Raw genomic sequence first — 57,671 nt, 5'->3', positions numbered from 1 at the left:
CTTTCTTCGATAGCTGGAGATCGGGGCCATTGCCTTGAAATACAAAAAACTCCCGCCCCAAATAAGATATTTGGGACGAGAGTTTGGTTTATACTCCCGCGGTACCACCCACATTAGTGTACGCGCACTCAGCTTCATTCAACCATAACGCGGCAAACGGCAGATCCTACTCCATTCAGATCTGCGACTCAACAGGCGAGTTCATGAGGTCTTCCGATTGACTTTCACCAGCCGTCAACTCTCTGCTCCGGGACTCATCATTACTACTCCTGATCAACGTCTCATATAGTACTATCATATATATGGTCTATTTTAGTCAATTGTATACCTTCACGCAAGCCCTTTTTATTCTGCCGGTCCAAATGACGAGAAAAGCGGCGTTCACCCGGTGTGCCAGGTGAACGCCGCTTTCAACCTTCTATTGGACGGTGTAGCCCCCATCGAGTACGACCGATTGACCGGTCACGCCCTTTGCCGCGTCACTGCAGAGGAATAGCGTGTAATCCGCAATTTCCTTCACATCGAGAAGCCGCTTCTGAGGAACAAGGGGATAGATCACTTCTTCCACGACCTTATCGAGCTCCACTCCCCTTGTGGATGCAAGGTCTGCGAGCTGATTCCGGACGAGGGGGGTATCGACATACCCCGGGCATACGGAGTTGACCGTGATCCCCTGATCTGCCGTTTCAAGTGCAGCAACCTTCGTCAAACCGATGACGCCGTGCTTCGCCGAATTATACGCAGCCTTACCGGAAAAGCCGATGAGGCCATTGATGGAGGCCATATTGATGATCCGCCCCCACTGCTGATGCCTCATATGGGGCAATACCGCCTTGATGGCCATGAAGGGTGCGGTAAGCATCACTTTGATGAGCAGCTCAAACTTTTCGGTCGGGAATTCCTCGATATGGGCAACATGCTGGAGCCCTGCATTATTGATCAGTACATCGACCCGGCCGTATGCCTCCACCGTACTGTCTACTGCTCCGCGGATATCCTCTTCGGACGTCACGTCGCATTTGATGCCTTTAGCCTCGAAGCCCTCTTTCCTGAGGGAGCTTGCAGCTTCTTCCACTTTCTTTTCATCAAGATCGGTCAGGACGACCTTCGCTCCCTTGACCGCGAACTCCCTGCCGATCTCATACCCGATTCCTTGTGCAGCTCCTGTGATGAATACGACTTTATTTTCTACCATGATGAAACTCCTTTCTTAGATACCGAAACCTAGAGAGAATAAAACGATGGCGATGATGACGCCAATGAGCGGAACGATGACCGTCAATGCTCCTACGGCCCCATAAGCGGCCTCATGGGTCTCATTACAGATGGAGCGGATGGTCGTGACGACATATCCATTGTGGGGGAGAGAATCCAATGCCCCTGATGATATCGATACGACCCTGTGCAGTGCTTCCGGATTCACGCCCATATCCATGTAGTGAGGCGCGAGCAGCGGCAATGCGATCGCCTGACCGCCCGAGGATGATCCGGTCATACCCGCAATGACGCTGACGGCGATGGCTCCCCCGATCAACGGAGATCCCGGAATGCTCGTCATGGCCGTAACAGCTGTTTCAAATGCAGGGACCGCTTTGGCGACCCCGCCGAAACCTACGACGGCAGCCGTGTTCCCGATCGCGATCAGTGCACCGACGGTTCCTTCGGATACCGCACCCCAGAAGCCTTTGAAGTACTTCCTGTTCAGAAGATACGTTGTGATGACCCCACCAAGAAGGGCAATGATGAGCGCCGATTGCTTCAGCGAATCATGGAAGGCAAAGGATAGTCCAAGTACGACGAGGAGCGGGATCAGACCCATGATCGGATTCGGCAGTGGTCGACCTTCATCAATGATCGGATCTTCTTTTCTTGCTTCAAAACGCTCTCCTTTGGCCAGTGCTTTCTTGATCATGCGTTTCAACCACCAGTAGCCGAATGTGGCCATGAAGACCGCGACGATGATACTGACTTCCCATCCGGCATAAGGAGTTGTTCCAAGATATTCAATCGGAATCCAGTTCTGTATTTCCGGTGATCCGGCAGACGTCATCGTGAAGGTGACAGACCCGAGGGCCAGGGCAGCCGGGATGAAGCGCCTTGGAAGATCTGCCTGTTTGAACAGACTGAGGGCCATAGGATAGACAGAGAAAGCGACGACGAACAGGCTGACTCCGCCATACGTCAAGATCGCACAGGATGCCACGACGGCAAGCACTGCATACTTCATCCCCATCTTATCAACGACAAAGCGGGATACGCTATCGGCCGCCCCGCTGTCTTCCATTACCTTACCGAATACCGATCCGAGGAGGAACATGAGATACCAAGCAGCTACGAATCCAGTGAATCCACCCATATAATTTGTAACAAGATCGGCTTCTCCTTCCGCAGCAAGCTGCGGGAAAAGAGGCATTCCGCTCAATACAGCCACAAACAAGGCGGCCACTGGACCGACAACCAGGATATTCATGCCTTTCATCGTTAAATAGATTAATAGTAAGAGTCCTCCAATAAGGCCGATCATACTTAACATTGTTACTCCCCCTTTGTATTTGTAATCGTTTACATATTTTCGCACCCATAAAACGGGTTTTGTTCCCCATTCACATAATGTACTCGCAAGGAACGTGCCAAGTTTTTTATTATTCGGAAAGTTAGTGTGAATTTCTTGGCTGTACGGCGTTTCCCTTCCCTTTCTTGTCACGTTTCAGACCCATTTTTGGAAAAAAACTAAAAATATGGATTCACCTCATCTCCCCGTCGTACCCTATTAACCTGAAAAATCCGTCCGGAATTCCGGACAGATTCTTCCCCATGCTTTTTTCGCACACACAAACCTACCACTTTCATCCTATTTCCGGATTTCCGGACACATGTCCGATATTCCGGAAATCCTTTTCATTGAATCTGATATTTGTTCAATTTTTCGTACAGGCTCGATTTTCCTACCCCCAGTACCTGTGCCGCTTTCCGTTTGTCGGGATAGGTCCGGATCGTTTCTTCCAATATGGCTCGTTCCGTTTCTTCCATCATTTCTTTCAATGACTTCGACCCTGTTTTATATAAATTCCCCACCTTTAAATATGAGGGGAGTGCGTTGATTTTGATCTTGGTCCCGGACGTCAGATACGTAGCGGCGTGAATCACATTTTCCAGCTCCCTCAAGTTCCCCGGCCAGCTGTGTGATGTGAAGATCTCAAGCACATCATCTGTAAATCCGCTGATTCGTTTCCCTGAGGATTTGGTCGATTTCTCCAAGAAGAAGGAGGCAAGCCTTGAAAGATCTCCCTTCCTTTCCCTGAGGGATGGAAGTTGAAAAGGGATGACATTGATCCTGTAATACAAGTCGCTGCGGAAACGCTTTTCTTCCATCAGCGTTTCAAGCGGCCGGTTCGTGGCGGCGATGATCCGGACGTCCACTTGCTGGATCTTTGTCGAACCGACCGCCTCCACCTCCCCTTCCTGAAGGGCCCTGAGTAACTTCGCCTGCATATTCAAAGGCATATCGCCGATTTCATCGAGGAAGAGCGTCCCTTTGTGTGCAAGCTGGAACTTCCCCTTCTTGCCCCCTTTTTTTGCTCCTGTGAATGCCCCTTCTTCATATCCGAACAGCTCCGATTCCAGGAGATGCTCAGGTATGGCCGCGCAGTTGACCTTGATGAATGGCTGCGAGCTCCGTTCACTCAGCTGATGGATACTGTGGGCAAAAAGCTCTTTCCCCGTTCCGCTCTCCCCCCTGATCAAAATGGAAATATCACTCGGGGCGATCATTTGGACCTTTTCTTTCAATTCGAGCATCACTTCGGAATCACCGATGATATCGTTCAGGTTATAACGCACCCCGCTGTTGATATCCTGGATATAGCTCTGGATCTTTGACATCATGTTCTTCACATGGGAACTCATCTGCATCCATTCACTCGTATCCCGGAAGATGACCGAGCCGAAAGCCCCGATCACCTGACCGTCCACCACGATGGGGATCCGGTTGGCAATCATGTAGTTCCCCCGGATATATTGAAGGTCGGCCACCTCTTCTTTGCCGCTGGCCGCTACGATATGCATGCGTGTGTTTTCAATGATTTCCGTGACATGACTGCCGACTGCCTTTTCCCTTTCCACCTCGAGGAATTGGCAGTAGCTGTCGTTCATATAGATGATCGTCCCCCCCTCATCCACGACGACAAGCCATTCAAACGCGTTCTCCAGAATAATCTCGATCATCTCAACCGATACAGACTTCAGTAACGAACTCATTGACCCTTCCCCCAAACCCGAAATTTTCAGATAACTATATCCTAGCATACCATTTACAGACTCAAGGGAAAATAATCCTCACCACTTTTTGGAAAACGGTTTAAAGGCTTGATACGGAGGGAATCTCCTTAACAACGAATGGAGGAATGAAGGATGGAAATCGCCGAACTAAAGATTTTGTATTTTGAGGATGATGGAATCATCCCCAATAACCCGAATCTTCCGGTGTTATTATACAGAGATGCCCTTTCCGGAGAAACGGACAGCCCCGAAATGGTGTTCGAACGGAATGGTTGGTTCAACAGCTGGAGGAACGGAATATTTGATTACCACCATTTCCACAGTAATACCCATGAAGTGCTGGGGGTCATCGACGGGGAAGCCGAGGTCCTGGTCGGGGGCGAGTTCGGGGAAACAGTCCGCTTCCGAAAGGGTGATGTCCTTATCCTGCCTGCCGGTACCGGACACAAGCGGATCTCGGCGAGTGATGATTTCAAGGTTGCCGGTGCCTATCCCGATGGAAGGGACTACAATACAAAGGAAGGAAGGGCTGATGACAGGACGAGCTCGCGATTGGACATCATTTCGGTCCCCCTTCCATCCCGTGATCCCGTGTTCGGGGATTCCGGCCCGCTGATCCGTCACTGGAGAATCCCAAACAATCGGACCTAAGGTGGTTGCCTTTTTTCAGCGACCATGTTATTCTTATATAGCGATGAGCTGAATTGTGTAAGTCGGTAATCGCGTCCTTGTGACAACAGACGATGTGGCGTCTGGATTATCCGCCTCAATTTTTTTGCAAGTGGGCTTCCGTAGGATACGGGAGCCCTTTTAATTTGAAAACGAAAAAACAGAAAGCGTACGATGCATGCATCGTACGCTTTTTTTAATGGACTGAAATGGTTACCGGTTCTTTTTTCTTCAATGGACGATCATACATGCTGGATATGACCATGGCAGCGATATAAAAAGCAATCAAGACGACAAAGAGGATCTGCATACTGAACATATCGACCATCAATCCGCCGATAAGGGGACCGATCATGCGGCCTCCCGTCGCCGTGCTGTTGACGATGCCCTGATAGAATCCCTCCCGCCCTTTGGGCGCAAGGGAATTGGCAATGGTCGGAACTGCCGGCCAGATGAGCATCTCCCCGACGGTCAGGATGATCATGGCCGCCACAAACCACATGAATTGATCAGCAAATGCCGCAACGGCGAAAGAAAGCATGAAGATGACCGTCCCGATCATGATCTGGATTTTCAAATTATGCTCGAACCGTTTGATGGCTTTGGACAGCAGGGGTTGAGCAAGGACGATCAACGCCCCGTTGATTGTCCACAGGAAGCTGTACTGCTTAAGGGAAATGTTGATTTCCTGGGTATAGCTTGCGATTGTGGACTGCCACTGTACATATCCGACCCAGCATAGGAGGTATGCCCCGCAAATAAGCAGCAATGCCGTCAGCTTCGAACGGTCGCGTATCGGCCTTGATTCCTGAATGACAGATGTATGTCCCGCGACTTGGGCGGAGATTTTCTTGTAGCCGAACAGGGCGATCAGGAAGAATACGATGTACATCACGAAATTCGCCAGGAAGATATAATTGAATGAAAACGATGCAACAAGGCCACCGAGTGACGCCCCGACGGCGACCCCGATGTTCTGGGCCACGTAGACGGCATTGAACGCCTTCCTTCCCCCTGCCGGCCACACAGACCCTGCCATGGCGTACATGGATGGGAATACGATCCCCGATCCGAAGCCTACGATGGTCAGGAACACGACATAATGTGGCCATCCGTGCCAGAGGTTCATTCCACCAAGTGCTGTAAGAGTGATGAGAATGCCTAAAAGGATGGACCTGTACCCGCCCAATTTATCAAAAAGAAACCCTCCGATCAGATTCCCGGCAACGCTTGCCCCTGCGTTGAGCATGAGGACGATGCCGGCCATGGATAATGTCTTTCCAAGGTGATCATGAAGGTAAATGGTATTCAAAGGCCATAGGAAGGAAGAACCGGTAACGTTCACCATCATTCCGATGATGAGGAGCCATAAAGATCTTGGCATTTTTCCTCTTCCTTTCTAACACATATTTCAATTCCCTAGAGGATTTTACTCCTTTTCGATGAAAGGGGCAAGAACTATTTACCGGTTTCAAACCAGTTATGTAATGCTGCTTCGATGCGGTGATTCAAGCACTTGAACAAAAAATGCCAGCCCTGTAATCCAGGGCTGGCAGAAGGTGCTATTTATTATTATGATGGTCGCTCCGGACGGGTTGACTCCTGTGCTCATTCCGCTTTTTCACGGCTTCAACAGGATTGTACTCTTTACCGAACTCTGTATCGATCGGTTTGTTCCGTCCACTCTGCTCCGGGTTGTTTTGGTCGGATCGTTTCTTCAATGAAGGGTCCCCCCTACCGTAGAAGGATCATGCTCAAGGAGGATCATTTCATTCTGAAGATGCTGCACCTGAAGCCGCATCCTGTGAAGCTGTTCACGCTGCTGTGCATTGGCGCTTTGAGACAGCTGTGCGAGGTCATTGACCGATTCCTCGATTTTCTGCATGGCTTGCGTATACTCACTGTCTCCGTAATGTTCCTGTCCGAGTCCGGCCTGATACTGCTTTTGACCTTCACGGATGGCGTCTTCACACTTCTGGATACACTCGTCGATCGATTGCCTCGTTGCCATCTGAACATCCCCCTGCCTATTTAGTGCTTTCGGGAAGTACTTCCCATCCCTTAGTGTGAGCCTGCTCACCTATTTCAAAAGTGGTAAACTTCGCCTTTTCAGTCCCCGAGGATTCAATCTCCCCTTCTTTCATGTTAAAATCTCTATGATGAACCACCGAAAATGACGAATCAGGAGGTGTTTGCCATCGAGACAAACCCATTTCCATATGCAGCCGATCAAAAACGCTACCATACCTGGAATTATCATCTGCGCGGACACTTCGGCCATAAAGTGTTCAAAGTAGCACTGGATGGAGGATTCGACTGTCCGAACCGTGACGGCACGGCCGCATTTGGTGGATGCACCTTTTGCAGCGCGGCAGGGTCGGGTGACTTTGCAGGCAACAGGGCCGAATCGTTGGAAAAACAATTCCATGATATCAAGGATAAAATGCACAAAAAGTGGAAGGATGGCAAATACCTTGCCTATTTCCAAGCCTTCACCAATACCCACGCCCCCGTTGAGGTACTACGGGAACGCTATGAATCCGTGTTGAAGCAGGACGGTGTCATCGGCCTGTCCATCGCTACACGGCCAGACTGCCTCCCCGATGACGTAGTGGAGTATCTGGCTGAATTGAACGAAAGGACGTATCTATGGGTGGAGCTCGGGCTTCAGACGGTCCACGAAAAGACGGCAGGTCTGATCAACCGCGCCCATGATTATGAATGCTATAAAGAAGGTGTCAGGAAGTTAAGGAAGCATGGGATCCGGGTATGCTCCCATATTATCAACGGCCTTCCCCTTGAAACCGACGATATGATGCTGGAGACCGCAGCCGAGGTGGCGAAACTCGATGTACAGGGGATCAAAATCCATCTTCTGCATCTTCTGAAAGGCACACCTATGGTGAAACAATACGAAAAGGGGCTCCTTGAGTTCCTCGATTTTGATCGATACATACAATTGGTTTGTGATCAGCTCGAGATCATCCCTCCCGAAATGGTGGTGCACAGGATCACCGGAGACGGTCCCATCGATCTCATGGTAGGCCCGATGTGGAGCGTGAATAAATGGAGCGTGCTGAACGCCATCGATGATGAAATGAAGCGCCGCGAAAGCTGGCAGGGAAAATATTATAAAGTGGATGTGACAACATGAAATTAGACAGAATTCTACCGTTTGCAAGGCAGCTGCTCGAGCGTGCCGTGAGCCCCGGGGATGTCGTGATCGATGCCACCCTTGGAAATGGTCACGATACGCTGTTCCTCGCAAGGCTTGTAGGCGACAACGGCAGGGTCTACGGCTTTGACATTCAGGAAGAAGCCATCGAGAATACGAAAGAGCAGCTTGATACGCACGAATTGGCCCAGCGGGTCACCCTGTTCCATCAGGGGCATGAGACCGTGATGAATGTCATTCCTCCCGTCCATCACGGGAAAGTGACAGGTGCCATCTTCAATCTTGGTTACCTTCCCGGAGGGGATAAGGAAATCGTGACGCGTCCGAAAACAACGATCCTCGCGCTCAATCAGATCCTTGAAATGATGGCACCGGAAGGCATCCTTGTCCTTGTGATCTACCACGGGCACCCGGAAGGCGCGGTGGAGAGGGATTATATCCTGCGCTATGTGGAGAAGCTCGACCAGAATTATGTCCACGTCCTGCGCTATCAGTTCATGAATCAGCTCAACCATCCGCCATTCATCGTGGCCCTGGAAAAAAGATAAGCAAAAAGGGACGGCCAGCGGCCGTCCCTTTTTGTTATGCGTCCATCAGTGCATTGGCAATCAATTCAAATGATTTCAGCTTATCGTTGAAATCATACGTGATGCTCACGAGCATGACTTCGTCTGTTTGATACTGCTCGCTCAGGGCGAGGATTTTATTCTTCACGGTTTCGGGGCTTCCGACCACCATCCGCTTCCGATTCTCCTTGATCCGGAGAAGTTCGAACGGGCTGTAGTGGTACTGAGCCGCTTTCTCGGGACTCGGAGTTCCGTTCGAGCGCATCCCCTGTTCGATCATGAGGATAGAAAGATCGATGCTCGAGGCGACCCTTTCAGCCTCTTCGTCCGTTTCGGCACAGATCGCAAAGACAGCGACAATGTTCTTCGGCTGATCAAGATAAGGGCTTGGCACGAAGTTATTGCGGTAAGCTGCGGTGTATTGCGGACCGCCCTCGCCATTGATGAACTGGGCGAAGGTGTACGGAAGTCCTTTTTGAGCAGCCAGCATGGCGCTTGATGGACTGGATCCGAGTAGCCACACTTCAGGCATCGTGGCGATTTGCGGAGCAGCCGTGAGTCCCTGGTAAGGGTGGGAAGCCGGCAGGGAGTCCGTCAAATATCCGAGGAGGTCGTCGATTTGCTCAGGGTAGCGGTCGACGTCCCTTGGTTTCCCGTCATGCAGGGCCATCGTTGCCATAGGCATGCCGCCTGGAGCCCTTCCAAGACCGAGATCGATGCGTTCAGGATTCAGCCCCTCGAGCAACCGGAAATTTTCAGCCACTTTGTATGAGCTGTAGTGGGGAAGCATCACTCCGCCTGAGCCTATTTTGATCCTCTCTGTATTCTGTGCAAGATGGGCGATCAATACTTCCGGTGAAGAACCGGCGAGGCTGGTGGAATCATGGTGTTCAGAAACCCAGAAACGCTCATAGCCCAATCGATCGGCATGCTGTGCGAGTTTTACTGTATTTTGAAGAGCCTCTTGGGGGCTCATTCCTTCTGCGATCGGTGATTGATCGAGAATGCTTAATTTAATGGCCAATACTTACATCTCCTTTGTGTGATGTGAGTATTATTATCAATTCCATGATGAAAAATGTCCACTAACATGCTTAAAGGGTGACCGCCGGTCGGCGGTCACCCTTTAAGATTAATGTTTTGATACTTCGATGCGTCCTACAGACTTGTCTTTACTTTGACCCGTCACTTTGACTTTCAGGCCATATTCAGGAACATTCCGTCCCGCATCCGGCATCCTTGTATTCGAGTAATCTTTCCTGTCATAGAACTCAGGATTTTTCTTCGTATCCTTATCGGTAAGCGTCAACCCGAGAAGGTCGCGGTAATCGATGAACATCTTTTTCGCGTTATCCATGCTGAATGCAGCATCGTGGATCTGATAGCGGGTGGAAGCAACGGAACCATCACTCCATCTAATCGGTATTTGATCCGCATCGACCACTCCAAGATATCCATCACCAGGATGGATGCCAGTCCAGTTGTCATCGTACGATTCATCTGCATACCAGATTACAAGGCCCGGATCATATGACATGAGGCTGTCCCCACGCTTGATATGAGCCAGTCCCTTATCGACTCCCTGATGGTTTCTCCACTCAAGAAGGTAGTAATGTTCTGATTTTTTGACTCCCGTATCCTTCGCAAATCCTTCAAGCTTCACTTTCGCTGTACCCTCAGCATCATCGAAGAATACTTGTTTCCCATCTGCCGTCACCTTGATATCGTCTACATACAGACCAGGGTATACGGCTGCTACATCCGTCCAGTAGTTGATCTTCACTTTTACGTTTTTCCCTTTGTACGCACTCAGGTCAAACTTGGCATCGATCCAGCCGTCGGATTTCCCGGTGATCCCGTTACCAGGGTTTTGGCTATTCGGGTCTGCATCCGTTGTGATATTACCCGGGATGGTTGTCCATTGTTTCCCGTCCTCGCTTACTTGAACGGATCCATAATCCCAATCCTGCTCGATATCATACCAAGCTTTGAAGGAGAATTCTGCACTGGATGCGGATGACAGATTCACATCGACGACTGCGGAATTATCAAGATCATTTCCACTGCCGCTGAAGTAACTGTACTTTCCGCTGAACGGTTTGTTGACTGGTGTTTCTTTATCCGGCAGCGTGATCTTCAGCGCATCTGCATTCGTGCCTTTTGTATTGGCCTGATCGAGGTAGAATTCCGTTCCCTTTTTCTTCAGGTCATCAAGACTCACTTCATCATACTTCAACCAGTTGCCGCCATGGGCAGCCTGAAGGAATTCCTTGGACCATGCACTGAATCCGGTCGGCTCTGTGCCAGGGATCTTCCCTGCCCAGCTTCCGCTTGCCATGATGGACCAGTAGGCAACGGCCTCGCCTTCACCCGAATACTGGGTATCATATTCATCCGGAAGGCCGAGGTCATGTCCGTACTCATGGGCGAACACCCCTGCCGCTCCGTCTGCCGGCTGGATCGTGTAGTCATATGCAGCCATCTTTCCATCCCAGTAAGGGACGTCTGTTTCCGTTCCTTCAATCGGGAAGATATCTCCCAAGTTCCACCTGTGGGACCAGATGGCGTCTTCACCGAGACTTCCACCGCCTGCTTCTTCACCGACAGCTGAATGAACAACCATCAGATGATCGACCAGACCATCCGGCTCTCTTGTGTTTCCATCGCCATCCAGGTCATAACGGTCTTCCTGATCATATTGAGACAAATCAACATCCGGATCAGCCGCCGCAGCTTCTAGTGCTTCCTTGACGAGTTCCCTCGGCCTTGCGTCACTGCCATTCGCTCCGTTGCCGCCGTAGTAGGCAGCCGGATGCTTCGCCATATACCATTTGGTGACTTCTCCATCAACCGTATAGGCACCGTTCGTCTGTTGTTCGTAGAATTGCTTCATGGAGACCAGCTTCTCCCCATTGGGACCTTTGTATCCTCTATTACCGAATACCATGTCTTCATAGTGCTTTTGCACATAATCGTCATAGTACATGTCGGTTTCATCTTCCTGGATCGAGTTGTGAGGAAAATCAGGGAATTCCATCAGGACGACAAGGACCTTGTCCTCCCTGACATCCCCGTCATAGTATTCTTCCTTTACAGGGTCCAGGTTACGATGTTTCTTTTTCGAATTCTTCCCTTTTTCCTTCTTTTTGTTCTGGGTTATCTTCTTCTCGAGCTTCTCCTTCTCTTCCTTCAGCTCTCCATCATCTTCAAGCTCCTTCAAGCCGTCAGACTTTTCCTTCAGGAACTTCTGCACTCCTTTTTCAGCTTCAGCAGCTGATGCATTCTTAGAGATATCCCCTTTTTCCTTGAGCATCTCGATCAATCTCTCTTCATTGGCGATGGCAAGGTCAAACGGTCCTTCCCCGTGATTATGTACCTTCTTCTGTACAGGGTCCTTCAGGACGTTCACCGGAGTGGCGTCATGGGCGGACGCAGGGACGGCAAATAAACCGGCACTGAGCGCTGCGGCCATGGCGACAGACATGATTTTTCTAGACTTCACTTTCCATTCCCCCTAAAGTTTCTAGTAAATACTTTCTCTACCAAATATACTCCTATATTCTGAAAAGTAAATATTTTCAGAATCAAAACAGTTCTATCGTCCCGGTATAACCTGTCTTACCTGAAACCATCGAACCTGTTCGTTACCATTTTTTTCATGAAAACAAAAAGAAAACCTCGAGCGATGTCGAGGTTTTGGGATTCAAGATGTTTTTTTCCTACTTCTCCATTTCCGATACATTTTACCGTTGAAATAGAAGAATTTCGTGATCCATCCTGATTCATTGATGAATTCTTTCGAAAAGTGATGAACATCCCGCTGCTTCCTGGCTTTATCATCCGACAAATAAACGCCGATCAGCCCTTTGTTGATCAATCGGTGGAAATGGGCGTGTGGGAGTCCTTCCGTATGCTCATCCGCTTTGCGGAGGAAATGCAGGAGCCGTTCCTTCATGTGCTCTTCATCTTCATAATAGAAGCAGAAGTTGAGGTCCCCCCCTTCCCTGTCTTCTTCCTGATCGATGAAATAATCGAGGAGGATATGTAGTCCCTGTATATACGGGAAATAGCCGCTCTTGATTTTATCTGTATAGGACGGGTGGAAATCAGCACGGTTCGCATACGAGACGAGGCAGAAGATCCCGAGGGTCGATCCGGAGCAAGCAGAGAATTCATACCAGTCCATATCGGGAAGGTTCTCCCTGTGGGACTCGAACCACCCCTGCAGCCGTTCAACGCGCTCTTCCTGTTTCACATGCTTATGTATCTGCAGATCGCAATAGTAGTCACAAAGCTGCGCGAGCTCTTCCTTGATCGCATCATAGTTCTGGAGATCCTTGAGGACGCCCTGGCACGTCCTTACCAGCGCTTCTAAGTATCCGCCGTCATCCTGATCTTCCCTGAGGGCGTAATAGTTCACGGGTTCGGCATCGACATCGAGGGAATCCTTCATGGACTGGTGAAGGAGTGCAAAATCATCCGGATCAAGGGATACGCTCCGGTCACACAGATTGTCGAGATAATCGCTGATCGTTTGATAGGCCACGATGAAACGGATCGTTTCTACTTTCTTATCGAGGGAAAGGAGGGACATGATCCCTCCGCCTTCACAGTGAAACGTCTTATGTTCGATGCTTGAGAGGGCCTGTCGCCTCAATTCTTCATTCGGAATCGCTTCCGCCCGCTTTTTCCACTGATCAAGCTCGTGATGAACGTGTGGAAAGACATTTCGATATACTTTTGTCATTAATGAAAATGGATCGCTTGGTATAGACACGCTTATCACCTCTTCCTTACTTCATTACACAATATAACCCAGCGTTTTCAGCCGGCTTTCAATGAAAGACTTGGAGTACTCGAAAATTTCCTCCCTCTCCGGCTCATTGTAAAGTTCATGATAACATTTTGACCATTCTTTATAATGCATTTCGGACAAGGAAAGTTCTGTAAACCATTTTTTCACAGCCCGTTTATCTACGATTTGATCATCCCCCGCCTGCATGACGAGCAATGGATAGTCAGGCATCTTATCCAGCTCCTGGTGAGCATGCTTCATCGCATTGATCAATTCCCGATACCACCGGACAGAGACTTTCGTGATATAGAGGGAATCGTTGCTGTCGATCTCACGGACTTCAGCGTTCCTGGTCGCCATATTGATGGATAATCCCGATGGGAATTTAACCGATGGGGCGACTTTATTCAGACCATAGGAAAGCAGGTCCACCGACTTGTTCGGATAATTCATCAATCCGAGGCAGGGCGAGGAGAGAATGACCCCTGCAAGATTCACGTGGGATTCCTGGAGCAGACGTACCGTGACGAGCCCTCCCATGCTGTGACCGATCACAAATACAGGGAGCTCGAACTGATAGGCTGCCTGGATCCAATCTTTCACTTCGATGAGGTACTCTTCGAATGATTCAATATGGCCCCTCATGCTCCGGGAGGTCATCCCCTGGCCGGGCAGGTCGCCCATGACGACATGATACCCTGCCGAGCGCCACATTTCAATGAGCCAACCATAACGGCCGTGATGCTCCATTGCTCCGTGAACGATTACGATGACTGCCTTCGCTTCTTGATCCGTTTCCCATTTCCACATGGCGAATCCTCCTTTAAATATGGTAATTCCGAAAAATTCTGCTACCATTTATTATAGTAAATATTTCTGAAAGGGGTTAGTATAAAGTGCTCTATCCATATTATAATAATAAACCGATCATTGCAGAGTCCGCATATATTGCAGATTATGTGACAATCTCCGGGGATGTCGAGATCGGGGAAGAGTCGAGCGTCTGGTTCAATTCCGTCATACGGGGGGATGTCGCCCCGACCAAGATCGGGAGAAAGGTCAATATCCAGGACAACTCCGTGCTTCACCAAAGTCCGGACAATCCCCTGATCATCGAGGATGAGGTCACCGTAGGTCACTCGGTCATCCTGCACAGCTGCAAAATCCGAAAAAAGGCGTTGATCGGAATGGGCTCGATCATCCTGGATAATGCCGAGATCGGTGAAGGCGCCTTCATCGGTGCCGGGAGCCTGGTCCCTCAGGGGAAGGTCATCCCTCCCCACACCCTCGCATTCGGCAGACCCGCAAAGGTTGTCAGGGAGCTGAATGAGGACGATATCATCGACATGGAGCGGATCTCAAGGGAGTATGCGGAAAAAGCACAACATTATAAAGCCTCCAAGCCCCTCTAGTCACTTATACTTGGGATACCCCAACTTGATGGAGATTACTCGGATTGTTTGTAAAGGCCCGGAATAACCAAAGAAGTTGGGACAACACTAAAAAGATACCAGACACGATCCGTAAAGGTTCTTTATCCCGCTCATGATTTCCGTGCAAGACGTCGCTTTCCAAGGGTAGCCCAGGAGCCTCCTCGGGGCATGGATCTCTCAAAAGCTACTCTTCCCGCAGGAGTCTTCGTCTTCGTCTGCCACTCCATTCAACCGTTGGAGACAATGAAATCGTAATGGTCATGAAACAAATAAAAAACCCGAACTGCTTTGCCTTATCGCAGTTCGGGTTTTACTATGACTAAAACACGTTTGTTCCAGCCTCTTTTTGTTTATAGGGGTGATCAAGCAAGCGCTTCTGCTTTAAGAGCGTCTGCCTTATCTGTACGCTCCCAAGGAAGATCAAGGTCATTACGTCCGAAATGACCGTAAGCAGCCGTCTGTTTGTAGATCGGGCGGCGAAGGTCAAGCATCTTGATGATGCCTGCCGGGCGAAGGTCGAAGTTATTGCGGACAACGTCCACCAATACATCTTCGGATACTTGTCCGGTTCCGAATGTGTCGACAGAGATCGATACCGGCTGTGCAACACCGATGGCGTATGCAAGCTGAACTTCACACTTCTCGGCAAGTCCTGCAGCCACGATGTTCTTCGCAACATAACGTGCAGCATAGGCAGCAGAGCGGTCAACCTTGGTAGCATCCTTACCTGAGAATGCACCACCACCGTGACGCGCGTACCCACCATACGTATCAACGATGATCTTACGGCCTGTCAGACCGGCATCTCCTTGTGGTCCACCGATAACGAAGCGACCAGTCGGGTTGATGAAGTATTTTGTGTTTTCGTCGATCAATTCTTTCGGAACGACTGGATCGATCACATATTCCTTCAGGTTACGCTGGATTTGCTCAAGCGTCACTTCAGGATGATGCTGAGTAGAGATGACAATCGTGTCGATGCGGACAGGCTTGTCGTTCTCATCGTATTCAACCGTCACTTGCGTTTTTCCATCCGGACGAAGGTAAGGAAGGATTTCTTCTTTACGCACTTCAGTCAGGCGACGGGAGATTTTATGAGAAAGGGAGATCGGAAGAGGCATAAGCTCCTTCGTTTCATTGCAGGCGAATCCGAACATGAGACCTTGGTCACCGGCACCGATGGCGTCGATCTCTTCTTCGCTCATTTGTCCTTCACGGGCTTCAAGGGCCTGATCCACCCCTTGGGCGATATCGGCCGATTGCTCATCGATTGATGTAAGGACGGCACATGTTTCAGCATCGAAACCGTATTTTGCACGCGTATATCCGATTTCACGGATGGTTTCGCGGACGATTTTCGGGATATCGACATACGTGTTGGTTGTGATTTCACCGGCAACAAGAACGAGACCAGTAGTAACGGATGTTTCACAAGCTACACGCGCATTGGGATCATTCGTAAGAATAGCATCAAGAATTGAATCAGAGATTTGGTCACAAATTTTATCTGGATGTCCTTCCGTTACGGACTCAGATGTAAACAGACGACGTTTAGTTGACATCAAGGTTCCTCCTTAAACACATTTGCCGGTGGCTTCCGGCGAATTTAGCGAAGCAGATACGGTACTCATTTCCCTAAGTAGTATGAAGTAAACACGGCGGCCCCGCTGCCGGGATCGGACCCGGGGATTGCCATGTAGCAGGTCAAATAAAAAACCCTCCCTCTGGAAAGCATGCAGAGGAAAGGGTTGAACTTTTAGCCGCGCCTTTTCTCTCTTATCGTTCAAGGTTTGCACCTTGCCTCAGTTTAGCACCTTCGCTTTTGGGAAAATCGTTCCATTTTCCTTCATCTCATAGCAGGTTGCTGGGTTTCATAGGGTCTGCTCCCTCCACCAGCTCAGGATAAGAGTATCCGTTCAAGGTACAATAATACCGGTTCAACGGCGGGGTGTCAACACTTTCCCCCCTGCTAGGTTTAACCATCCCTTCTCTCCTCCCATTGAGACATCACAATCACTCACAGCGTTAACACCAAGCCGATATTCTGCATATAAATGGGATTATACGAGCATCCAATCATGAATTGATCATTATTTTTCAGAAAAATAATGATATAGTATAGACTAATATTTCTAATGTGTTATACTAATCATCGAGAAGCAAACTTACTTAAAATTCACATAAAGGAAGGGTTCGAATGAATACTGTGAGCAAATCAAATGAGTTGACGCAATTACTGAATGGCGAAAACATACACCATCAATTATCCGTCCCGCAGCTGGTGGAAAAGATCCTTCAGCGAAATGAAGGGATCCTGACTTCCTCCGGTGCCGTCAGGGCCAAAACCGGAAAATATACCGGACGCTCACCTCAGGATAAATTCATTGTGGAAGAAGCTTCCTCCAAAGATAAAATCGAGTGGGGCAATGTCAATCAACCGATCTCGGAAGAATCCTTCGACCGGTTATATGGAAAGGTCCTTGATTACCTCCAACAAAAAGAAGAGCTGTTCGTGTTCAACGGGTATGCGGGGGCCGACCGCAAGCACCGCCTCCCGATCCAGGTGATCAATGAGCTCGCATGGCATAATCTATTCGCCCATCAGCTCTTCATCCGTCCCGAAGACGGGGAACTGAGCGGTCACGATCCGGAATTCACGATCGTCTCTGCGCCTCATTTCAAGGCCGATCCCGCCGTGGATGGAACCCATTCTGAAACGTTCATCATCGTTTCGTTCGAGAAACGGATAGTCCTTATCGGCGGTACGGAGTATGCAGGTGAAATGAAGAAATCGATCTTCTCCGTCATGAACTATGTTCTCCCCGAGTCCGATATCCTTTCCATGCACTGCTCTGCCAATGTCGGACTTGAAGGCGATGTCGCCCTCTTCTTTGGACTGTCCGGTACGGGTAAAACGACTTTGTCTGCCGATCCCAACCGCAGGCTCATCGGTGACGACGAGCACGGCTGGTCACCGAACGGCGTATTCAATATCGAGGGGGGCTGCTATGCAAAATGTATCGGCCTCACCCGTGAAAAAGAGCCTCAGATCTTCGATGCGATCCGCTTCGGTTCCGTACTGGAGAATGTGGCTGTCGATGAAGATACCCGGGCGTCTGATTACGAGGATGCGTCCATGACGGAAAACACGCGTGCCGCCTATCCGCTTCAAGCGATGGAGAACATCGTCGATCCAAGCGTTGCCGGTCACCCGAACACGATCGTATTCCTCACCGCAGATGCATTCGGTGTGCTTCCTCCGATCAGCAAGCTCACGAAGGAGCAGGCCATGTATCATTTCTTGAGCGGGTACACGTCCAAGCTTGCCGGTACAGAACGCGGCATCACGTCCCCGCAAGCAACCTTCTCCACCTGCTTCGGGTCACCATTCCTCCCTCTTCCGGCCATCCGCTATGCGGAGATGCTCGGCAAGAAGATCGATGAGCATAACGCTCAGGTATACCTCGTGAACACGGGGTGGACCGGCGGTGAGTACGGTGTCGGCAGCCGGATGAAGCTGTCTTATACACGCTCCATGGTCCAAGCGGCACTTGAAGGGGAACTCACCCACGTGGAAACGAAGACCGATGAGATCTTCGGCCTTCATATCCCCCACCATGTCCCTGGCGTACCGGATGACGTACTCCAGCCGAAAAGAACCTGGATGAACGAAGACGCTTACGAGTCAAAAGCGAAAGAACTTGCCTATAAATTCAATGAAAACTTCAAAAAGTTCAGCATGATGACAGGCGAGATCGAGGCAAAGGGCGGACCCCTCGTCTGATCTGCACCTAAAAAAGGCCGGCACTCCTTACCAGAGGATGCCGGCCTTTCTATTTATGTAGGGAGTCCGACGCACCGAATCCCTCTACAGTCCTTTCTTACGCCCTGTAATGCGGTTGAAGATGAACACGACGATGGCAATCACGAGCAATACGTGAATCACCGCGCCCCCAATTTTGAAAATAAGACCAAGAAGCCATAAAATCAATAAAATACCGATAATCGTCCAAATCATGATGTGCTGCACCTCCTTATTTACTCTTACGATTCCCCAAGGCCGGAATTTTAAAACCTTCCCCCCTCATTCTTTTCGCTGCCACATGAAAATTGAATACATACAATCAAATCCTCTGGCAAAACCTATCCACAGAAGAATTCAGACTACTGCAACCATGAAAGAGAGGCTTCTTATGGATATCTTTTTAGCCATACTCCCTGCAATCTTCTGGGGTAGCATCGTATTATTCAACGTAAAACTGGGAGGCGGGCCTTACAGCCAGGTACTCGGGACCACGATCGGAGCGCTCATCCTCTCCTTTGGGATCTACCTCTTCATCCAGCCGGAACTGAACTCGACGATCATCATCGTCGGAATCGTGTCAGGTTTATTCTGGACGGTCGGACAGGTGAACCAATTAAAGACGTTCCAATATATCGGCGTGAGTAAAACGATGCCGATTTCCACCGGTATGCAGCTCGTTTCCACCGCTCTGTTCGGCGTCATCGTCTTTCATGAATGGTCCACCACAACCACCGTCATCCTCGGTGTGATCGCCCTGATCTGTATCGTCGTCGGGATCGTCTTCACCTCTTATGAAGAGAAAAAAGGAAACGAAGAAGAATCGGGCAACTTCAAGAAAGCCATCCTCACCCTCATCGTATCCACGATCGGTTATCTGATCTACGTCGTCGTGGCAAGGCTCTTCAACGTCGATGGCTGGGTGGCCCTGTTCCCTCAGGCGATCGGGATGTTCATCAGTGCCGTGATCCTGACGTTCAGACATAAGCCGTTCAACAAATACGCCATCCGGAATATCATCCCCGGACTCATCTGGGCACTGGGCAATATGTTCCTCTTCATCTCCCAGCCTCGGGTGGGAGTGGCGACGAGTTTCTCCCTTTCCCAAATGGGGATCGTCATCTCGACATTAGGGGGGATCTTCATCCTCGGTGAGAGGAAAACGAAGAAACAGCTTGTCCTGATCTCATTCGGGATCATCTTGATCATCATCGGGGGCGTCCTGTTGGGGATTGCCAAACAATAATGTCATTAGAGGAGGTAGCAACATGTACAACGATTTAAAGGATAAAGTAGTCGTCATCACCGGGGGATCCACCGGGCTCGGACGCTCCATGGCCGTGAGATTCGGTCAGGAGAAAGCCAAGGTCGTCATCAACTACTTCAAGGATGAAAAAGAAGCACTGGATGCGAAAAAAGAAGTCGAAGAGGCCGGCGGACAAGCAGAAATCGTCCAAGGGGATGTCACGGTCGAAGCCGATGTCATCAACCTCGTAAAGGCCGCTACCAAAAAATTCGGGACACTGGACATCATGATCAACAACGCAGGAGTCGAAAATCCCGTCCCATCACACGAAATGACCCTCGACAACTGGAATAAAGTCGTCAACACGAACCTGACCGGAGCCTTCCTCGGTTGCCGGGAGGCCCTCAAATACTTCGTTGAAAATGGAATCAAAGGGAACATCATCAACATGTCGAGTGTCCACGAAGTCATTCCATGGCCTCTGTTCGTCCATTATGCGGCGAGTAAAGGCGGAATCAAACTGATGACCGAAACACTCGCTCTCGAGTATGCTCCCAAAGGGATCAGGGTCAATAACATCGGTCCCGGCGCCATGAACACACCGATCAACGCAGAGAAATTTGCCGACCCCGTGCAGCGTGCCGATGTTGAAAGCATGATTCCAATGGGTTATATCGGAAAACCTGAAGAAGTCGCATCCGTAGCGGCCTTCCTCGCTTCCTCGCAAGCAAGCTATGTGACCGGCATCACCCTGTTCTGTGATGGCGGAATGACCAAGTATCCTTCCTTCCAAGCAGGCAGGGGATAAATAAAAAGGCTGGGACAACATGTTTCAGTCATAGTAAAACCCGAATTCATTTGCCAAGGATAAGGCAACTGAATTCGGGTTTTTAATTTGTTTCATGAAGATTTGTATTTTATAGTTTCTAGCGGTTGATTGGAGTGCAAGATGAAGTCTCCTGCGGGAAGAGTAGCTGATGTGAGACCCCCGCAGGCGTGCCGAGGAGGCTCACGGGCTACCCGCGGAAAGCGTAGTCTTGCACGGAAATCATGAGCGGTATAAAGAAATGGCCTCTTTTTTTTGAATTTTCCCTTTACTCCTCCCCCATTCTCTTGATATGATTACAAGAAAAAATTTACAGGGAGAGACCAAACATGATCAGACAGCTGACCATCGAAGACGACTCTATCTGTCAGGACCTTATCACCCAGGCGCCTGCAGAGAATCTATTTATCATCGGGGATATTGAAGCCTTCGGGTACGAACAGGATTTCCAGAAGGTCTGGGGGGATTTCACCGATGAAGGAGTGTTGCGCGGTGTACTCCTGAGATACAGGGAAAACTACATACCTTACGCACCTGGCGGGTATGATGCAGAAGGATTTGCCTCCATCATCAATCAGGATGAGGAATTCCTCTACATTTCGGGATTAAAGGATATCGTTTCGAAGCTTGATCCTTTCATTTCCCGGGAGGCGAAGCAGAAAAGGCATCTCCACTATGCCAAATGCACCCAGGGGGAATCACTCGATCAAAGCGACCTGTCCTTGGTGAAAGAAGCGGGAATCGAAGACATCCCCGCCCTTGTCGAACTCCTTCTCACGGTCCCTGAATTCGAGCACTCCAATATCACGGTCGAAAGCAAGGAACACAGCATGAAAGCCGGTGCTGCCAGGAGCTATTATATTGAAGGGGACGGCCGTTTGGCTTCCTCCGCTTCCACTACCGCAGAGAACTCGAAATCGGCCATGATCGTCGGGGTCTGCACCCATGCCGATTACAAGAAAAGAGGATACGCAAGCAAGTGCATGTCCAAACTTGTGGGGGATCTGCTCGAGGAAGGAAAGGAGCTCTGTCTCTTCTATGATAATCCAGATGCAGGCAAAATCTATAAACGCATCGGATTTCGTGACATCGGCTACTGGTCGATGTTCAGCTATTAAAAAATCCGGACGCAGAAGATGCGTCCGGATTTTCCTTTTTTGTTCGAAAGCGCTCTTCAGGCGACTGCCGGCTTGATCAATCTTGCCTGCACCAAGCGATTGCGTACGACGATCCCGAGCCAGCTGGCAAGGGCCGCCTTGATGAATCCTCCTACAAGGAACGGATAGACCCCTGCTGCCATCGCCTGGCTCCACCCAAGGTCTGCCACGAACTTCAGCTGGATCGTCCCCAGGATCAGGGTCACGACCATCCCGACCAGATTGGCCACCATGGCCATGGGCAGGGTGAAAGAGGTTTTCTCCAAGATCAATCCTGTCACATAGGCCGCCGCGATGAATCCAACGATGTACCCTCCCGTCGGACCGACCAGGACATGGGCTCCTCCGCTCATCCCTGCAAACACCGGGAGTCCGGCTGCCCCAATGGCGGTGTATCCGACGAGGGCAAAAGCCCCGTAGCGGCTCCCAAGAATCGTCGCCGTCAGCCCCACTGCCAACGTCTGCCCGCTGATCGGCACGAGGGGCAGGGGAATTTCGATTTGCGCAAAGATTCCCGTGATCGCTGCAAACACCCCGCACTGAATAATCATTCTCAACCTGTCTCGATCCATTTCCATACACCCCTTGAAATATGTAAACTTAATTATATTATTAGTTTACATATTAAAAGCGAGTTTGAAAAGGCTTTCTTTTACACTATTTTGAATGAATTCTAGAAAAGGTCCGGATAAACAGCCTTGGCCGTGATTTCGACTGCCTCACCGATCCTCGGGCCCGGTCGGGACATGACATCGGAATCAAGATAGATGACCCGGTCATCCTTTACGGCGTCGATCGTGTCCCAGCCGGTCCTGGATTTGATTTCATCTACGGGATTTTCCACATAGTTCACCGTTGTCAGAATGGTCGCAGGATTCCGTTTGATGATTTCTTCTTCCCCGAGCTTCGGCCAGCCCTCCTGATCGGCAAATACATTATCCACACCAGCAGCCTGGAGGATCTCCTGCTGGAAGGTCGTTCCACCCGCCGTATAGATCTCAGGAGCGGGGCTGATTTCAAAATAGACTTTTTCTTTTTCGTCAAGTGCCTGGACTTTTTCACCGACATCGGAGATTTGTTTCTTCATCCCTTCAATCACTTCGTTCCCCTTCTCTTCGGCCCCCATTACCTTTGCCACCTGTTCGATATCGCCGTAAACGTCGTCAAAGGTTTGGGCAGACTGGATGACGAAAACCGGAATGCCCGCATCTTCAAGCTGCTTGATCCCTGCATCATCACCTGTTGTATAGGCGATCACGACGTCTGGGTCCAGGGAAATCACTTTTTCCGCATTGACGGTCATGGAATCGGAGATGACCTCGAGATCCTCCACCTCCTTCGGATAATGATCGAATTCAGTCACCCCGACCACTTTATCCCCTGCCCCTACGGCATACAGGATCTCTGTGTTGCTCGGTTGCAGGGAAACGACGGTCTCCGGAACCTTTTTGAACGTGACTTCTTCCCCGCGGTCATCCTTGACGCTATAGACAGTTGACTTTTCTTCTTTTTTTGTTGATGCTGTTTCTTCACCGGTCCCACATCCTGATAGAATGAGACCAAAGCTGATGAACAATCCGATCCATGCATGTTTTTTCATCTCACTGTTCTCCCTTGCCTGATTTTGATAGTCCATAGGACTTGCTGATAAAGGGGATTTCTTTCACCCCTTCACATTTATTCACATACACGGCCATGACGAACAGGACATTTGCCAGCAGATGGGCATATTTGAACAGCAGATTGTCCACTTTCTGTTCGAGGCTTACCTTATGGAGGGCCCTGACCGATTTCTTCGCTTCGCTCCTGCACGTATGAAGGACCGTAGCCGCGTAGCATCCCTGAGGAAGCAGGAATGTTCGGATTTCCTCTTCCACTTCGTTCACGTACGTGTCATACAGGTCGCTCAATCGCTGCAGATCCTGGAGGGAGATGGCCATCTCCCCCCGCACCGAACCATTCAGGTGATAAGCCATCTCGCAAAGATAAAGCAGATCTTCACGGACTGCCCCCTCTGTCAATGAAGAAGCCTGACCGATCCTCGTTGCCAGGGAATCCGTCCGGATCTCGAAATCGACCGTCGACTGGGACTCCCTCATATACGGATAACAGATGTATCTGAAATCCTTTTTCCCCACGTTCATCCTCCCTTTCTTCTCTTTTAGTGAATCACCGATCGTACCGGAAACGGGCATAAAAAAAACCAGCCAAACGGCCGGCAATCATCATCAAAATAAAAGATGCATCAAGCCGCACCATCCCCTTAACTTCCGAAGAGCATAATACGATGGAAATCAGGCAGGTATCCTGGCTTGTGCATCATCCTACTTCAAGGCCCTTCCCGTTCATTGATGGAACAGTGGGTTTTTCCTTGGTTCGTCAGCACTTACAGTTGCGGAAACAGCTCCGGTTTTTCACCGGATTCCCTTTATGCGCGAGCGCACCTGATTTCTGCGAAGGTCTATTCACTTAAGGACCATTATACCATGTGAGCCCATATGGAGTGTCCCTATTTTTTCAAATCCCTTTCATGAACCTGTCCGTATCTGAATAGGAATGAATAGGACAAACAAACAAGAAGGGATGATGGCATGAAATGGTTGATCCCACTGAGCTTCATATCCCTGCTGCTGGCAGGGTGCGGAAGTGAAGAAAAGAGCTACGAGTTGTGTGGATACGGGGATATGCTGGTGTTGAACGGGAAGGGATATGTGCTATTGCCTGTCAAGAAGACGCTCACCCTCGACGGGAAGGCAGGGGAGATCAAGGAGAAGATCGGGGATGAGTTCCATCCTGAAAAAGACTACACGGCGAATCATCTGAAGAAGGGGACGGATCTTTATTATGTAAAGGACCACAGCACCTATCTCATCGCCAAGACTTCTGACGAACGATACCTCCTCTATGAAGAGATTGAAAAATGACGAGCACGATCAGTGTAGGTTCTTTATGCCGCTCATGATTTCCGTGCAAGACTTCGCTTTCCACGGGTAGCCCGTGAGCCTCCTCGGCGGGCCTGCGGGGTCTCACATTAGCTACTCTCCCGCAGGAGTCTACGTCTTGCACTCCAATCAACCGCTGGAATCAATGAAATTCTTTTGTTCCAAAAAATTAAAAACCCGAATTCACTAGCCTGATCGTAGGCAAATGAATTCGGGTTTTGCTATGCCGGCTCGTCTTATGAACAATCCCAGTTATAGACCACATTGCCGAATTGTTTCTTCTTAAGATCTTCTTTCTTTATGAAGAAGTTGGCAATGCCGCAGTCGCCCCACATCATGTCCACTTCATCATCCGAGTCGATCTGCAGCAGCAGCAGTGCATGGTCCTGATCTTCATACTGACGCGGATCCTCCTGTGTGAAGCCCGGATATCCTCCGATCTTATGTCCGAAGCCGCTTTGGGTTTCATAGAACTCATCCATGAGGGCGTCGGCCTCTTCCCCATCATCGGTCATGGATTCAAACAGATCCCAGCTTTCCTTCCCGAACACCTTCTCGAAGCGATAGTCGCCTGCGCTGATCGTTTCACTTGTCAATTCCGCCAGGACGGCGCCTTCCTTCGTGACAGGGAAATACACGTCATCGGGGATTTTCACGAAAGAAAAATCGGATACGAGCTCTTCTTTCGGCAGGAACGGCTCTTCTATAAATCTGATTCGGAAATCCTTTTGGTCCTGCTTCTGGTCGATATTCATTCCGTACAGGTCATCATGGACCGAAATGAAGATCTGCAGGAGTCCTGATTCCGGATAATCTTCGAGCTTCGGAAGCTGACCGAAATTGATCTGGGCCAACAGTTTCATCGGGTGCCCCTCCCCGTCCACAGGGTACTCATCCGCCTTCGGGAAATACGGATCCCCGGCAATCTTACTATCATAAGGGCCGGTTTTCCCCTCTTTTATATGCAGATGGACAGAAGGAATCTCCGTTCCATCAAGAGCCGTGCGGTAAGGGGCAAGTTTCGCTTGCAGGTTGACCGATTGTGCCACATTCATCTCCTCCTTGGAAAAAAAACATCTTTTTTCCATCATACAGAAAGGATTCCTGCCTGTCATCGATGAATCTGCCTGCTCTCTTCCCCTCACTCTACATCAATTCGTTGAGTTCAATGACAGCAACCGGTAGGTGATCGACGTTTCCCCGTCTTTCCAACGCAGCTCCTCAATTCGGCCGATTGCGTTTGGCTCGCTGTGTTTTGTCACCCTTACTTCTATGGGGATCTCCATCGGATAAAGGCGGTACCCCTCTTTCACGAGTGTGAAGAGATTCTCTTCTTCTCTTACCTCGTTGTTCTTCGTTACAATCATGGTGTTCAGTTCCATAGGCATGCCCATCGGTCATTCCCCCTCTTGTTTTTTCATCCACTCACACATTCCTGCGACGATCTCCTGGTTCTTCCGAGGCGGGAAATAATGCGTGTAGGCTTGATAATACTGTGTCTCAACCTTTTTCCCCATCTCCCTCAGCCCCTCTTCAAGGCGGCGCGCATGTTCGATGGAGACGTTTTGATCCTGTTCACCGTGAATGATCAGGACTGGTGCCTTCAGGCGATCGAGCTGGAAGAGCGGTGTCCTCCACTCGTAACGCTCGGGTACTTTCTTCGGGGTCCCGCCGATGACACGCTTCATCATGCGACGCAGGTCGACCCTCTCTTCGTATGTAAGGAACATATCTGTTACCCCTCCCCAGGAGACGACGGAAGCAACATCTGGCCGTTCGATGGCCGTCAGGAGGGCCATCACCCCGCCGCGGGAGAATCCGAACACATGGATCCCTCCTGTCACCCGGGGATGATCCCGCAGAAGGTCCACACCCGATACGGCATCCTCGCGATCATCCCCGGCAAAGTCCTCGCTTCCCTCTCCGCCGAGGTTTCCCCGGTAATAGGGGGCAAAGACGATGAAGCCGTGGGAAGCAAACTGGCCGATCCTTGCCGGCCTCACTTTCCCCACACCCTTGATTCCTCCCCTTAAGTACAGGAAGCCCGGGTACCCGCTCCCGTTGGCAGGCTCCGCAAGCATCCCCTTCACCTTCAAACCGCCAGACATATACGTCAACTCGAACATCCTCACCGACGGGTTCGGGGAAGGAAATTCATATTTTTGGATAATCGTCCCGTTTTTCATCATCTCTTCCTTTCCCATGGGTATTCACACATATTTTACCCCAAACATACAATGGTTTAGCAAATGAAAACCGTGCGTGACAGGTAAAACGTCAGTCATGCAGCAAAGGAGGAAACGGCTGTGAAAAAGTGGATACGGACCGGCATGGCAGTCGCCGGGATTGCTTTATTGGCCTCAGGCTGCGGGAAACAGGCAGAACCACTTGAGAAAGTACGTGTGGCAGAAGTCACCCGATCGATCTTCTATGCACCGGAATATGTAGCGATCGAGAAAGGGTTCTTCGAAGACGAAGGATTGAACGTCGAGCTGAAAACCACCTGGGGCGGAGACAAGACGATGACGGCCCTCCTGTCGAACGGAGCCGACATCGCCCTTGTCGGATCGGAAACGTCCATTTATGTCCACGCCCAGGGATCGGATGACCCGGTGATCAACTTCGCCCAGCTCACCCAGACCGACGGTACCTTCCTTGTGTCCAGGGAAAAGGTGGAGAACTTCGAATGGGAACAGTTGAAGGGAACGACCTTCCTCGGCCAGCGTAAAGGCGGCATGCCGCAGATGGTCGGCGAATATGTGCTGAAGGAGCACGGCATCGATCCGCACAAGGATCTCGACTTGATCCAGAACATCGATTTTGCCAATGTGGCGAATGCCTTCGCATCCGGTACAGGTGACTATGTACAGCTGTTCGAACCGACCGCTTCCATCTTCGAGAAGGAAGGAAAAGGACATATCGTCGCCTCATTCGGCACCGAGTCCGGACATGTGCCTTATACGACCTTCATGGCAAAAGAAAGCTACATGAAAAAGAATGACGAAACCGTGGATAAGTTCACCCGGGCGCTCTACAAAGCCCAGCAATGGGTCGATCAAGCCAGTGCAAAAGAGATCGCCGAAGTGATTGCACCGTACTTCGAGGATACAGATCCCGCCATCATGGAAACCGTCGTGGACCGCTACAAATCTCAAGGCTCATTTGCCACCGATCCGGTCCTTGATCAGGAAGAGTGGGAAAATCTCCAGAACATCATGGATGAGGCCGGGGAACTGCCTGAGAGAATCGATCACGATACGCTGGTGAATACATCGATTGCCGAGAAAGCATCCAAAGAATAGCTAAGATCGGGCTGACGGATGAGTCAGCCCTTCTTACGTATCAGATAGGAGGGGTTCACTGTTGAGTTTTTTATCGTTGGATTCCATCAGCCATACGTACTTTTCCTTGAAGGCGGCAAATGCCGCTATCGACGATGTTTCCCTTCACGTGGATGAAGGTGAATTCATTTCGTTCATCGGACCGAGCGGGTGCGGCAAGACCACCCTCCTTTCCATCATTGCGGGCCTCATGGACCCGACGGAGGGATCCGTGAATCTTGAAGGACGTCCCATTTCCGAGAGAAGGGACCTGACCGGATACATGCTTCAGCAGGACTATCTGTTCCCCTGGAAGACGATCGAGGAGAATATTTTGATCGGTCTGTCCATTAAAGGGACGGTCACGCCCGGGAAAAGAAAAGAAGCCTCGGCTCTTCTGAAGGAAATGGGTCTTGAAGGGGTACAGAATCTTTATCCAAGGGAACTGTCGGGAGGGATGCGGCAGCGGGCCGCCCTGATCAGGACGCTCATCACCGAGCCGAGGCTCCTTCTCCTTGATGAGCCCTTCTCCGCCCTCGATTACCAGACGAAACTGAAACTTGAAGATCTTGTGTTCACTACATTGAAGTCATTCGGGAAGACCGCGATCCTCGTGACCCATGACATCGGCGAGGCGATTGCCATGAGCGACCGCATCTATCTGTTCGCAGCCAAACCCGGACGGATCCACGCGACCTTCGAGGTTCCGGTCGGGTTGCGCGGGCAAACACCGTTTGATGTCAGGAATCACGATGATTACCCTGCATTTTTCCAAATGATATGGAAGGAGCTTGAAAGCCTTGACGCGTGACACGCATCAAAAACACAAGGAGTATATTCAGAGCCTGAAAAAAGAAAAACGCCTGGTATGGCTTTACCAGGGTTTGATCTTCATCGTATTCTTCGGGGCTTGGGAGACGGCGAGCCGGCAGTCCTGGATCGACCCCCTCATCTTCAGCTCCCCGACGAAAATATGGGATCTGTTCATGGAGAAACTCTCGGACGGGACTCTCGTCACCAATCTATCCGTGACCTTGGGGGAGACGGTGATCGGCTTCATACTGGGCACGCTGCTCGGGACACTCCTCGCAGCCCTCTTATGGTGGTCTCCCTTCCTCTCGAAGGTTCTTGATCCGTATCTTGTCATCTTGAACGCCATGCCGAAAGTGGCACTGGGTCCGATCCTCATCGTCGGTCTCGGACCGGGCTTCACATCGATCATCGCCATGGGGACGATCATTTCCGTCATCATCACGACGATCGTCGTGTACACTTCCTTCCGGGAAGTCGACCCCAATTACCTGAAGGTGATGCACACATTCGGCGCAAAGCGCAGCCGAACGTTCAAGGAAGTGATCCTCCCTTCCTCGTTCCCGACCATCATCTCGACCCTGAAGGTGAACGTCGGGCTCTCATGGGTGGGCGTCATCGTGGGGGAATTCCTCGTATCGGCCAAGGGACTTGGCTATATGATCATTTATGGATTCCAGGTGTTCAACTTCACTCTTGTCCTCATGTCCCTTCTCGTGATCGCCGTCTGTGCCACCCTCATGTATAAGGTCGTGGAAATCATCGAGAAGAAGCTTATCCGTTCGTGACCTTCTTCAGTGCCAGTTCGATGACACGGTCCTTCATGATGAAGCTGAACGATGGGTCATCCTGTGTCCCGGTCCAGTCCCCGTTCCACAGGAAGATCCCATCCGTTTCAAGATAGTCCTCCTTGTCGATGATCTCCTTCACTTCTCCGAAAAAGATCGTCTTCACGAACGGGGCGTCGCCATGCACCTTGTATTCCCCGATGAAGGCCGGTTCCGTGATGACGGCCCCCGTTTCTTCATACGTCTCCCGTATGGCCGCTTCCTCCAGGGACTCACCCTTTTCCCTCTTCCCCCCGGGGAATTCGAGGCCCCTCTTTTTATGACGGGTGAACACCCAGTCTTCACCGTACCGGCAAATGACGAGGACATGCCCGGATTCCGGGGAGAAGGCATCTCGCCTGTATGAAAAGTGGACGTCCAGTCCGTTCGCATCCTTGAATTGTTCCATTATGCTTCACCTCATTCTATCTACCATTATAACCACAAATAAAAAGGACCGGTCCACCATTAAAGCTCTGGTGGACCGGTTTCCCGTTAAGGTCAATCGGAGGATTTGAGAATTCCCATGCTTTCGATAAAGGCGCGTGCTTCTTCGTCCCCTAATCGGTGAAGGGTTTCGTAGACGCGATGAAGATTTTCATCGTACGCATCATTTTCCCGGTCGAAGTGATATTGGACAAAGGGCACGTGGGCCCGGTAAAAGTTTTGCCAGCTCACCGAATGGTTTGAGTCGAAGATCTCACGCAGTCCAATGATTTCTTCATCCGTAGCGGAGATCTTGAAGTTCCACGGAGAATCCGTCGAGCTCCTTGAGATCTCACCGGTCGCGACTTCAATATAATAGTCATTCCGTTCTTCCTGCAAGTGGTCCACCCCTTTTCATCTTTCTATCCTCATTTTCCTCAATATCACATTTTCTATTCATTTCCCTCTCTTTTTCAGGATTTCCACGGCCTTCTTCAAAAATTCCGGGACTGGCACCCCTGCCCGTCCGACATTTTCGATGATGGAAATCATTTCGTTGCAGATATAGAAAATGATGGTCGCATTACGAATAAAGTACTGATCTGACAATATAGTATCTAATAAGTGCGCGACAGTCACCAGGGCGAAAATCAGGACCTTACGGGCAATCCCCTTGAGACCGAATCGGCTCGAGAGTTTTCCTTCTATGGCACCTGCGATGACGCCGGTGAAATAATCGAGGATGACCACGGCAACCAGAAAGGTCAACAGGGGGTTCCATTCACCGAATAACTGGATGATGTAGGCCCCCATTCCCGAGCCTGCCACCAATAATACTCTTTCCAAATGTAAGCATCTCCTTTCCGTAAACCTCGCTTCCATATGCATCAAGAACCGGCACTCCGGCTCATATCCATTGATCATGGGAATGGAGCAAAATGATTAGTTTATATCGGGGGTGGGTAATGACAAAAATAGAGTTGTCCCCACATAATATGTGGAGTAATTGAGAAGGGTTCGTGATAGAATGAACATAAGGGAGGTGAAGCGCATGAAGCTGATCGAAGAGATTTATGAAATGTACCGCGGCAGGATCAAAGGTACCGATGAAGATTTGGATCTTATTGCCCTTACCATCCTTGAAGACACCTCACGGGAAGAACTTCTTGAGATGCTGAATGAGCTGGAAACCGGGGAACTGGAATACTTCTTCCGTTTATACATATTTGAAACCTTGAAGGAAAGATGGTCCAAAGGGGCAGGACGCGAGCCTGCCGGGAACAAGAGCTATCATTGAGGTGAAAGGCAAAGAAGCTGACCCCGGGGGTCAGCTTCTTTGCCTTTTCATTCATCGTCTGGCAGGGTGATCAACACCCGTTTGATTCTCTTTTCGTCCGCTTCGAGTACTCTGAAGGTGATCCGCTCAAACTCCACAGCCGCACCGGGTTCAGGGATATCGCCAAGCTCGCTGATGATGAACCCGCTCACTGTATCAAACTCTTCGCTCGGCAGATCGGTTTCGAGGATCCGTTCGGCATCATGCAAGTTCGTCGTCCCGTCGAATTCATAGACCCGCTCATCGATCTGCTCATACCCTTCTTCTTCATCATCATACTCATCATAAATATCACCGACGATTTCCTCCAGCAGATCTTCCAGGGTCACAATCCCCGCCGTTCCGCCGAATTCATCCAGCACGACGGCCAGATGGACTTTGTTCAGCTGCAGGTCCCGGAACAGTTCATCGGTCATCCTCGATTCCGGTACAAAATAAGGGGGACGGCTCACTTGCTTCAGATCGAAGTCTTCCTTTACTCCCGTCTCCATATACTGAAGGATGTCCTTCACGTGGAGCACGCCCGTAATATGATCGATATCTTCTTCATAAACGGGAAAGCGCGTATATTTCTCTTGATTCACGAAGTGGACCACCTCCTCAAAGCCTGCATCTACCGACAGGGCCGTCACGTTGGTGCGGTGGACCATGATCATGGACACGGTCGTATTATCAAACTCAAAAATATTATTGATCATGGTCTTCTCCGCATCCTGGATGGTCCCCCGCTCCTTGCCCACGTCCACCATCATGCGGATTTCTTCCTCGGTGACCTCTTCATCATGTGCATCCGGGTCGATTCCGAATAATCGAAGGATGGCGTTCGTCGACAGCGTAAGCAGCTTCACAAACGGATACGTCAAAGCAGACAGGATCGACAGCGGCCTTGCCACGAACATGGAGATCGGCTCCGGGCGCTGCATGGCGATGCGCTTCGGCACAAGCTCACCGATCACAAGGGTGAAGTAGGACAGGATGATCGTGATGACCACGACAGACACGGTTTCGAGGATCCTCTGGGAAAGGGGGACTCCCCAGTCATGAAGCAGATCTGCCATCCTTCCCGCAAAGCTCCCTGCGGCGAATGCGCTCGCCAGGAAACCGGCCAGGGTGATCCCCACCTGGATGGTGGCGAGGAAGCGGCTAGGCTCGGCAAGCAGGTTCACGAGCAGCCCCGCTTTTTTATCCCCCTGCTCCGCAAGCAGCTTGATCTTCGTATCATTCATGGATATGAGGGCGATTTCAGAAGCGGCAAAAAAGGCATTCAGGATCATAAGGATGAGCAGGAATAAAAGGTCGATTGACAATCTGGGTTCCTCCGATCTCCAGTGGATTTACCCGTTAGTATGCACTCTTTCCTCCAGCCTACAACAAAAAAACGCCTGGATACCCCAGACGCTCCCTACCCTTTCTGATCGATCACGGTGCCTTTATGAGGGTGTGATGCTTCTTTCATGTCCTGAAGCATGACGACCGCCTGTGCTGCCTGGGTGGCCATCTGAGTCTTCATAAGGCTCAGACTCACCGTATGTTGCAGATCTGCTACCTGACGCGACATGATGGATGATAAGTTCATGATCAAGCCTCCTTTGCATACGTTAAGCATACCAAATCCATTTTCCCTGAAAAAGGCAAAATGGAAAAATAGTCATAAAGTTGTTGATAATCCATCTATATTGAAGCGCTTTCTATGATACACTAGCGGAAAAAGGAGGGGTGTCATTATGTCAGTGACTTTAGTGCTGATCATTTCCATCGCCATCTGTATCCTCGTGATCTTCATCAGTGCCCTCACGACATCAAAGGCCTATACATCCGTCAAACATACCGTGGATCCCATTGAAAACAATCCGCATCTTGAGCATATGGAAAAGGAAGAGAATCAAAAGAAGGAAGAGCCGAAACGATGAGGCTCCTCCCCATATAAAAACCCCGGCATCCGCCGGGGTTTCCTGTTTTACGCAAATACCTGCTTCAGATCTTCCTTGCTTTGACCCAACCAGAATTTCATCAGTTTCTTCGCTCCATCCAGATCATGAAGCTTCGCCTGGCCACACTGTTTTTCATTGGCAGCAGGAATTTCCTCGATCGTGATGGCGTCTTCCATGGTTGCATGAAGAAGATCAATGATCTCTTCGACTGTCGGCTCTCCGCTCACTACGAGGTAATAGCCGGTCTGGCATCCCATCGGGGAAATGTCGATGATATCGAAATGTTTATATGGCTCAGCATATTCACGGATCGTGAAGGCGAGAAGATGCTCAAGAGTATGGATCGTATCCGGCTTCATGGCCTGCTTATTCGGCTGACAGAAACGGATGTCGAACTTATTCACCAGTCCGTCGCTCCCCACTTTGTGAACTCCGCAGTGGCGGACATATGGTGCTTTTACTGCATTATGGTCCAATTCAAAGCTTTCTACTGAAGGCATTGATTCATCACTCCTATTTTGGATTCTTCATCAGTATACCGTAAATTCAAAGTTATTTCATCAACTTAATCCGAATTAACCATCGGTCATTTATTGTTTTCCCGGATCAGTCCGTCGTAAACAAACTTTTTTGGCAGAGATGATCTTTCTGCTATAGTAAAGGAAAACGAACGCGGAAGGACCACACATGATGAAACGATTACTTCTCATCTTATTCAAGATCTATCAAAAAGTCATCTCACCACTTAAGCCTCCCACCTGTCGTTTTTACCCGACCTGCTCCCACTACGGCATCACGGCCGTGAGTCGATTCGGTGCCTTGAAGGGCGGATACCTGACCGTGAGGCGCATCGTGAAATGCCACCCTTTCCACCCGGGCGGCATCGATGAAGTACCCGCGGAATGGCCGCCGAAGAAGGACCACGTCCACTAGACATGGTCTTTTTTTCTTGAACCGAATCAGGAGGCGGCAAAGGCGGGCATACTGAGTAGAAAATAATACTTGCGCTTCTGGAAGAACGATAGTAAAATAACCAATGTGCTAAATCGTAATCATTACAGTTTATAGAGGAGGTTCTCTTTTGAAGTATATTCGTAAAAGTTGGCTCATTGCCCTTGTGCTCATCTTATCTGCTTGCGGTGCTTCATCTTCGGATGGAGATGGGAAGAAAAAAGATGTTCTGGAGGTACATACCACGGTGTATCCCCTTGAGGACTTCACCAAACGGATCGGTGGTGATCACGTAAAAGTAGAGAGTGTTTATCCACCTGGATCTGATGAACATTCCTACGAACCATCTCAAAAGGATATGATCGACATGGCCGATGGGGATGTGTTCTTTTATATCGGACTGGGACTGGAAGGCTTTGTGGACAAATCGAAATCCATCCTTGAAAACGAAGATGTGAAAGTCGTGGCTACAAGCGAAGGGATCGACCTCGAATCCCATGAGGGTCACGATCACGACGCCCATGAAGAGGGAGAAGATCATGAAGAGGAAGGGCATGACCACGGAGATGACGGTCATCATCACGGGGATACCGATCCACATATCTGGCTCGATCCCGTATACGCCCAGCAGATCGCTCAAAACATCGCAGACACCCTTTCTGACGAAATGCCTGAGCATAAAGATGAATTCCAGGCGAACCTCAAAGACCTTGACGCAGATTTGAAAAAGCTCGATGAAGACTTCCACGAAATGGCGGATGCCGCTCCGAAGAAGACCTTCTTCGTTTCACATGCGGCCTATAACTACTGGGCCGAGCGCTATGGACTGAATCAAAAATCGATCGCCGGCTTGAACACTTCGGATGAGCCTTCCCAGAAAGAGCTTAAGGCCATCATCGATCAAGGAAAGAAAGAAAATATCCAATACATCATGTTCGAACAGAATGTATCGTCCCGCCTGACAGAGGTCGTCCAGAAGGAGCTGGGTGCCGAAGCCCTGACGCTTCACAATCTCGCCGTTCTGACCCCTGAAGATGAGAAGAACAAAGAAGACTATTTCTCATTGATGAACCGGAACATCGATACACTCAAAAAAGCATTGTACTGACAAAAGCGGCCTCGTGCCGCTTTTTTTTGTTATGCCTGCCTCCGATTTTTCCATGCATATTCCGTTTCCATTTCGTGGACAATAAGGAAAACATGCAAGGGAGACATACATATGGATGAATTAGTGATTGCAAGGTCCATGTTCGGAACGACCATGGCCTTTCACATTATCTTTGCAACACTTGGCGTCGGGATCCCGCTAATGATCCTCATCTCTGAAATCGTGTACCAACGGACCAATGATCTTGATTATCAGATCATGGCCAAAAGGTGGACGAAGGCATTCGCCGTCCTTCTGGGCGTCGGGATCCCCACCGGGACCATTGCCGGGGTCCAGCTTTCCTTACTATGGCCCGGGTTCATGGAAGTCATCGGACGGGTCATGGCCCTGCCGTTCCAGATTGAAATCTATGCTTTCTTCATTGAAGCACTGTTCATGAGTATCTATGTATACGCAGCCAACCGGATCGCGCCTTGGATGAGGATCGTCAGTCTTGTCCTGGTCTGTGTCGGTGGTCTCGCTTCCGCCGTCCTGATCACCAATGTCCATGCGTTCGAAGGGACTCCTGCAGGCTTCGAGATGATCAATGGGGAGATCCAGAACGTTGAACCTTGGAAAGCATTCTTCAACCCAAGCTTCTTCGTCACAGCTGGCCATGTCGCTCTATCCGCCTATGTGGTCGGCTCATTCACCATCGCTTCCGTATCGGCATTCAAAATGCTGCGTAACCCGTTCGGATCCAGGGTGTATAAGTTCCACCAAAAATCTCTGATGATTTGTCTGGCCGTCGGGGGGATCTTCGCATTGCTTACTGCATTGAACGGCCACGAATCGGCGCAAAAGCTCCATGAATACCAGCCTGAGAAACTGGCTGCAGCCGAAGGATTATTCGAAACCCAGGATCACGCCCCCCTTTCCATCGGTGGCTTCACCGATCGTGAAAACCAGGAAGTGAAATGGGGAATCGAAATCCCGTGGGCACTGAGCTTCCTTGCCGGAAACAGTTTTGATACCGAAGTCATCGGACTGAATGATTTTCCAGAAGAATACTGGCCACCTTTATTCGTCCACACCCTTTTCAACGCAATGGTCGGAATCGGTTCCCTTCTCATCGTCATCGCCCTTGGAGCTTTTGCTTGGAAGAAATGGCTGAAGAAGGACCGCTTCCCGAAATGGATGATGTGGGTATTCGTGGCGGGAGGTCCCCTATCGATCCTTGCCATCGAGTTCGGTTGGATCTTCGCCTGTACCGGACGCCAGCCTTGGACCATCTACCGGATCCTGAGCACCGAGGACTCCGTCACGACGACGGGAAATCTTGCGGTACTGTTCGGACTATTCATCACGATCTATGCGATCCTCGCCGTTTCCGTTGTGCTCGTGCTCCTTTACTACTTCAAACGGAATCCGCCTGAAAAGGATATCCAAAAAGCCGAGAGCAAACATAAAGATATTCCATTATCCACTTGATCGGAGGTGCACTCATGACACAATCACTGATAGCCATCATCATTCTCTGGGGATTCGTCTTCATCTACGCCGTCATGGCTACGATGGACTTCGGCGCCGGATTCTGGTCGATGCTCTATATCAATAATGAAAAAACGAAGGCGACGAATATCGCCAACCGCTATCTGTCTCCGACATGGGAAGTGACCAATACATTCATCGTCGCCCTGGTCGTGGCTGTCTACAGCATGTTCCCGGGTGCCGCCTACTCCCTCGGGACGGTCCTGCTTGTCCCCGGGAGCCTGATCCTCCTGCTCTTGGCCATTCGAAGTGCCTTCCTGGTGTTCTCCCATGTGGCGGACGACTATTACAAACCGCTGACGTATATCACCGGGATCACCGGGATCCTGATCCCGGGCCTGATCATCAGCGTTCTGCCGATTTCCCACGGCTCGTACATCGACTTCGACAACGGCCAGGAGCTGGATTTAGGAAAACTTTTCACCAGCCCCCATGAATATGCCTTTTTCGGCTTTGCCGTCGCCAGTACCCTGTTCCTTTCATCCCTGCTTCTTGCCGACTACTCCAAAACGTCCAAGGAATATGAAGCCTTCAAGGTCTACCGCAGGGATGCCATGATCATCGGGCCGATTTCCGTCCTCATGGCCTTTTTGATCATGTGGACCATGAAGTCCGAAGCAACATGGCTCTATGACCGGATGCTCGAGGACCGTAATCTGCTCCTCATTTCCCTTCTTGGATTTGTCATCGCAGGAGCCGCCTTATTCCTCCCCACCAACAAGGAAGGAATGAAGGGGATGCCACGCGTTGCCGTCATTGCGGTCATCTGCCAGTATGTCATCGCGAGCTACGTCTACGGCAAGGCCCATCTTCCGTATATCATCTATCCGGAAGTGACCGTCCAGTCAGGCTTCACCGATCCCGACTCCTTCAGGGCCGTATTCTTCACCTACATCGCAGGATTCATCATCCTGTTCCCTGGATTCGTGTACTTCTGGAGCTTGTTCATGAATGATAAGCGTTACTTGCAGCAAAAAGAAGACTGAATCAAAAAAGGTACCTATTAATGTCGAACATGATCAGTGTAGGTTTTTCATACAGCTCATGATTTCCGTGCAAGACTTCGCTTTCCGCGGGTACTCCTCGGCACGCCTGCGGGGAGCCACTCTTCCCGCAGGCGTCTACGTCTTACACACCAATCAACCGCTGGGAACAATGAAATCGTAATGGCCATGAAACAATTTAAAAACCCGAATTCATTTGCCTGATCCTACGCAAATGAATTCGGGTTTAACTATGGGTAAAACACGTTTGTATGCTCAACTTCAAACAAAGGATACGTTGACAATCTCCGGTGCTTCACCCGGTACCCTCAGATCAAGGAGGGAGAGGCCCGCGATCGTCCCTTGAGGGATTTCCCGATCCTTTACGAGCTCGAATGCCTTCAGCTGCTCTTCGGTTGAAAGGCGATTGGCAATCGTACAGTGCGGGATCCAGCTCCCGGGGCGATAAAGGGAAGATTCATTCCCGTCTGGGGGCAGGAATTGTTTGTGGAAGTCGCGGTGAAGAGCGGTCAATTCTTCTGAAAGTACAGGAGAATAATAAAGGATCCCGGTACGGATGAACGAGCCGATGCTCGCAAGCCTGACCTCAATCGGTTTATGATCCCTGTAATAGCGAACAAAATCCTCAGAGAATCTTACCGGATCCAGCTGTTGAACGTCTCCCAGCGTGATATGGGGACGCCGGTTTTTTACTTGTGAGGCATAGGCACTGATCCCCTTTTCCTTCAGTTCATCCCACACCTCGATGATTGCTCTCTCCAGTTCGGGATTGAAGACGGCGACGACGGCGTACATCAGTTGGACTCCCTCTTCTTGAGCTCTTTGACAATCAAACGGATCTGTCCCCGGTGATTGAGCTCATCTTCGAACACGTGGAACCACTTGAAATAGTGATTGGCCGGGTGATCCCACCCGAATGGGGATTGCCTGTCGAGCCACTCATCCCCGACCCCTGCAAATAATTCCAGCGTCCGCTTCCGCACTTCGGCCGGGCGATCCACATAAAAAGCAGCATCATTTCCGTCGATTCCCATAAGATCAATCCCGGATTCCAGCCGGCTCCATTCTTCATCGGTCAAATCCCTTTCACCGAACGTCATGATCTGAAAGGCTTCTTCCACACTGGCCATGTGCAAGAGGAGCATGCCGATGGAATTGTCGCAGCCTTCGACCTTTGTATCGAGCTGCTGCAGTGTCAAACCTTCCACTTCCCGAAGCGTAGTGTACCTTGTGTATTCCATCATGGAAATCAGCCTGCCGACCTCTGGCCCGAACGGTTCAACCGTTTCAATGAAGAATTTTCTTTCATCCATACTCCAATCACCCCTTTCTATTTCCCTAAAAATCCGCCTTCCGAGCGGAGGACCTGTCCTGTCACCCATCTGGAATCCTCGGAAGCAAGGAAGCGGATCAGGCGCGCAGCATCCTCCGGTGTACCGATGCGGCCGGACGGAAAGAGAGGGAGGAGATTCTCCCTGATCTCATCCGTGATCCATCCTGAATCGGTCGGACCGGGATCAACGCTGTTCACCGTGATGCCCACCGGGGCAAGTGCTGTAGCCAGGGGCTCCGTTATGGCCGTAAGCATCCCCTTGGTAGCCGTATAGGCAAGATTATGCGGGTCCGGGCCTTTGGACACCATGAATACGATGCGCCCGTCCTCTGCTCCGGCATAGACTTCTTCGAAACGCCTGGCAAACTCCACCGACAGCATGATCGTCCCCCGGTTGTTCACCTGATAATGCATGTCTAGCGTCTCCATCCTCATCGTCCTGAAATCAGTCGGCGACTCATAGGTCGCATTATTGATCAGCACACGTGGCAACCCCAGGCTCTGTGTGGCCGTTTGCAAAATGAGCGCCGGTGCATCCAGCCTGCTCAGATCCGCTTCCATATGAGCGGTGCGGACTCCAAGGCCCTCCAATTCCTTTGCAAGGACAGAAGGGAAGCCCTCTTCTTTACCGCATCCATCTTCTCCGTCATATGTACCCCAATGCGTAAAGAAGATGTCCATTCCATCCCGGGCAAGGATCCGGCAGATGGCTGCCCCTATTCCTTTATCGCGGCTCACCCCGGTGACGAGGGCAATCGATGATGATTCCTTCATATCTACCCCTCCTTTTCAATACTACCCTAGCAGATGCGTATGAGATCACGGACGCATCTCATCTGCCTGAATTTCCGAAAATTACGACAGGTGTCCATTTTATCATAATGACGCACTTCCGGGTGTAAAAAACAGGAATCTCCCTTTGCACAAAAAAAGCAGATCATCGCTGACCTGCTCCCCATCAATTGATATCGCCCACATACACCCCGGAGCGATGGCCTTTTATGTATTCTCCCAGCGCTTTTGGATAAATCCGTAGACCGTCCCACTCATCGAGCTTGACCCATTCGATCCCCACTTGATGGCTGTCCGGATTCGTCGGCTCGTACCCCTCTTCACCGAGGAGATGACATTCAAAGTAGAACTCAACCTGTTGAAATCCGGCGTCGAAGGAATGCTCATGGTTTTTTCCGATATATTCCCTCACATGCTTCAAAGGACCGACCCTTACGATACTCCCGATCTCCTCTTGGCATTCGCGGACGACGGCTTCTTCCAGTGTTTCGCCTTTTTCCTGTCCCCCACCGGGGAATAGATAGAAGAACCCTTCATCATCCCGATTTTTCGTCAGCAGGACCGCCCCTTCCTTCATGATCAGGGCTTTTGCTGAATTGCGTATGCTCATTTTGCCATCCCTCTTCCCATTTAATCCATGATGATTTCATTGTGTAACGTGATTTCCTTCATCCGCCTCTGATCCAATTCCACCCCGATGCCCGCCCCGTTTTTCCGCGGGATCCTTCCGTGTTGCACCGTGATCGGTTCTGTAATCAGATCCTGTTCCCAGTAGGTGGCCGAGGAGGAGAGATCGCCGGGCAGATTGAACCCTTCAAGGGTGGACAAAACGATGTTGTGGGCACGGGAGACGCCGAACTCGATCATCCCTCCGCACCAGACGGCAAGCCCGCTTTCACGACACTGCTGATAGATGTCAAGCGCCTGTGAATATCCCCCTACCCGTCCAAGCTTGATGTTCACGACGCCGCATGCCTGCAAAGCGATTGCGCTTCTCATATCGTGCGGGGAGACGATGCTTTCATCAAGGCAGACGGGCGTGGAAAGCTCCTTCTGAAGCATCGAATGCTCGACGATGTCATCGACGCCAAGAGGCTGTTCGATCATCAGGAGACCGTATCGATCAAGCTTTTTCAAACGTGGAAGATCATCAAGGGTGTAGGCGGAATTGGCATCTGCCATGAGGGGAAGAGCCGGAAATGTCCTGCGCAGTTCCCTGACGATCTCTTCGTCTTTCCCCGGGGAGACCTTGATCTTGATCCTTTCGTATCCGTCCCCCATCAGCTCAGATGTTCTACGGACCATCTCTCCCATGTTCCCTGCAGGCACAACGGCTCCAGCGAGCACTTCCTGCCTCGTGCCTCCGATCACGGCCCAGAGGGGCTGTCCGGACTGACGGGCATAGAGGTCCCAGATGGCCATTTCAAGGGATGCTTTTGCCATGGCATTTCCCCGGACCCCGCTGAATAACCGGCCGCACTCTTCAGGATGGCGTAGGTCCGCTTTCAATAAGAGGGGGATCAGGACATCCTTCAGGATATGATAGGCCCCCTTGACCGTTTCTTCCGTATACCACGGGGTCGAGAAGGCCACGCATTCACCAAGCCCTGTAATCCCTTCTGAATCCACTGCTTCGATGATGATCCCTTCTCTTTCTGCTACCGTCTGCAGATGGGTCGTAAACGGCTTTTTAAGCGGCATGCTGACAACGGATAGTGCAATGGATTTAAGCTTCATCGTAGATCCCCTTCAGCATATTTTCTTTGAGCACCCTTCTAAGGAGCTTATTGGAAGCATTGCGGGGCAGCTCCCCGACAAATACGATCCGTTTTGGACATTTATAGGAAGCGAGGGCAGCTTTGCATCCCTTCATGACCTCCTCTTCAGTCATGGGACGGTCCGTCACAAGGAAAGCACATGGAACCTGCCCCCACACTGGATCATCCATGCCGATGACGCCTGCTTCCGTGACACCCGGGATACCCAGCAGGACACTCTCGACTTCAGCCGGATACACATTCTCCCCACCGGAAATGATCAGGTCCGATCTTCTGTCAAGAACATAAAGGAACCCCTCTTCATCCACATAGCCGATATCCCCTGTGAAGAGCCATCCATCTTCAAAGCTTTTTTCATTTGCTTCAGGGCGCTCATGATACCCCATTGTCACATTCGGACCCTTGACCATGATTTCTCCCTCTTCCAGCGGTGCTGACGCTCCCTTGATCTTCAGCTGGGACGGGAAAAGGGGTTTTCCGGCAGAACCAAGCTTTGAAAGGCTGTACTCCGGTGAAAGGGTGACGATCTGAGAAGAGGTTTCGGTCATCCCGTATGATTGGAACACCGGAACTCCTTTGTTCTTGCATGCCTGCAGAAGGGGAAGCGGAGCCGGGCCGCCTCCTAAGAGCACGCAGCGGAGATTTTCATGATACCCCTCCCCGATCCTTCCCATGAGGCGCTGGAGCATATTCGTGACGACCGAGATGATCGTCACACGGCCGGATTTCAGTTCCAGGTCGATGGCATCCTCGTCGAATGACGCGTGGAGTCTGACCTCCATGCCATAGATGATGCTCCTCATGAGGATCGAGAAACCGCTGATATGGAAGAGCGGGACGGCACAGAGCCATACATCCTTCTCACTGGTGCCAAGATTCAAGGAGGAACCGATGGCACTCCACCAGTGGTTCCCATACGTCTGCAGGACCCCTTTTGGCGAACCGGTTGTCCCCGATGTATACATCACCGTGCAGGTGTCATCAAGATTTGTATGGTCCCTCGGAGCATAGGGGCGCTTGTCTCCCGTAAACAGGAAGGAAAGACCGATGCCCTCCACCTCGAGGGTGCCCGCCTTCTCTGCAAAGTCCTCGTCATGGATGACGTGTGTGAGGGCCATATCCCGTACTTGGAAGGTCAATTCTCCAGCGCCGAGCCGGTGATTCAGCATCACGGCAGCCATACCGAGCTGCTGCACGGCGTGGACCGCAATGATGGATTCAATGCGGTTTTTGATCATGAGGCCGATGAAGGCAGGCTTCGTGCCGTCCAACAACCGATTCAGGCGCTGAGCCGCCTCCTCTGCCGCATGATCGAGCTCACGGAAAGTGAGGCTGCGTTCACCAGAGCTCACGGCGGTGCGGTCCGGCGTCAAAAAGGCCCGCTGCTTCAGCCAATTGGGCAGCATTTCTGTGGTCATGGTACATTCTCCATTCTGTTGATTGTTCAGTAAGAAAAAAACCTGACAGATCCAAAGATCCGCCAGGCAAGTCCCATTAAGGGAAACGAGGGAATTGACCGAAGTCCGGATTGCGTTTTTCCTTGAACGCATCGCGTCCTTCTTTCGCTTCATCCGTTGTGTAATAAAGGAGTGTTGCATCTCCAGCCAGCTGTTGAAGACCTGCAAGCCCATCCGTGTCGGCATTGAATGATGCCTTCAGGAAGCGAAGGGCCGTCGGGCTCTTTTCGAGCATTTCAGAAGCCCATTGCACGGTTTCCTCTTCCAATTTCTCATAAGGTACTACTGTGTTCACAAGGCCCATATCCAATGCTTCCTGAGCGTTGTATTGACGGCATAGGAACCAAATTTCCTTCGCTTTCTTGTGTCCGATGATGCGGGCAAGATACCCGGCACCGTAGCCTGCATCGAAGCTTCCCACTTTCGGTCCTGTTTGACCGAAGATGGCATTGTCCGCTGCAATCGTGATATCACAGACCACGTGAAGAACGTGTCCGCCTCCGATGGCATAACCGGCAACCATCGCGATGACTGGTTTCGGGATCACTCGGATCAAACGCTGAAGGTCAAGGACATTCAAACGAGGGATTTCATCCTCGCCTACATATCCACCATGTCCGCGTACGCGCTGATCTCCGCCTGAACAGAATGCTTTTTCACCTGCACCCGTAAGAACAATCACGCCTACTTTGGAATCGTCACGAGCATAAGCAAATGCATCGATCAATTCAGTTACTGTTTTCGGACGGAAGGCATTGCGCACTTCCGGACGATTGATGGTGATCTTCGCGATCCCATTATACGTTTCGTACAAAATATCTTCGTAGTTTCGTTCTGAAACCCAATCAAAAGCCATTTGTATTTCCTCCTTTATGTAGTAAATCCTCTATCATTGTACCAAACTTTTGCGGTTCTTCCACATGAATTGCATGCCCGTACCCCGAAAATGATGTGATGGTGAATCGGGGATTGCGTTCTTTCATTCGCTTGGCGATGCCGACGAACTTCTCATCGAGCTCCCCTACCAGAAGATCGACGGGGATTTCCATGGCGGACAAGTGATCCCACCAGCTTGGCTGTGCCCCCGTCCCCATCCCTCTCAGACTGTTGGCAAGACCGATGGGACGTTGTCCGAGTCGGCCCTGGCGGATTTCTGCCTGAACGGTGGCCGGCAGGCGTTTTTGCGTTTCGAACAACGGAATCTCTTCCCAAAAGTTCACGAACTCTTCCATTCCGTGCTCGAGGATCCGCTCAGCCAGGGCTTCATCCTTCACCCGTCTGGCGTCCCGCTCCTCTTCAGTCAACAACCCGGGCGACGCACTCTCGAGGATGAGATGCGATACGAGGTGTGGGCGGGTGATGGCAAGTTGAAGGGCCACCCTCCCTCCCATGGAATAACCGACAAAGGTTGCCTCTCCGATCCCGCACCGGGCAAGTATGGCCTCGACGTCCTCCACTGCATGCGCCATCTGATACCTCTCAGCATCTTCAGGAGCATCCGTCCTGCCATGCCCGATAAGGTCGATCGATATACAGGTGAAGCGGTGTGTCAGGCGATCTACGACTTCGTTCCACGAGGATGTATCCCCTGTGAATCCATGGAGGAAGACAACGGGAGGGCCTTCCCCTTTAATATTTACAAAGTAGTCGATCTCATTCACCTTCATGAAGGTTGCCCGCCCTGTATTTCCCGGGAAACAAATTCCCACATTTTACGATGATTCTCTACATTTTTCTGGCGGTCCGCCAACACTTCAATGATCTTCAGACCCTTCATCCCCTCTGCCTGCCGAAGCGCCTGAAGGAAGTCGGATTCTGTCTTCACAAGGGAGTAATCCGCTCCATACATGGCGGCGGCATGGGAGAACTCAAGATCCATAGGTGTACCGAAGAGCTCTTCGAAATAAGCACCTTCCTTTGCCTGAGGCAAGTAGGAGAAGATGCCACCGCCGTTATTGTTCATGACGATCACAGTCAAATCCAATCCATACTTTCTTCCAGCGAGCAATCCGTTCATATCATGGAAGAATGCAAGATCTCCGATGAGCAGATAGGTAGAAGGTGACTGCGTGCTCATGCCAAGGGCCGTCGAGACGACACCGTCGATCCCATTGGCACCCCTGTTGGCGTGGATGGAGATGGAACGATCATTCGAAAAGAAGAAGGTATCCACATCCCGGATCGGCATGCTGTTGCTGACAAAAACGGATGATTGTTCCGGAATGGTTTCCAGGAGGCACTTGACGGCCTTCCCTTCATCCCATTCCCCGATCACATCTTGCATCAGGTTCTTCGTTCTTTCATTGAGACTGATCCACTTCTCCATCCAGTCCCGTGTCCCTGATTCCCTTGCAAAACGATGACAGAAGTGACGTTCATGGGCATACACATAGTGGGTGCCCCTGCCCGTAGGATCCTGCCACTCTTCTCCACGTGTAATGACGAATTGCGGCACTTCCTCCAGCCCTTTCAAGAATAGCATGAGGGGCTTGGACACGGCCATGGCACCGAAACGGATGATCAGGTCAGGTTTCAAGTCCTCCCCGACCGCCCCGGCTTTCAGGAACGTGTCATACGCATCGATGATACCGTCTGTCCCATGTTTTCCGCTCCTCATATTCGATAGCGGGTCGGCAAGGATCGGGAATCCCTTTGCTCTTCCAAAGTCGGCGACCGCCTGAATGCCGTCCGGACTCATACCCGGTCCGCAAATGATGATGCCTCGGCTCCGTTCACTCAAGATCTTCTCCAGCTCATCCGCCTGGTCAGGAGCGAGCGTCCGCTCACCCTGATAGACGCGTTTTGCCGTACCTTCTTGAAAAAGATCCTCCCGCAGGTCGGGAATGAGCGGCTCCCTGAGCGGGAAGTTGAAATGCACCGGTCCGTTCGGTTCCCCGATGGACATACCGAGTCCCCTGACTGCCGCTGAGCGGGCATACCGCAAAATCTCTTGCCCTGACTCAGGGAGGGCCATATCGACTGCCCACTTGACATGCTTTCCATACAGGTCCAGCTGGTCGATCGCCTGAGGCGCTCCGACCTCCCTCAGCTCATGAGGACGGTCTGCCGTCAGGACAAGGAGCGGTACCTTGGCATACCGCGCTTCAATGACGGCCGGATAATAATTCGCCGCTGCGGTTCCAGACGTACAGACAAGGATGACCGGCTTCCGCTTTGCCTTGGCGATGCCGAGGGCAAAGAATGCGGCGGAGCGCTCGTCCACGTTCACATACGTATTGATGCGCGGATGATGGGTGAGCAATAACGCCAAAGGAGTAGAACGGGAGCCGGGGCTGATGACGGCTTCGTCTACTCCGTTACTGGACAATTCGTCTATGAATGCTGCCAGATAATCGGTCAAGTGCTGCTGATGTTCACTCATATCAGATTCCCTCCTAATGCCCGTTGCATCGGACGGAATTTCATTTGTGTTTCCTTAAATTCGCTGTCTGGATCAGAATGGGCGACGATCCCGCAGCCTGCATAAATGAATGCATGATCGCCCTTCAGGAGTCCTGATCGCAGAGCGACGGCGTATTCACCGTTCCCGTATGCATCCATCCATCCGATTGGACCCGCATAGAGACCCCTGTCCATCTGCTCTTCTTCACGTATTACCTGCATGGCTTCTTTACGAGGTACACCTCCAAGGGCCGGAGTCGGGTGCAGCTTCTCCACTAGCGTCAGGATCGACAGACCGGATGGTGCCGTTCCCTTGACCGGGGTGTACAGATGTTGGATATCCTTCAGCTTCATGAGCTGAGGCTCATCTGGAATGGATAGCCGTTCACAGTCGGAGGACAGTGCCTGACGGATCGTATCGACCACGAGCTGGTGCTCATACCGGTTTTTATCGTCCTCCAGGAGTTCCCTTCCAAGACGCTCGTCTTCTTCAAGGTCGCTCCCCCTTGCAATCGATCCTGCCAGACAGGTGGAGAGGATTTCTTCTCCGTCCTTTTTCACAAGACGCTCCGGAGTGGCTCCGATAAAACAGCTTCCTTCCTGCTCAAAACTGAAGATGAAGCTGTCGGGTTGCTGCTTCCAAAGATTATCAAGCACATAGTCGGACGTGACCTCGTCGCTGAACGACACCTTGGTTTTCCTTGCAAGGACGACCTTTTCCATCTCACCATTCTTCAAGCTGTCGACCACATTGCGGACGGACTGCTTCCATTCATGCGCACGGATATCCTCTGCTGACATGTCCCCTGGATCCATCTGGCTCGCCGGCTCAGACGCCATCGTCAGCAGCAGGTCTTTTTCCTTGAGGCAATGCTGCAGGGATGGGCCGCTTCCATCCGGGCGGCACACGATATTGACCGTCAGATAGTTAGCTTCTCCTGCCTTGGTAATCATATATCTTGGGATGCGGAGTGTCCCTTCATCGAATCCCGTCCATTCTGCAGAAGCAGGATTGGCGGAATCGAAACGGAAGCCTCCGAATGCGAGGGGGCCAGTTCCCGGCCACTCTTCCCTCGATACGACGACCGCGTCGGATATGAAGCGCTTCCACTCTTTCTCGATGGCAAAAAAGCGCTCTCCTTCTTTCAATGATGACGAGATATCATATGAAGAGCCTGCCCCTATGAGGGAGATCGTCTGATCGCGATCCTTCCATAAAAAGCGCTCTCCTTTAAAAACCCTGCCGCCGGCATGATAGAAGGAAAGTGGATCCATAGCCCCTGTCTCTTCCACCATACTGAACAGCACGGGATGATTGATTTGTTGAGCCTTCAATAAGGCTGCATCGTATGCTTGATCTATATTGGTCTTCTGGATTGTAACCAATTGAATTCCTCCAGACAATCACTTACAGTTTTCAAATCCATTACAAGATACACCTGAGTATAGGGTGTGTCAACGAAGTCATGGATATGAATCATTATTTATCCCTATTATATAATAAACCCTTTTTCCCCTTTTGAGAAACCAAAAGCGTTATAAAACCTGATGATGGGTGGAGAAAAGGCCTATTCCCCGCACACTACATGAAGGATTCATGTTTTAACAGACCGTGTTTCGGTTAAAGTATGAGTACGATGATGAACAAATCGAACTTTATGAAGGACGTGACATATATGCTTTCGACAAAGGAAAAGAAACAGCTCAAGGATGAATTGATGGATCAGAAGAATCACATCCAGGGTCAGTTGGATGACAGGGAAGAAAATCCCGCAAACACGGGTGATAACGAAAATGGAGGGGAGCTTTCCCTCTATGATAACCACCCTGCGGATATGGGCTCTGAACTATATGAGCGGGAAAAGGATTTTGCACTGGATGAACACTCGAAATCAGAACTGAATAAAATCAACAATGCCCTGAAAGCGATGGATGAAGGCTCTTACGGAACATGCAAAGAATGCGGTGAAGAAATTCCATTCGAACGCCTTGAAGCCATACCGACGACGCTTTACTGCAAAGACCATGCAAGCGCACAGTCGGTCGTCGATGACCGACCTGCAGAAGAAGATATTCTTCAGCCACCTGTAAATGGGGAATTCCGCCATGAAACCGGACAGCTGGTGCGTGATACAGAGGATAGCTTCCAGGAGGTCGGCCGATTCGGTACGTCGGAAACCCCATCGGACTTCCAAGGCGATCACGATGATTATTCCGATCTTTATGAAGACGATGACGAGACGGAAGGGTTCACAGAAGATATGGAATCCTTCGTCGGGACCGATATGGTCGGGAAGAACACGAAGGCCTATCCATCCAAGTCACATGAAGAGTATGAGGATATGCTCGATGAGAATGACATGGAGTCGACCATCGGGGACATCCCGTATAAAGAACGCGACAGCTACGTATCAGATAAAAAGAAATCATAAGGCCCCACAACAAAACGCCCGGAATGCCATTGGCATCCGGGCGTTTATTATTCAGCGGGATCATCGTACGCCGACCCCGCCGATCTTCCAGATCTCACGTGCATATTCGGCGATGGTCCGGTCACTCGAGAAGTATCCTGAGCGTGCAATATTGATCAGGCTCATCCGGAGCCACGACGCCTGGTCACGGTAGGCAGATGCTACTTTTTCATGTGCCTTGGCATATGAATCGAAGTCCCGGAGTACAAAGAATTCATCATTCTCAGCAAGCAGCGAATCATAGATCGTTTCAAAATGATCCCCCGCATCGGGAAGGCTGCCATCGACGAGCTGATCGAGGATTTTCTTGATGCGCTCATCATGGTGGTAATACTCCATGGAGTAGTAACTTCCATCCTGCTGCTGTTTCATCACCTCTTCAGCCCTGAGACCGAAGATGAAGATATTCTTTTCCCCGACCTGCTCCAGGATTTCAATATTGGCTCCATCCAATGTGCCGAGCGTCACGGCGCCATTCATCATGAATTTCATATTCCCTGTCCCCGAGGCTTCTTTACTCGCTGTGGAAATCTGCTGGGAGACATCCGCTGCCGGGATGATTTCCTCTGCCAGGGATACACGGTAATTTTCAAGGAATACGACCTTGATCCTTCCTTTCACAGCCGGGTGATCGTTCACAAGATCTGCGACCGAGTGGATCAATTTGATGATCTTCTTCGCATAATAGTACCCCGGTGAAGCCTTGGCTCCGAATATAAAGGTCCGAGGCGGAATATCCGCAGCGGGGTTTTCCTGACATCTGTTGAAAAGATGGAGGATGTGGAGGATATTGAGAAGCTGCCTCTTATACGCATGAAGCCTCTTCACTTGAATATCAAAAATCGAATCAGGGTCCACCACAATTCCATTGGTCTCGAGGATGCGATCCGCCAGTCTCTTTTTGTTCAGCTGCTTCGCCTTATGAAGGTCATCCAGGAATGTCCGGTCTGCTGTAAAGGACTCAAGCTCGCTAAGCCTTGAAGGATCCTTGATCCAGGCGTCTCCTATCGCTGATTGGATGAGCGACGCCAGGGGCGGGTTGCTATTGAGCAGCCAGCGACGATGGGTGATCCCATTCGTCTTGCTGTTGAACTTCCCGGGAAAATACTGATAGAACAGGTTCATCTCCCGTTCTTTCAAGATATCGGTATGAATCTTCGCGACCCCGTTCACACTGTGGCTTCCTGCTATGGCGAGGTGGGCCATTTTCACTTCCCCGTGGGCAATGATGGCCATCCCTTCGATTCTGCCCCACTCTCCCGGGTAGGCATCCCACAGGTCACGGCAAAACCGCTCATTGATTTCATCGACAATCATATAGATCCTCGGCAAAAGAGGCTGAAAAATCCTCACTGGCCACCGTTCCAATGCTTCAGAAAGGGTCGTATGGTTCGTATAGGCGAACGTCTTCGTCGTCACACCCCAAGCTGAATCCCAGTCCAAGGCGTACTCATCGATCAGGACTCTCATCATTTCAGGTATGGCGAGTACCGGGTGGGTATCATTGATGTGGATGGCCACATGCTCATGAAGATTCATAAGGTCTCCGTGCCTGGAGAGATAGGACTCGAGTATCGTCCGGATGCTTGCAGACACAAGAAAATACTGCTGCTTCAACCTGAGGACCTTTCCTTCATCCTGGGTATCATCTGGATAAAGGAATTCGGTGATGGCTTCCGTATCCCGCTTATACTTCATCATGTCCCTTCCGGCTTTATAGGCATAAGGCTCTGCATTCCATAAGCGCAGCGTATTCACCGTTGTCGTCCCGTAGCCCACGACGGGGAGATCATATGGGACAGCTGCAACGATTTCGGCATCTACATGCCTGAATGAGGGTACCCCGTCCTTCTCGGTTGATTCAATCCGGCCCCAGAACGGAATCTGCATCATAAGATCCGGTTTCCGTACTTCCCACACATATCCATGACGAAGCCACTGTTCGGGGAGCTCCATCTGATAACCGTTCACGATTTTTTGTTCAAACAGCCCGTGCTTGTAGCGTATGCCGTAGCCGTGACCCGGAAGATCCATCGAGGCCATGGAATCAAGGAAGCATGCGGCCAGTCGTCCAAGTCCCCCGTTCCCGAGGGCGGCATCCTGCTCTACATCCTCCATGTCCTTCAAATCGATCCCCAAGTCTCCAAGCCCCTCTTCCACAAGCTCGTAGATCCCGAGATTCATCAGATTCTGCCTCAACAGGCGGCCGAGTAAAAATTCAATGGACAGGTAATACACCTGTTTTTGTTTCTGATACCGGTACTGCTCGTTTGTCTGGATCCAGTTCATACTGATGTACTCACGGATCAGCTGCCCGAGCGTATCATAACGATCTTGAAGAGTGGTGTCGGGGAATGCCTTACCTGATGTCATCTCCAACTTCTTCAGATAAGCTTCCTTAAATTCCTCCTGGCTAGAAAACATGACTTTCACTCCTCGAGGTGAGATCTGAATACAATTGATTGTATTTGAATGCCGATTGGGCCCAGCTGTTATCCGTTTCCATCGCATTCTTCACAATCCTTGCCCACACATCATCCTGTCCATAGAGGCGGATGGCGCGGCGGTACGTATACAACATATCGTGGGCGTTGAAATTCGCGAACGAGAAGCCGTTCCCGCTCCCCGATTCTTCATCATACGAATGCACCGTATCATTCAATCCCCCCGTCTCCCGGACGAGTGGCAGCGCACCATATCTCATGGCGATCATTTGGCCAAGGCCGCACGGCTCGAACCTTGAAGGCATGAGGAATAAATCGGAGCCCCGGTAAATTTGTTTGGCCAACCCTTCATCGAATCCGATCTGCACCCTGACCTTATCCGGATGCCCAGCGGCTGCTTCCCTGAAGAACTGCTCATACTCCCAGTCGCCCGAACCAAGGACGACGAACTGGACATCCTCTTCGAGCATTTCGTGAAGCACGGCCCTGATGAGATCGAGTCCTTTCTGGGCAGTCAGCCTTGAAATGATGGAGATGACCGGTACATCACGTTTTTCCAGGCCCAACTGCTCCTGCAGCTCCTCTTTACTGGCTTTTTTGCCTTGAAGATTGCCACTGAAAAATGGATGATCACCCTCCCCGGGATCGTATTCCCCGTCATCGATCCCATTGACGATCCCGACCAGCTCCCGCTCCCTGAGCTTCAGGACTCCATCGAGACGTTCCCCGTAGTAAGGCTGGAGGATTTCGTCTTTATATGTAGGACTGACAGTCGTGATGATATCGGCAGAGATGAGGGCTCCCTTCATAAAATTCATGCATCCATGGAATTCCAGGTAATCAGGATGGGCATACCGCTGGGGAATTCCCAACAGATCCGTCATCACACTGAAAGGGTAGATTCCCTGGAACTGCAGATTATGGATGGTGAAGACCGTGCGGATGAAGGCATATCCACTGCGATCCTGATATTCGGTCCTCAGCAGGAACGGAATCATCGCGGTATGCCAGTCATGGCAATGGATGACGTCCGGATAGAATTCCAGTTCGCCGATGGCTTCCAATACGGCCCGGGTAAAGTAGGAATACCGTTCCCCTTCATCGTCGAATCCATATAATCGGTCCCGGTCAAAGTAGTATTCATTGTCGACGAAATAGTAGGTGACGCCATTTTCCTTGTATTCCTCTATCCCGCAGTACTGCTGTCTCCACCCCACGGCAACAGTGAACTCCTTGACTTTCCTCATTCGCTCCTTAAAATGAGCGGAGATCCCCCCATATTTAGGGAGGATCACCCTCACGTCGGTTCCAAGTTTACGAAGCTCTTTCGGGAGGGCGCCGGCAACATCTGCAAGCCCTCCCGATTTGATGAATGGTACGCACTCAGAGACTGCAAATAGTACCTTCACGAGTTCATCAGCGCTCCCTGGACCATGCCTTTACGGACGACGATGGGTTGTTCCGGGTCCCCGATGAGTCTAACACCATCTTCGATCTTCACATCTTTATCAAGGATGACATTCTCCAATACACAATCACGGCCGATCTGGCTCTTTTGCATGATGATGGAGTTCTTGATCGTCGTCCCTTCTCCTACCTTGACCGCCCTGAAGATCATGGAATGATCCACATGGCCTTTTATGAAACAGCCATTGGCGATGATGCTGTGCTTTACGCCTGCTTCGCTTGTATAGCGTGTTGGCGGCTCATCTTTCACCTTTGTGTAGATGGGCTGGTCTTTCTTGAACAGCTCCCTCCACTGATCAAGTTCCAGGAGATTCATGCTTGTTTCAAAATATTTGTCGATGGAGTCGATTCTCTCGACAAAGCCTTGATGTTCGTATCCACAGACCTTCAGTCCGCTCTCCATATCTTCCACCACGTCATTCATGCACGTATACCCTGTCTGATGGCGGGTTTTGATCAGATCGACAAGAAGGGTTTTTTTGATCAGATACATATGAAGGGACGATCCCCCATGCCGGATTTCCGTGATATCACATCCGATCTGGACGTGGCGGTCAAGGACCGGACGATAGGATATATTGCACACCGTATAGCAGTTGGTGATGAGGGCATATTCCTGTGTGCTGCGGGTGAAATAATCGATGTGATGGGCAAAATGATTGAACGATCCGATCGTTTCATCGTTCCTTTCAAGTCCCGGAACCGGAAAGAAGAACAAACCGTCCCTCTTTCTGTTCAGGTCCCAGTTTTTCCCCGATCCGAGATGATCCATGAGGGAACGGTACTGGTATTTAGGGAAGATGGCGACGGATCCGATATCTGAATTCACCATATTCGAAAGGACGAAATCGACCAGGCGATAGCGGCCGGCGATCGGAAGGGCCGCAAGCGAACGGTGCAATAGCAAGTCTTCGAGTGAATCGTAATAACTGGTCGCATCAATGACGCCTAACAGGGTGTTTTTCATATGAACTCCTCCTCTAAGTAGATGATCAAACTTCTTCCTGTTCGAGTAATGCCGATAGAACCGATTCCGTTACCAGTATGATTTCATCCGACTCTTCCTCAGGCATGATGACGATGCCACTCGGCACCACCACATCAGGAGGCACGATCGCCTGCTCGATATACGCATTCTCGCCGATTTCTGCCCCCGGCATGACGACGGAACGGGTGACATGGGCTCCACGCTTCACGGAAGCTCCCTGGAACAGCACGGATTTTTCAACGGTCCCTTCGATCGTGCATCCTTCATTGATCAACGATCCTTCCACATGGGCATCTTCCGAGATATATTGAGGCGGTTCATTGGGATTGACCGAATATACCCTCCAGTCCAGGTCGAAAAGATTCAGTTCATTTTTTTCATCGATGAGATCCATATTGGCCTCCCACAGGCTCCGGACCGTGCCGACATCCTTCCAGTAGCCTTCGAACGGATAGGCCATCAGCTTTTTCTTTTCATCAAGGAGAAGGGGAATGACGTCCTTTCCGAAATCATGTGTGGAGCGTGGATTCCGGTCATCCATCTCCAGGTATTCTTTCAGGAGTGACCAGTTGAAGATATAGATGCCCATGGAAGCCAGATTACTCTTGGGGAACTGCGGTTTTTCCTCAAACTCGGTCACCCTCATGGCTTCATCGGTATTCATCAATCCGAACCTGCTCGCCTCATCCCATCCGACTTCAATGACCGAAATCGTGACATCCGCTTTCTTTTCGATATGATAATCGAGCATCTTGCTGTAATCCATCTTGTAAATATGATCTCCTGAAAGAATCAGCACATATTCAGGATCATATTGCTCGATGTAGTTCACGTTCTGGAAGATGGCACTGGCAGTCCCTGTATACCAGCGCATCTCGGAGGATTCTGCATAAGGAGGGAGTACCGTGACCCCCCCGTTCCGACGGTCGAGATCCCACGCGCTGCCAATCCCGATATACGAATTCAGCACCAGCGGTTGATATTGAGTCAAAACCCCCACTGTATCAATGCCGGAATTCGTACAATTACTCAATGTGAAGTCGATGATACGGTACTTGCCCCCAAAGGGTACCGCCGGTTTCGCCAAGCTCTTCGTCAATGAATTCAACCTGCTCCCTTTGCCTCCTGCCAACAACATTGCCACACATTTCCCATTACCCATGCTAGCATCTCCCCTCATATGATTGGTTTTAAATAAACAGCTCCATAAGGCGGTATGGTCATTTCGATCGATCCCTCTTTCCCGTGATACGACCCTTTCGTGACAGGAAGGAGATGGGGATTGATTTGATGTGAGCCTCCAAAGCGTTCTTCATCGCTGTTCAAGATCTCTTGATATGCTTTCACAAGGGGTACGCCCACCTTATAGTGGTGGTAGGCATCCTTGCTGAAATTACAGATGATGATCAGATGCTCTCCCTCTGAATGCCTGATGAAGGAGAAGATCTGCTGATCGGCATTATTGACATCGATCCATTCAAAACCGTCACTCCGATGGTCCCACTGGTGAAGCGGTGTTGCACCTCTATATAAATGCAATACTTCTTTGAAATATGAGTTGAATTTGTGATGAAAATCGTAACTCATCAAATGCCAGTCCAGTTGTTCCAGGTCCTTCCATTCGGCAAACGGAGCCAGTTCACTTCCCATGAACAGAAGCTTTTTACCCGGATGACCTGTCATGAACGCAAGGAGCAGCCGGTACTGGGCAAACTTTTGCCAATGATCCCCCGGCATCTTATCCAGCAATGACTTCTTCCCATGGACCACCTCATCATGTGAGAAAGGGAGGATATAGTTTTCAGAGAAAGCATAGAGGATGGAGAACGTGATGAGGGAATGAAGCCCTCTTCTCTCTTCCGGTGTCGCTTCCATGTAAGTGAGCACATCATTCATCCATCCCATGTTCCACTTATAGCTGAAGCCAAGTCCCCCGTAATGAACCGGTGAGGTGACCTGCGGCCAATCGGTGGAATCCTCCGCCATCATCAAGAAGGAAGGGTCAAACTCAAAAACAGATGTATTCAATCGTTTCAGGAACTCCAGTGCCCCTTCATTCGCGGCCGATTCCCCCTGATTCGCCCAATAAATGATATTCGCCACGGCATCGACCCTGAAGCCGTCGATATGGTACTTCTCCATCCAGAAACGGGCATTTGATAGGAGGAAGCTCCTTACTTCGCCTTTCCCCAGATCAAAGTTGACCGTCCCCCATGTATGATTCTCCCGGTCACTATCCCGTGCGTATTCATAGGCAAAGGACCCATCGAATTGATACAGTCCATGCGCATCTTTGCAAAAATGACCGGGCACCCAATCCAGGATGACGCCGATTTGATGAGCATGGCATTCATTCACAAACGCCATGAAATCATGGGGTGAACCATATCTGCTTGTAGGGGCATAATAGCCTGTCCCCTGATAGCCCCACGAACGGTCAAATGGGTGCTCGGTCACCGGCATGATTTCAATATGGGTGAAGCCATGCTCCTTTACATATGGAATCAGTTGATCTGCAAGCTCTGAATAGGTAAGAAAAGAGCCATCCGTTTTCTTTTTCCACGTTCCAAGGTGCACTTCATATATGAACATCGGCTGATCAAAGCGATTTAGCTTTTCTTTTTTCCTCATCCAATCACGGTCGCTCCACTTGAACCCTTCAAGGTCGTACACTACGCTCGCAGTACGCGGCCTGACTTCAGAGGAGAATCCATATGGATCAGCTTTCATCCTTCGTTCCCCTGAAGAAGTCACAATCTCGTATTTATAGGTTGAGCCGGTCAAATCGCCATCAATCCGGATCACCCATACACCTTCCTTATTGATCCTCTCAAGTTCATATCCCCTGCCGTCCCAATTGTTGAACGAACCAACCACTGAAACCGCTTTTGCCTCCGGGGCCCAAACACAAAAATCAGTTGAAATGCCCGCTTTCACATGACACCCCATAAAACGATAGGCATGCTGCATATTCCCTTCATGGAACAAAAAAACGTCATAATCTGTTAGGGACAACGTGTCCATTTCTTCACCTACCATCATCAATCTCCTTACTTATTTCTTTCATCATATAAGAATTCCTTCATTTCATCATCTCCCATTTGCGACAATATTTGTTAGCACCCCTCGGAAAACACCAAAAAAAGGATGAAAACCTCGAATGACAAGGCTTTCATCCCATATATATCCTTATATTTGTCGCTATTTGTCGAAATATTTTAAAAACTTTTAGTGCACCACTACCTGAAACCGTGTCAGATAAAGAGAATCCTTCCAGATGATACAAAAAAAGATGTGTCGAAGGACCCTTCGACACATCTTTTTTATTTTATGACCCGTACGGGATTCGAACCCGTGTTACCGCCGTGAAAGGGCGGTGTCTTAACCGCTTGACCAACGGGCCGCTT

58 protein-coding genes, 1 tRNA gene, 2 riboswitches and 1 other annotated feature are annotated in these 57,671 nt (G+C 50.5%); of the genes, 19 read left to right on the top strand and 40 right to left on the bottom strand.

Annotated elements, in window-relative coordinates; translation table 11 throughout:
* Positions 1–68: 68 nt before the first annotated feature.
* Positions 69–286, bottom strand: a binding site (T-box leader).
* A gap of 132 nt (positions 287–418) precedes the next feature.
* The 3 genes from ACNA6I_RS00345 to ACNA6I_RS00335 all read right to left on the bottom strand — a co-directional run bounded on the left by ACNA6I_RS00345 (position 419) and on the right by ACNA6I_RS00335 (position 4,257).
* Positions 419–1,195, bottom strand: coding sequence for a 3-hydroxybutyrate dehydrogenase (locus ACNA6I_RS00345; RefSeq protein WP_251527174.1), 777 nt, complete (start codon positions 1,193–1,195; stop codon positions 419–421).
* Positions 1,196–1,210: 15 nt separating this feature from the next.
* On the bottom strand, positions 1,211–2,533 hold the full coding sequence (locus tag ACNA6I_RS00340; protein ID WP_048013499.1) for a GntP family permease: 1,323 nt from the start codon (positions 2,531–2,533) through the stop codon (positions 1,211–1,213).
* Between the two features lie 365 nt (positions 2,534–2,898).
* Positions 2,899–4,257 (bottom strand): sigma-54 interaction domain-containing protein, encoded by a 1,359-nt coding sequence (locus tag ACNA6I_RS00335; RefSeq protein ID WP_251527172.1) that lies wholly within the window; start codon positions 4,255–4,257, stop codon positions 2,899–2,901.
* Positions 4,258–4,410: 153 nt separating this feature from the next.
* Between ACNA6I_RS00335 and ACNA6I_RS00330 the strand changes: the two genes are divergently transcribed.
* Positions 4,411–4,929 (top strand): cupin domain-containing protein, encoded by a 519-nt coding sequence (locus ACNA6I_RS00330; RefSeq protein ID WP_048013497.1) that lies wholly within the window; start codon positions 4,411–4,413, stop codon positions 4,927–4,929.
* Between the two features lie 214 nt (positions 4,930–5,143).
* Here the strand turns inward: ACNA6I_RS00330 and ACNA6I_RS00325 are convergent, their stop codons facing one another.
* From ACNA6I_RS00325 to ACNA6I_RS00315, 3 genes are all read right to left on the bottom strand, one after another.
* Positions 5,144–6,331: an MDR family MFS transporter gene (locus ACNA6I_RS00325; protein WP_048007393.1), complete on the bottom strand. Its 1,188-nt coding sequence runs from the start codon at positions 6,329–6,331 to the stop codon at positions 5,144–5,146.
* 178 nt (positions 6,332–6,509) lie between these two features.
* Positions 6,510–6,668, bottom strand: coding sequence for a hypothetical protein (locus tag ACNA6I_RS00320; protein WP_048007392.1), 159 nt, complete (start codon positions 6,666–6,668; stop codon positions 6,510–6,512).
* Complete coding sequence (locus ACNA6I_RS00315) at positions 6,665–6,958, bottom strand: YtzC family protein (protein ID WP_048007391.1); 294 nt, start codon at positions 6,956–6,958, stop codon at positions 6,665–6,667. The genes ACNA6I_RS00320 and ACNA6I_RS00315 overlap by 4 nt, the downstream gene beginning before the upstream one ends.
* A gap of 162 nt (positions 6,959–7,120) precedes the next feature.
* Here ACNA6I_RS00315 and ACNA6I_RS00310 point away from each other — a divergent pair, with 162 nt between their 5' ends.
* Entirely contained in the window at positions 7,121–8,101 is a 981-nt protein-coding gene (locus tag ACNA6I_RS00310; protein WP_252264982.1) for a TIGR01212 family radical SAM protein, read from the top strand.
* On the top strand, positions 8,098–8,670 hold the full coding sequence (locus ACNA6I_RS00305; protein ID WP_159646167.1) for a class I SAM-dependent methyltransferase: 573 nt from the start codon (positions 8,098–8,100) through the stop codon (positions 8,668–8,670). Before ACNA6I_RS00310 ends, ACNA6I_RS00305 begins: the two co-directional genes overlap by 4 nt.
* 34 nt (positions 8,671–8,704) lie before the next feature.
* On the opposite strand, the gene ACNA6I_RS00300 is transcribed toward ACNA6I_RS00305, so the two are convergent.
* The 4 genes from ACNA6I_RS00300 to ACNA6I_RS00285 all read right to left on the bottom strand — a co-directional run bounded on the left by ACNA6I_RS00300 (position 8,705) and on the right by ACNA6I_RS00285 (position 14,293).
* The gene (locus ACNA6I_RS00300; protein ID WP_416312758.1) at positions 8,705–9,712 is read right to left on the bottom strand and encodes an LLM class flavin-dependent oxidoreductase; all 1,008 of its coding nucleotides are present in this window, start codon (positions 9,710–9,712) and stop codon (positions 8,705–8,707) included.
* A 108-nt stretch (positions 9,713–9,820) separates the two neighbouring features.
* The gene (locus ACNA6I_RS00295; RefSeq protein WP_416312757.1) at positions 9,821–12,190 is read right to left on the bottom strand and encodes an immune inhibitor A domain-containing protein; all 2,370 of its coding nucleotides are present in this window, start codon (positions 12,188–12,190) and stop codon (positions 9,821–9,823) included.
* Positions 12,191–12,391: 201 nt separating this feature from the next.
* Entirely contained in the window at positions 12,392–13,465 is a 1,074-nt protein-coding gene (locus tag ACNA6I_RS00290) for a tetraprenyl-beta-curcumene synthase family protein (RefSeq protein ID WP_416312756.1), read from the bottom strand.
* Positions 13,466–13,489: 24 nt separating this feature from the next.
* Positions 13,490–14,293, bottom strand: a complete 804-nt coding sequence (locus ACNA6I_RS00285; RefSeq protein ID WP_048007386.1) for an alpha/beta fold hydrolase — start codon at positions 14,291–14,293, stop codon at positions 13,490–13,492.
* A gap of 86 nt (positions 14,294–14,379) precedes the next feature.
* Between ACNA6I_RS00285 and ACNA6I_RS00280 the strand changes: the two genes are divergently transcribed.
* Entirely contained in the window at positions 14,380–14,895 is a 516-nt protein-coding gene (locus ACNA6I_RS00280) for a gamma carbonic anhydrase family protein (RefSeq protein ID WP_416312755.1), read from the top strand.
* Between the two features lie 383 nt (positions 14,896–15,278).
* Here the strand turns inward: ACNA6I_RS00280 and metK are convergent, their stop codons facing one another.
* Positions 15,279–16,478 carry a methionine adenosyltransferase gene (gene metK, locus ACNA6I_RS00275; protein WP_048007384.1) on the bottom strand — a complete coding sequence of 400 codons (1,200 nt, stop codon included), beginning with the start codon at positions 16,476–16,478 and terminating at the stop codon, positions 15,279–15,281.
* A 211-nt stretch (positions 16,479–16,689) separates the two neighbouring features.
* Positions 16,690–16,825, bottom strand: a riboswitch (SAM riboswitch).
* A gap of 288 nt (positions 16,826–17,113) precedes the next feature.
* On the opposite strand from metK, the gene pckA reads away from it, so the two are divergent.
* Complete coding sequence (gene pckA, locus ACNA6I_RS00270) at positions 17,114–18,700, top strand: phosphoenolpyruvate carboxykinase (ATP) (RefSeq protein ID WP_252264985.1); 1,587 nt, start codon at positions 17,114–17,116, stop codon at positions 18,698–18,700.
* A gap of 84 nt (positions 18,701–18,784) precedes the next feature.
* Here the strand turns inward: pckA and ACNA6I_RS00265 are convergent, their stop codons facing one another.
* A complete protein-coding gene (locus tag ACNA6I_RS00265; protein WP_142128989.1) occupies positions 18,785–18,934 on the bottom strand; it encodes a lmo0937 family membrane protein in 150 nt (49 codons plus the stop codon).
* A 175-nt stretch (positions 18,935–19,109) separates the two neighbouring features.
* Between ACNA6I_RS00265 and ACNA6I_RS00260 the strand changes: the two genes are divergently transcribed.
* The 3 genes from ACNA6I_RS00260 (at position 19,110) to ACNA6I_RS00250 (ending at position 21,908) form a co-directional block, all read left to right on the top strand.
* Complete coding sequence (locus ACNA6I_RS00260; RefSeq protein WP_053426261.1) at positions 19,110–19,964, top strand: GRP family sugar transporter; 855 nt, start codon at positions 19,110–19,112, stop codon at positions 19,962–19,964.
* Positions 19,965–19,986: 22 nt separating this feature from the next.
* Complete coding sequence (locus tag ACNA6I_RS00255) at positions 19,987–20,772, top strand: SDR family oxidoreductase (RefSeq protein ID WP_252264986.1); 786 nt, start codon at positions 19,987–19,989, stop codon at positions 20,770–20,772.
* Between the two features lie 347 nt (positions 20,773–21,119).
* Positions 21,120–21,908 (top strand): GNAT family N-acetyltransferase, encoded by a 789-nt coding sequence (locus ACNA6I_RS00250; RefSeq protein ID WP_048013493.1) that lies wholly within the window; start codon positions 21,120–21,122, stop codon positions 21,906–21,908.
* 56 nt (positions 21,909–21,964) lie between these two features.
* On the opposite strand, the gene ACNA6I_RS00245 is transcribed toward ACNA6I_RS00250, so the two are convergent.
* The 3 genes from ACNA6I_RS00245 to ACNA6I_RS00235 form a co-directional block, all read right to left on the bottom strand.
* Positions 21,965–22,525, bottom strand: coding sequence for a biotin transporter BioY (locus ACNA6I_RS00245; RefSeq protein ID WP_416312754.1), 561 nt, complete (start codon positions 22,523–22,525; stop codon positions 21,965–21,967).
* Between the two features lie 95 nt (positions 22,526–22,620).
* Positions 22,621–23,583 (bottom strand): ABC transporter substrate-binding protein, encoded by a 963-nt coding sequence (locus tag ACNA6I_RS00240; protein ID WP_414129472.1) that lies wholly within the window; start codon positions 23,581–23,583, stop codon positions 22,621–22,623.
* A complete protein-coding gene (locus tag ACNA6I_RS00235; protein WP_048007472.1) occupies positions 23,549–24,091 on the bottom strand; it encodes a hypothetical protein in 543 nt (180 codons plus the stop codon). Before ACNA6I_RS00235 ends, ACNA6I_RS00240 begins: the two co-directional genes overlap by 35 nt.
* A 135-nt stretch (positions 24,092–24,226) precedes the next feature.
* A riboswitch (cobalamin riboswitch) is annotated at positions 24,227–24,410 on the bottom strand.
* A gap of 128 nt (positions 24,411–24,538) precedes the next feature.
* Between ACNA6I_RS00235 and ACNA6I_RS00230 the strand changes: the two genes are divergently transcribed.
* Positions 24,539–24,871: a hypothetical protein gene (locus tag ACNA6I_RS00230; protein WP_048014513.1), complete on the top strand. Its 333-nt coding sequence runs from the start codon at positions 24,539–24,541 to the stop codon at positions 24,869–24,871.
* Positions 24,872–25,125: 254 nt separating this feature from the next.
* Here the strand turns inward: ACNA6I_RS00230 and ACNA6I_RS00225 are convergent, their stop codons facing one another.
* From ACNA6I_RS00225 to ACNA6I_RS00215, 3 genes are all read right to left on the bottom strand, one after another.
* A complete protein-coding gene (locus ACNA6I_RS00225) occupies positions 25,126–25,938 on the bottom strand; it encodes a YwqG family protein (protein WP_048013490.1) in 813 nt (270 codons plus the stop codon).
* Between the two features lie 102 nt (positions 25,939–26,040).
* Positions 26,041–26,283: a DUF2584 domain-containing protein gene (locus ACNA6I_RS00220; protein ID WP_048007376.1), complete on the bottom strand. Its 243-nt coding sequence runs from the start codon at positions 26,281–26,283 to the stop codon at positions 26,041–26,043.
* A 3-nt stretch (positions 26,284–26,286) separates the two neighbouring features.
* A complete protein-coding gene (locus ACNA6I_RS00215; protein ID WP_367259643.1) occupies positions 26,287–27,075 on the bottom strand; it encodes an alpha/beta hydrolase family protein in 789 nt (262 codons plus the stop codon).
* A gap of 144 nt (positions 27,076–27,219) precedes the next feature.
* Between ACNA6I_RS00215 and ACNA6I_RS00210 the strand changes: the two genes are divergently transcribed.
* From ACNA6I_RS00210 to ACNA6I_RS00200, 3 genes are all read left to right on the top strand, one after another.
* Complete coding sequence (locus tag ACNA6I_RS00210; protein WP_156183286.1) at positions 27,220–28,191, top strand: ABC transporter substrate-binding protein; 972 nt, start codon at positions 27,220–27,222, stop codon at positions 28,189–28,191.
* A 61-nt stretch (positions 28,192–28,252) separates the two neighbouring features.
* A complete protein-coding gene (locus ACNA6I_RS00205; RefSeq protein WP_048007374.1) occupies positions 28,253–29,020 on the top strand; it encodes an ABC transporter ATP-binding protein in 768 nt (255 codons plus the stop codon).
* Positions 29,010–29,807: an ABC transporter permease gene (locus ACNA6I_RS00200; protein WP_048007373.1), complete on the top strand. Its 798-nt coding sequence runs from the start codon at positions 29,010–29,012 to the stop codon at positions 29,805–29,807. Before ACNA6I_RS00205 ends, ACNA6I_RS00200 begins: the two co-directional genes overlap by 11 nt.
* Here the strand turns inward: ACNA6I_RS00200 and ytkD are convergent.
* The 3 genes from ytkD to ACNA6I_RS00185 form a co-directional block, all read right to left on the bottom strand.
* Complete coding sequence (gene ytkD, locus ACNA6I_RS00195) at positions 29,794–30,255, bottom strand: RNA deprotection pyrophosphohydrolase (RefSeq protein WP_416312753.1); 462 nt, start codon at positions 30,253–30,255, stop codon at positions 29,794–29,796. The two genes, ACNA6I_RS00200 and ytkD, sit on opposite strands and share 14 nt — an antisense overlap.
* Before the next feature lie 92 nt (positions 30,256–30,347).
* Positions 30,348–30,671, bottom strand: a complete 324-nt coding sequence (locus ACNA6I_RS00190; RefSeq protein WP_048007371.1) for a hypothetical protein — start codon at positions 30,669–30,671, stop codon at positions 30,348–30,350.
* Positions 30,672–30,728: 57 nt separating this feature from the next.
* Positions 30,729–31,118, bottom strand: a complete 390-nt coding sequence (locus tag ACNA6I_RS00185) for a phage holin family protein (protein ID WP_231578934.1) — start codon at positions 31,116–31,118, stop codon at positions 30,729–30,731.
* Between the two features lie 205 nt (positions 31,119–31,323).
* Between ACNA6I_RS00185 and ACNA6I_RS00180 the strand changes: the two genes are divergently transcribed.
* Positions 31,324–31,569, top strand: a complete 246-nt coding sequence (locus ACNA6I_RS00180) for a DUF6154 family protein (protein WP_048007370.1) — start codon at positions 31,324–31,326, stop codon at positions 31,567–31,569.
* A gap of 47 nt (positions 31,570–31,616) precedes the next feature.
* Here ACNA6I_RS00180 and ACNA6I_RS00175 read toward each other — a convergent pair whose 3' ends face one another.
* Together ACNA6I_RS00175 and ACNA6I_RS00170 are read right to left on the bottom strand one after the other, a co-directional pair.
* Entirely contained in the window at positions 31,617–32,915 is a 1,299-nt protein-coding gene (locus ACNA6I_RS00175; RefSeq protein WP_048014519.1) for a hemolysin family protein, read from the bottom strand.
* Positions 32,916–33,010: 95 nt separating this feature from the next.
* Complete coding sequence (locus tag ACNA6I_RS00170) at positions 33,011–33,184, bottom strand: putative motility protein (RefSeq protein WP_048007368.1); 174 nt, start codon at positions 33,182–33,184, stop codon at positions 33,011–33,013.
* Between the two features lie 148 nt (positions 33,185–33,332).
* On the opposite strand from ACNA6I_RS00170, the gene ytzI reads away from it, so the two are divergent.
* Positions 33,333–33,518 (top strand): YtzI protein, encoded by a 186-nt coding sequence (ytzI, locus tag ACNA6I_RS00165; RefSeq protein WP_048007367.1) that lies wholly within the window; start codon positions 33,333–33,335, stop codon positions 33,516–33,518.
* 47 nt (positions 33,519–33,565) lie between these two features.
* Here the strand turns inward: ytzI and ACNA6I_RS00160 are convergent, their stop codons facing one another.
* Positions 33,566–34,039, bottom strand: coding sequence for an S-ribosylhomocysteine lyase (locus ACNA6I_RS00160; protein WP_048007366.1), 474 nt, complete (start codon positions 34,037–34,039; stop codon positions 33,566–33,568).
* Between the two features lie 190 nt (positions 34,040–34,229).
* Between ACNA6I_RS00160 and yidD the strand changes: the two genes are divergently transcribed.
* From yidD to ACNA6I_RS00140, 4 genes are all read left to right on the top strand, one after another.
* Entirely contained in the window at positions 34,230–34,472 is a 243-nt protein-coding gene (gene yidD / locus ACNA6I_RS00155) for a membrane protein insertion efficiency factor YidD (RefSeq protein ID WP_048007468.1), read from the top strand.
* A gap of 148 nt (positions 34,473–34,620) precedes the next feature.
* Positions 34,621–35,598 (top strand): metal ABC transporter solute-binding protein, Zn/Mn family, encoded by a 978-nt coding sequence (locus tag ACNA6I_RS00150; protein ID WP_053072534.1) that lies wholly within the window; start codon positions 34,621–34,623, stop codon positions 35,596–35,598.
* Between the two features lie 111 nt (positions 35,599–35,709).
* The gene (locus ACNA6I_RS00145) at positions 35,710–37,068 is read left to right on the top strand and encodes a cytochrome ubiquinol oxidase subunit I (protein WP_048007365.1); all 1,359 of its coding nucleotides are present in this window, start codon (positions 35,710–35,712) and stop codon (positions 37,066–37,068) included.
* A 14-nt stretch (positions 37,069–37,082) separates the two neighbouring features.
* Entirely contained in the window at positions 37,083–38,114 is a 1,032-nt protein-coding gene (locus ACNA6I_RS00140; RefSeq protein WP_048007364.1) for a cytochrome d ubiquinol oxidase subunit II, read from the top strand.
* 279 nt (positions 38,115–38,393) lie between these two features.
* On the opposite strand, the gene ACNA6I_RS00135 is transcribed toward ACNA6I_RS00140, so the two are convergent.
* From ACNA6I_RS00135 to ACNA6I_RS00090, 10 genes are all read right to left on the bottom strand, one after another.
* The gene (locus ACNA6I_RS00135) at positions 38,394–38,927 is read right to left on the bottom strand and encodes a 2'-5' RNA ligase family protein (protein ID WP_414129458.1); all 534 of its coding nucleotides are present in this window, start codon (positions 38,925–38,927) and stop codon (positions 38,394–38,396) included.
* A complete protein-coding gene (locus ACNA6I_RS00130) occupies positions 38,927–39,445 on the bottom strand; it encodes a DUF664 domain-containing protein (RefSeq protein ID WP_416312752.1) in 519 nt (172 codons plus the stop codon). The genes ACNA6I_RS00135 and ACNA6I_RS00130 overlap by 1 nt, the downstream gene beginning before the upstream one ends.
* 17 nt (positions 39,446–39,462) lie before the next feature.
* The gene (locus ACNA6I_RS00125; protein WP_251527149.1) at positions 39,463–40,239 is read right to left on the bottom strand and encodes an SDR family oxidoreductase; all 777 of its coding nucleotides are present in this window, start codon (positions 40,237–40,239) and stop codon (positions 39,463–39,465) included.
* A gap of 184 nt (positions 40,240–40,423) precedes the next feature.
* Positions 40,424–40,867 (bottom strand): NUDIX domain-containing protein, encoded by a 444-nt coding sequence (locus ACNA6I_RS00120; protein WP_048013482.1) that lies wholly within the window; start codon positions 40,865–40,867, stop codon positions 40,424–40,426.
* A 20-nt stretch (positions 40,868–40,887) separates the two neighbouring features.
* Positions 40,888–41,994, bottom strand: a complete 1,107-nt coding sequence (gene menC / locus ACNA6I_RS00115) for an o-succinylbenzoate synthase (RefSeq protein WP_063190397.1) — start codon at positions 41,992–41,994, stop codon at positions 40,888–40,890.
* Positions 41,984–43,453, bottom strand: coding sequence for an o-succinylbenzoate--CoA ligase (locus tag ACNA6I_RS00110; RefSeq protein ID WP_048007358.1), 1,470 nt, complete (start codon positions 43,451–43,453; stop codon positions 41,984–41,986). Before ACNA6I_RS00110 ends, menC begins: the two co-directional genes overlap by 11 nt.
* A 76-nt stretch (positions 43,454–43,529) precedes the next feature.
* Positions 43,530–44,348: a 1,4-dihydroxy-2-naphthoyl-CoA synthase gene (gene menB, locus ACNA6I_RS00105; RefSeq protein WP_048007357.1), complete on the bottom strand. Its 819-nt coding sequence runs from the start codon at positions 44,346–44,348 to the stop codon at positions 43,530–43,532.
* Positions 44,338–45,159 carry a 2-succinyl-6-hydroxy-2,4-cyclohexadiene-1-carboxylate synthase gene (gene menH / locus ACNA6I_RS00100; RefSeq protein WP_048014525.1) on the bottom strand — a complete coding sequence of 274 codons (822 nt, stop codon included), beginning with the start codon at positions 45,157–45,159 and terminating at the stop codon, positions 44,338–44,340. The genes menB and menH overlap by 11 nt, the downstream gene beginning before the upstream one ends.
* Positions 45,156–46,874, bottom strand: a complete 1,719-nt coding sequence (gene menD, locus ACNA6I_RS00095) for a 2-succinyl-5-enolpyruvyl-6-hydroxy-3-cyclohexene-1-carboxylic-acid synthase (RefSeq protein ID WP_416312751.1) — start codon at positions 46,872–46,874, stop codon at positions 45,156–45,158. Before menD ends, menH begins: the two co-directional genes overlap by 4 nt.
* Positions 46,871–48,280 carry an isochorismate synthase gene (locus tag ACNA6I_RS00090; protein ID WP_416312750.1) on the bottom strand — a complete coding sequence of 470 codons (1,410 nt, stop codon included), beginning with the start codon at positions 48,278–48,280 and terminating at the stop codon, positions 46,871–46,873. The genes menD and ACNA6I_RS00090 overlap by 4 nt, the downstream gene beginning before the upstream one ends.
* A 242-nt stretch (positions 48,281–48,522) precedes the next feature.
* Between ACNA6I_RS00090 and ACNA6I_RS00085 the strand changes: the two genes are divergently transcribed.
* Positions 48,523–49,326, top strand: a complete 804-nt coding sequence (locus tag ACNA6I_RS00085) for a TraR/DksA C4-type zinc finger protein (protein ID WP_416312749.1) — start codon at positions 48,523–48,525, stop codon at positions 49,324–49,326.
* A 60-nt stretch (positions 49,327–49,386) separates the two neighbouring features.
* Here ACNA6I_RS00085 and ACNA6I_RS00080 read toward each other — a convergent pair whose 3' ends face one another.
* From ACNA6I_RS00080 to ACNA6I_RS00055, 6 genes are all read right to left on the bottom strand, one after another.
* Entirely contained in the window at positions 49,387–51,789 is a 2,403-nt protein-coding gene (locus ACNA6I_RS00080) for a glycogen/starch/alpha-glucan phosphorylase (protein ID WP_063190393.1), read from the bottom strand.
* On the bottom strand, positions 51,779–53,218 hold the full coding sequence (glgA, locus tag ACNA6I_RS00075; protein ID WP_048007352.1) for a glycogen synthase GlgA: 1,440 nt from the start codon (positions 53,216–53,218) through the stop codon (positions 51,779–51,781). Before glgA ends, ACNA6I_RS00080 begins: the two co-directional genes overlap by 11 nt.
* Positions 53,215–54,243 (bottom strand): sugar phosphate nucleotidyltransferase, encoded by a 1,029-nt coding sequence (locus ACNA6I_RS00070; protein WP_048007351.1) that lies wholly within the window; start codon positions 54,241–54,243, stop codon positions 53,215–53,217. Before ACNA6I_RS00070 ends, glgA begins: the two co-directional genes overlap by 4 nt.
* Positions 54,244–54,268: 25 nt before the next feature.
* Positions 54,269–55,426: a glucose-1-phosphate adenylyltransferase gene (locus ACNA6I_RS00065; RefSeq protein ID WP_048007350.1), complete on the bottom strand. Its 1,158-nt coding sequence runs from the start codon at positions 55,424–55,426 to the stop codon at positions 54,269–54,271.
* Between the two features lie 14 nt (positions 55,427–55,440).
* Positions 55,441–57,288, bottom strand: coding sequence for a 1,4-alpha-glucan branching enzyme (gene glgB / locus ACNA6I_RS00060; RefSeq protein WP_416312748.1), 1,848 nt, complete (start codon positions 57,286–57,288; stop codon positions 55,441–55,443).
* A 307-nt stretch (positions 57,289–57,595) separates the two neighbouring features.
* Positions 57,596–57,667: transfer RNA gene (locus ACNA6I_RS00055), tRNA-Glu, on the bottom strand.
* Positions 57,668–57,671: the final 4 nt, after the last annotated feature.

The organism is Rossellomorea sp. FS2, assembly GCF_047915635.1.
Taxonomy (GTDB): domain Bacteria; phylum Bacillota; class Bacilli; order Bacillales; family Bacillaceae_B; genus Rossellomorea; species Rossellomorea marisflavi_A.
Note: the sequence above shows the minus strand (reverse complement) of the source record. Positions and strands in the feature narration are given on the sequence as shown.

Bases quoted from the DNA above. Each gene is read 5' to 3' on its own strand.
- ACNA6I_RS00145 (WP_048007365.1), top strand. From the start codon at position 35,710: ATGGATGAATTAGTGATTGCAAGGTCCATGTTCGGAACGACCATGGCC.
- ACNA6I_RS00235 (WP_048007472.1), bottom strand. From the start codon at position 24,091: ATGAACGTGGGGAAAAAGGATTTCAGATACATCTGTTATCCGTATATG.
- menD (WP_416312751.1), bottom strand. From the start codon at position 46,874: ATGAGTGAACATCAGCAGCACTTGACCGATTATCTGGCAGCATTCATA.
- ACNA6I_RS00230 (WP_048014513.1), top strand. From the start codon at position 24,539: ATGAAATGGTTGATCCCACTGAGCTTCATATCCCTGCTGCTGGCAGGG.
- ACNA6I_RS00135 (WP_414129458.1), bottom strand. From the start codon at position 38,927: ATGTACGCCGTCGTCGCCGTCTTCAATCCCGAACTGGAGAGAGCAATC.
- metK (WP_048007384.1), bottom strand. From the start codon at position 16,478: ATGTCAACTAAACGTCGTCTGTTTACATCTGAGTCCGTAACGGAAGGA.
- ACNA6I_RS00260 (WP_053426261.1), top strand. From the start codon at position 19,110: ATGGATATCTTTTTAGCCATACTCCCTGCAATCTTCTGGGGTAGCATC.
- ACNA6I_RS00170 (WP_048007368.1), bottom strand. From the start codon at position 33,184: ATGAACTTATCATCCATCATGTCGCGTCAGGTAGCAGATCTGCAACAT.
- ACNA6I_RS00325 (WP_048007393.1), bottom strand. From the start codon at position 6,331: ATGCCAAGATCTTTATGGCTCCTCATCATCGGAATGATGGTGAACGTT.
- ACNA6I_RS00240 (WP_414129472.1), bottom strand. From the start codon at position 23,583: ATGGACTATCAAAATCAGGCAAGGGAGAACAGTGAGATGAAAAAACAT.
- ACNA6I_RS00085 (WP_416312749.1), top strand. From the start codon at position 48,523: ATGAGTACGATGATGAACAAATCGAACTTTATGAAGGACGTGACATAT.
- ACNA6I_RS00120 (WP_048013482.1), bottom strand. From the start codon at position 40,867: ATGAGCATACGCAATTCAGCAAAAGCCCTGATCATGAAGGAAGGGGCG.
- ACNA6I_RS00335 (WP_251527172.1), bottom strand. From the start codon at position 4,257: ATGAGTTCGTTACTGAAGTCTGTATCGGTTGAGATGATCGAGATTATT.
- ACNA6I_RS00210 (WP_156183286.1), top strand. From the start codon at position 27,220: ATGGCAGTCGCCGGGATTGCTTTATTGGCCTCAGGCTGCGGGAAACAG.
- menH (WP_048014525.1), bottom strand. From the start codon at position 45,159: ATGAAGGTGAATGAGATCGACTACTTTGTAAATATTAAAGGGGAAGGC.
- ACNA6I_RS00065 (WP_048007350.1), bottom strand. From the start codon at position 55,426: ATGGGTAATGGGAAATGTGTGGCAATGTTGTTGGCAGGAGGCAAAGGG.
- yidD (WP_048007468.1), top strand. From the start codon at position 34,230: ATGAAACGATTACTTCTCATCTTATTCAAGATCTATCAAAAAGTCATC.
- ACNA6I_RS00310 (WP_252264982.1), top strand. From the start codon at position 7,121: ATGACGAATCAGGAGGTGTTTGCCATCGAGACAAACCCATTTCCATAT.
- ACNA6I_RS00250 (WP_048013493.1), top strand. From the start codon at position 21,120: ATGATCAGACAGCTGACCATCGAAGACGACTCTATCTGTCAGGACCTT.
- menC (WP_063190397.1), bottom strand. From the start codon at position 41,994: ATGAAGCTTAAATCCATTGCACTATCCGTTGTCAGCATGCCGCTTAAA.
- pckA (WP_252264985.1), top strand. From the start codon at position 17,114: ATGAATACTGTGAGCAAATCAAATGAGTTGACGCAATTACTGAATGGC.
- ACNA6I_RS00220 (WP_048007376.1), bottom strand. From the start codon at position 26,283: ATGGGCATGCCTATGGAACTGAACACCATGATTGTAACGAAGAACAAC.
- ACNA6I_RS00140 (WP_048007364.1), top strand. From the start codon at position 37,083: ATGACACAATCACTGATAGCCATCATCATTCTCTGGGGATTCGTCTTC.
- ACNA6I_RS00330 (WP_048013497.1), top strand. From the start codon at position 4,411: ATGGAAATCGCCGAACTAAAGATTTTGTATTTTGAGGATGATGGAATC.
- glgB (WP_416312748.1), bottom strand. From the start codon at position 57,288: ATGGACACGTTGTCCCTAACAGATTATGACGTTTTTTTGTTCCATGAA.
- ACNA6I_RS00345 (WP_251527174.1), bottom strand. From the start codon at position 1,195: ATGGTAGAAAATAAAGTCGTATTCATCACAGGAGCTGCACAAGGAATC.
- ACNA6I_RS00285 (WP_048007386.1), bottom strand. From the start codon at position 14,293: ATGTGGAAATGGGAAACGGATCAAGAAGCGAAGGCAGTCATCGTAATC.
- ACNA6I_RS00255 (WP_252264986.1), top strand. From the start codon at position 19,987: ATGTACAACGATTTAAAGGATAAAGTAGTCGTCATCACCGGGGGATCC.
- ACNA6I_RS00125 (WP_251527149.1), bottom strand. From the start codon at position 40,239: ATGAAGGAATCATCATCGATTGCCCTCGTCACCGGGGTGAGCCGCGAT.
- ACNA6I_RS00305 (WP_159646167.1), top strand. From the start codon at position 8,098: ATGAAATTAGACAGAATTCTACCGTTTGCAAGGCAGCTGCTCGAGCGT.
- ACNA6I_RS00180 (WP_048007370.1), top strand. From the start codon at position 31,324: ATGAAGCTGATCGAAGAGATTTATGAAATGTACCGCGGCAGGATCAAA.
- ACNA6I_RS00265 (WP_142128989.1), bottom strand. From the start codon at position 18,934: ATGATTTGGACGATTATCGGTATTTTATTGATTTTATGGCTTCTTGGT.
- ACNA6I_RS00215 (WP_367259643.1), bottom strand. From the start codon at position 27,075: ATGAAAAACGGGACGATTATCCAAAAATATGAATTTCCTTCCCCGAAC.
- ytzI (WP_048007367.1), top strand. From the start codon at position 33,333: ATGTCAGTGACTTTAGTGCTGATCATTTCCATCGCCATCTGTATCCTC.
- ACNA6I_RS00070 (WP_048007351.1), bottom strand. From the start codon at position 54,243: ATGAAAAACACCCTGTTAGGCGTCATTGATGCGACCAGTTATTACGAT.
- ACNA6I_RS00160 (WP_048007366.1), bottom strand. From the start codon at position 34,039: ATGCCTTCAGTAGAAAGCTTTGAATTGGACCATAATGCAGTAAAAGCA.
- ACNA6I_RS00080 (WP_063190393.1), bottom strand. From the start codon at position 51,789: ATGTTTTCTAGCCAGGAGGAATTTAAGGAAGCTTATCTGAAGAAGTTG.
- ACNA6I_RS00315 (WP_048007391.1), bottom strand. From the start codon at position 6,958: ATGGCAACGAGGCAATCGATCGACGAGTGTATCCAGAAGTGTGAAGAC.
- ACNA6I_RS00110 (WP_048007358.1), bottom strand. From the start codon at position 43,453: ATGACCACAGAAATGCTGCCCAATTGGCTGAAGCAGCGGGCCTTTTTG.
- ACNA6I_RS00340 (WP_048013499.1), bottom strand. From the start codon at position 2,533: ATGTTAAGTATGATCGGCCTTATTGGAGGACTCTTACTATTAATCTAT.
- ACNA6I_RS00130 (WP_416312752.1), bottom strand. From the start codon at position 39,445: ATGGATGAAAGAAAATTCTTCATTGAAACGGTTGAACCGTTCGGGCCA.
- ytkD (WP_416312753.1), bottom strand. From the start codon at position 30,255: ATGGAACAATTCAAGGATGCGAACGGACTGGACGTCCACTTTTCATAC.
- ACNA6I_RS00245 (WP_416312754.1), bottom strand. From the start codon at position 22,525: ATGGAAATGGATCGAGACAGGTTGAGAATGATTATTCAGTGCGGGGTG.
- menB (WP_048007357.1), bottom strand. From the start codon at position 44,348: ATGGCTTTTGATTGGGTTTCAGAACGAAACTACGAAGATATTTTGTAC.